Raw genomic sequence first — 57,671 nt, 5'->3', positions numbered from 1 at the left:
CCACCGCCCCCAGCACACCGGTAGGCAGGTCAGATATCTCCTCGATCTGCGCGTCGGTCAGTCTGGCATCCGCCACCTGGGGGGAGGCGGTATCGGACTGTCCCGCGGGGACGTCGTTCTTTGACGTGCTGGAGCCCTCCTGCTCTGGCTGCGCGGGCCGCTCCGGCTGCGCGGGCCGCTCCGGCGTGAGGGCCGGAGCGGAGGGGGCTACCTCCGCCAGCGTTGGTGGTTCCGGCCGTGCCGGCTCCGCAGCGGCGGGCGCGGTGTCGACCCGGACCGGATCGGGGCTGAGCGCGGGCTCCGGCGTACGCGCCTGCCTGGTCGGCAGGCCACCCCCGGCAGCCGGCGAGTCCGCGCTCGCAGCGGCGGAGACCTCCACTGCGGGCTCCGCCGGACTTCCCGCAGTCGCCGGAGTCGGCGGCGTCGTCTGCCCGCCCGGCATGCCGTCGGCCGGGGCGGGCGTCCCAGCGGTGTGATGGCCAGCGGTTTCGGGGACGGGCGAGTCGATTACTGGCTGGTCGGCCAGCGGATCCTGAAGGGCACGCGCCTGCTCGGGGGTGATCTCCCCGGCCTTCAACGCCCGCTGCAGCGCCTCCGCCTCCTCGCGCAGACGCCGCATCTCCCGGCGGGTGAGCAGCGGCTGCTGTCCGGTCAGGATGGCTTCGCGCTCCGCGGCGCGCTCCGCCTCACGCATGGCGCGACGGCTGCGGCGTGGGCCGGCGCCCGCTGATCCGGAGTCGGGCTGGTTGACGTCGGTGTTCTCACTCACCGTCGTTCTCCTTCCTCAGGGACTGCTCACGCGCGACATGGGCGGTCATCGATGTTGTCGACGTCGACCGCCCGGGCACGCGGTACAGACCGTACTTGCGGATGTACTGGACCACGCCGTCGGGAACGAGGTACCACACGGGACCACCCCGACCGACCCGCTCACGGCAGTCGGTCGAGGAGATCGCCATGGCGGGCACCTCCACCAGCGAGATCTTGTCCGCGGGCAGGCCGGTATCAGTGAGTACATGACCCGGCCGGGTCACCCCGACCATATGTGCCAGGGAGAGGATCTCCTCGTTGTCCTTCCAGGTGAGTATCTGTGCCAGGGCATCCGCACCGGTGATGAAGTACAGCTCGGCGCCCGGATACTCCGCCATGATGTCGTGGAGCGTGTCGATCGTGTAGGTCGTGCCGCCCCGGTCGATGTCCACTCGGGAGACCGTGAAACGCGGGTTGGAGGCGGTCGCGATCACCGTCATCAGGTAGCGGTGCTCGGCCGGTGAGACCCGTCGATCCTTCTTGAAGGGCTGCGCCCAGGTGGGAACGAAGATGACCTCATCCAGACCGAAGACGTCCTGCACCTCCGAGGCGGCCACGAGGTGGCCGTGGTGGACGGGATCAAAGGTGCCACCCATGATCCCTATGCGCAGGGGACGCGCACTGCTGCCACTCACTGGCGCCCCTCCACGTTGTCGCTCTCCACGGGTTCTCCTCCGGTTCGTTCCGTGCACCGACTGCGCACGGACATCTACATACTGCCACGCCGCGGCCGTCGAAACCGATTCTCACACGCTGCGTTCCGATGTTGAGGCATCGTCGACGACCAACAGTCATGACATCCGGATGCCCAAAATACACACAGCAAAGACGATTTATGTCTACCATCACAGCAGGTTGCCTTCATCCTTCCCCGGAGGACGCCCTGCTGGCGTCCCTGCCCCGACAGGGACGCTGACGGTCTGCCGGGCGACCGGTTGAGGGCAGCAATGTCCCCCCGTCCCGAAAGGAGATCGATGATGATCTGGTTCCATCTGGCCGTCGTCTTACTGTTCATAGTCATCGGTGCCCGTATGGGAGGTGTCGGCATCGGTCTGGCAGGCGGCGCCGGCATCCTCGTGCTGGTGGCAACAGGCGTGCACACCTCAACCGAGGCCGCCCCCTGGGAGGTCATCGGCATCATCATGTCGGTGATCTGCACGGTCGCCGCGCTACAACTCGCCGGCGCCATGGACCATCTGGTTCATCTCACCGAGGTCCTTCTACGTAGGCACCCCAAACAGATCGTGTTCCTGGCGCCGATCGTCACCTACCTGATGTCCCTGCTGTGCGGCACCGGACACACCGCCTACTCCGTCATCCCGGTGATCGTAGATGTCGCCAAGGGGCACGGCATCCGCCCCTCGCGTCCGTTGTCCATCGCCGTGGTCTCCTCGCAGGTCGGCGTAGCCGCCTCCCCCATCTCCGCAGCCATGGTGGCTCTCGTCGTCGCTCTGGAACCGATCGGTATCGGTTACCTGCAGTGCCTGGCCATCGTCATCCCCACCACTTTCATCGGCTGCATGGTCGGCGCCGTCGTCGCCTACTTCCAGGGCTCCGAGCTGGAGGACGACCCGGTTTACATCGAGCGCAAGGCCAAAGGCCTGGTCAAGCCCTCCGCCGCTGCCGCCTCCGACTACAAGGCAGCCCCCAGCGCGGTGCCGGCCCTGACCATCTTCATGATCGCCCTCATCGTGGTGGTCACCTATGCCACCGTCGCCTCTCCCGAGCTGAACATCATGTCCGCCCCGCCGATGGGCTCCACCCCGGCGATCATGACGATCATGCTGGCCACCGCCGCGATTATTTGCGCCGTAGCGAAAAAGCCCACCGCACAGATCGCCACCCAGGACACCTTCCGCGCCGGCATGACCGCCGCCGTGTGCATCCTCGGCCTGGCCTGGCTGGGCAATGCCTTTGTCAACCACTACGAGGAGACCATCTCCGACGCCCTGTCCGGCCCCTTCCAGGCTGCGCCTTGGCTGGTTGCGGTCTTCTTCTACTTCGCCGCGCCGCTGATGTTCTCCCACGCCGCCACCACGCGCGCATTTATGCCGCTCATGGTGGCCCTGGGTCTGCCGGGCACGGCCCTGCTGGCCTCCTATCCCGCCGTGGCCAACTACTACCTGCTGCCCAACTACCCGACCACCGTTGCGGCCATGGAGATGGACGACACCGGCTCCACCCGGGTGGGCAAGGTGGTGCTCAACCACCCCTTCGTGCTTCCCGGAACCGCCGCCATCATCGTATGTGTGGCGCTGGGATTCCTAGCCGCGCCGTTCGTCGTGTGACCCGCGTGGCGGTAGGCGGATCCGCTTGAAGCTCCGCCCCGCGTATCGCGCCTTCCTCGGGGGCGCCCAGGCATTGATCTGGGCGCCCCCGAGTGCGCCCGCCACGACGACGGCGAGTCAGCGGACCGGCTCGGAATCGGCACGATGTCCATGGACCGGGCAAGCGGACGGAGCCGGCGGAGAACAAGGTTCGGCGTCGCCTTAGAGAATTCTCATCGTCATCTCACCCCCAGCTGTTGGGCGGGCGGGAGTCTGGTAACGAAGTCGCCACCAGGCGACCGGAAAGAAGACTTCTCATGACTCGCATACGCCCCCTATCGCTGCCCCTTAACCCGCCGCATCCGGGAAGCAACCCGGCCCCGGCGGCGCTCAGCCTGGCCCCCGACCCGACGCCGATTTCCGCGGCACCCACCCTGTCCCCCACTCCGGCGCCGGCGCACACACGGGCCTTGGCACGACCTGCCGCACCGCGTTCACTACGGGTATTGCTCTACAGCCATGACGCTCAGGGCCTGGGTCACCTGCGTCGTAATCTGGCCCTCGCGCACCGGCTCGCCAGCGATCTACCCGCACTGACCGGCGCCTCGATCACCGGCCTACTGGTGGCCGGAGTATCCCCCTCCCCCGGCTTCTCCCTGCCCGCAGGCTTCGACTGGCTGGTGCTGCCGGGCTTCACCAAGGCGCCCGGCGGCTACCGGCCCCGCGGGTTGCGCGGCACCCCCGACTCGCTGGCGACGCTGCGCTCCGGTCTGGTGGCCTCCGCCCTGCAACGCTTCGCGCCCCACCTAGTGATCGTGGACCGCCACATCTACGGGGTGCGTAAGGAGCTACGCGCCCCACTGCGGCACCTGCGCGCCGTCTCCCCCGACACACGTATAGTTCTAGGGCTGCGTGAAGTGTTGGATGCACCGGAGGTGGCCGACGCCGAATGGCGCAACCTGGACACCCCCGGCAACCTGCGCAACATCATCGACGAGGTCTGGGTCTACGGAGACCCCGCCGTGCACAATCCCGTCGCCACCGGCGAAGTTCCCGCCTCATTGCGCGACCGCGCCGTGTTCACCGGCTACCTGGCCAATGGCCGCAGCCTGCTGGACCGCGGTCGCTGTGAGATGTCCGAGCCCTTCGTCTTGACCACAGTCGGCGGCGGCTCCGACGGCTTCGAGCTCCTGCGCAGCGCCGCCCGCATGACCCCTCCCCCCGGCTACAAGCACGTCCTGGTCACCGGCCCGCAGCTGGAAGAGAACGGATTCGACGCCGTACAGTCGGTGGCCGGTCCCGACACCGAGGTGCACCGCTCGCTGCCCGGGCTGAGCCGATGGATCGAGCGCGCCTCCGCGGTGGTAGCCATGGGCGGTTACAACACCGCCTGCGAGATCCTGGCCACCTCCACTCCCGCCCTAATCGTCCCCCGCGAGCAGCCACGCCGGGAACAGCTCATCCGGGCCCGCGCTCTTCAGGCGGTCGGTGCCGTCGACTACGTGCGCACCGAGGAACTAACTGCCCGTGTGCTGTCCGACTGGGCCGCCCGCGCGGTGAGCCGACGCGTGCCCCGCACCGGCCTGGAAACCGACGGACTGCCCGCGGCGGCCCGCCGCGCCGCCGCCCTGCTGCAAACCCAGCTCGATTCCACACCCGCATTCAAGGAGATGGCCTCATGACCCGCATCGGCTACGTCCTCAAGGTCTACCCCCGCTTCTCGGAGACCTTCGTAGTCACCGAGATGCTCGCCCGCGAGGCTCTGGGCGACGACCTGACCATCTACGCCCTGCGTCCCACCACCGACTCCCGCTTCCACCCCGAGATCGCCCGCATTCGGGCGCAGGTGAACTGGGTGCCGCGGCCACGCCGCGCCGTCGACATGTGGGGGCTGCTGGCCGGTTCCCTCAAGGAGCCGGACATGCGCACGCACCTGGCCGAGATCCTGCCCGCCGTGGCGGATCTGCCCGGTGACGAGGTCGCCCAGGGGGCGGCGCTGGCCCGCAGCGCCCGTGACGCGGGCATCACCCATCTGCACGCCCACTTCGCCTCTCTAGCGGGCCGCACCGCCTGGATCGCCTCCCGTCTGAGTGGCATCCCCTACACGGTGACGACCCACGCCAAGGACATCTACCACGAGTCCGTCAGCCAGCTGTGGCTGCGTCGAATCTGCGCCGACGCCGATCGCGTGATCGCCATCAGCCACTACAACCAGCGCAACCTGCACTCACTGCTGGCAGGCACCGGCGCCCGCATCGAGCTGCGCTACAACGCCCTGGAGCTGGACCGCTTCCCGTTCCGTCCACCCGCACCCGCCGACGGTCCCCTGCGTATCGCGGCGGTGGGCCGGCTGGTGGCCAAGAAGGGCTTCGACGACCTCATCGACGCCGTCGGCATCCTCACCCAGGCCGGCGTGCCCGCAGTGTTGGACATCGCCGGTGAGGGAGAGGAACGCGACAACCTGGCCGGACGCATCACCGCCCAGGGCCTGGCCGACCGGATCAACCTGTTGGGGCCGCTAACCCAAGAGGAGGTGCGCGCCCTGCTGGGTCGCGCCCAGGTGTTCGCCGCCCCCTGCAAACCCGCCGATGACGGCAATATCGACGGCCTGCCCACCGTGGTGCTGGAGTCCATGGCCTGCGGCACGCCCGTGATCGCCACCGACGTTTCCGGATTGCCGGAAGTGGTGCGCGACGGCGACACCGGGATCCTGCTGCCGCACAGCAACCCGCAGGCGCTGGCCCGCGCCCTGCGGGAGTTGGCGGAGGGAACCGTCGACCCGCAGCCATTGGCCCGCAACGCCCGCGCCCTGATCGAGCGGGACTTCGACTCCCGCACCCAGGCAGCGGCCCTGTCCGCCTGGCAGTCCACCCCAGAACTTCAGGAGATTCACTAATGCGTATCGTCTACATCTGCGCCGACCCGGGTGTGCCAGTATTCGGCTCCAAGGGCGCCTCCGTCCATATTCAGGAGGTGGTACGCGCTCTGCGCCGCGCCGGCCATGAGGTGAGCGTGTACGCCGTGCGCCGCGGCAACCTGGTACCCGAGGACCTGGCCGACCTGCCCGTCAACATCGTCCGAGTCGAGGCCACCGACGCCGCCTCCCGCGAGCGTGCCCAGGCCGAGGCCGCCGCCGCCTTGGCGGAGCTGGCGAAAGAGGCGGGTGCAGACCTGGTCTACGAGCGCTACTCCCTGTTCTCCACCGCCCTAGCCACCCTGGCCGACGCGGGCATCCCCGGGGTGCTGGAGGTCAACTCCCCACTGATCGACGAGCAGCGCCACCACCGCAAGTTGGTGGACGAGGCGGGGGCGCTGGCGGCCCTGCGTGCCCAAGTCACTGCCGCCAGCACCACGGTGTGCGTCTCCGAACCGGTGCGCCGCTGGGTGTGCGGTCACGTCGCCGCCCCGCGCGCGGTCACCATCCCCAATGGTGTCAACCTCCGCCGTCTTGTTCCCTTCCCGGAAGATCCCGACGGAGTCATCGTCACCTTCGTGGGCACGTTGAAGCCCTGGCACGGCGTGGCGGATCTGTTGCAGGCCGCCTCCCTGGCGCGGGAGGACTGGAGCCTGCGCATCATCGGGGACGGACCGGAGCGTCAATCCCTGCTGACCAAGGCACAGCAGCTCGGCCTGAAGGTCGACTTCCGCGGCGCCCTGGCCCCGCAGGACGTGCCCGCCGCACTGGCGGGAAGCGCCATCGGGGTGGCGCCCTACCCGGACCTGGGCGGGGAGGACGAGCAGTACTTCTCGCCGCTGAAGGTGCTGGAGTACCTTGCGGCCGGCCTGCCGGTGGTCGCCTCCGCCGTCGGTCAGCTGCCGCGGCTGCTCGACGGCGTCGGAGTGCTGGTCCCGCCGTCGGACCCCGCCGCTTTAGCCGCCGCGCTGGACGCACTCGCGATCGCCCCCCAGCTGCGTGCCCGCCGGGGCGATCTGGGACGGCGTCGCGCCGAGAAGCACCACAGTTGGGAGGCGGTCGTGGCCCAGATACTCAACCAGGCGGAGGTACAGCATGTCTGAACCCCGGATGAATCGTTCCGCACTCAGCCGTACCCTGCGGCTGATCGCGCCGGATCTACGTCCGCAGGCCAAGCTGGTAGCCGGGGGCACACTCGCCCTGCTGGCCGAGGTGGTCTTCCGAGTGATTGAGCCGTGGCCCATGAAGATCGTCATCGACTCGGTCCTGTCCTCCCTGGGGGCGGAAACCGGTTATGCGCCGGCCAGTCTGGTGCGACTGCTCGGGTTGGGGGCCGCGCTCGTCGCGATTGTCGCCATGCGGGCCCTATGCAACTACCTGGCCACAGTCTCCTTCGCGCTGGCCGGCTCCCGCACCGCGATTGCGCTGCGGCGCCGCGCCTTCCACCACGTGCAGACCCTCTCCCAGCAGTTCCACTCCCACAACCGCTCCGCCGACACGGTTCAGCGACTCGTCTCCGATGTCACTCGCATGCAGGATGTGGCCGTGACCGCCGGACTGCCGCTGGCGGCCAATGTGCTCACCCTGACGGTCATGCTCGGGGTGATGGTGTGGCTGGACCCGCTGCTGTCGCTGGTGGTCGTGGCCGCAATCAGCCTGTTCTTCATGACCTCCTCCGGCAGCTCCAAGAAGATCACCTCCGCGGCCCGCCGCACCCGCAAGTCTGAGGGGCAACTGGCCAACACCGCCCAGGAGGCGCTTAGCACCATCAAGGTGGTGCAGGCATACGGGCTGGAGCCGATCGTCGAGGACCGCTTCGTCAACGCCAACCAAACCTCCCTGCACGCCGGTGTGCGCTCACTGCGCCTGGCCGCACGCCTGGAGCGCACCACCGACGTGATCGTAGGCCTGGCCTCCGCAGTGGTTCTGGTGGGCGGCGGACTGCGGGTTCTGGCCGGGGCCATGACCCCCGGCGACCTGGTCCTGTTCAACACCTACCTGCGCACCACCATGAAGCCACTACGCGATATGGCCAAGTACACCGGCCGCATCGCCCGGGCCGCCGCCTCCGGGGAGCGGGTGGCCAACCTCATGGACGTGCACCCGGACATCATCTCCCCCGTTGATCCCGTGCTACTCGGGCACGTGCGCGGCTCCTTGACCTTCGAGGACGTGGTCACCGAGTACGACGGCCACGAGATCCTGCACGGCGTCAACCTGCAGATCAAGGCCGGCGAGCATGTAGCCATCGTCGGCCCGTCCGGATCCGGCAAATCCACCCTGACCTCCCTGGTGGTGCGGGCAATCGACCCGATCGACGGCAGAGTGCGCCTGGACGGCCACAACCTCACCAGCCTGGAGCTGACCGAGCTGCGCTCGCACATCTCCGTGCTGCATCAGGAGGCGGTGCTGTTCGCCGCATCCGTGCGGGACAACATCCGCATGGGCCGCCCCGAGGCCACCGATGCGGAGGTGGAGGCCGCGGCGGTGGCGGCCGGAGCGCACGAGTTCATCAGCGCCCTGCCCGACGGCTATGACACGATCGTAGGGGAACGCGGCGGCACACTGTCCGGCGGCCAGCGCCAACGCGTCGCCATAGTGCGGGCGCTGCTGCGCAATGCGCCCGTCGTCATTCTGGACGAGGCGACCACCGGGCTGGACCCGACGTCGTCGAACCTGGTCCTGGACGCCGTCGACCGGCTCTCACGCGGCCGCACCCTGCTGGCCGTCACCCACGACTCCGAGGTCGCACTGCGCTCGGACCGGGTGGTGTGGATCGAGGACGGCCGCATTCGACTCGACGGCCCCCCGCAGCAACTGCTCGACGAATCACCGCTGTTCCGGGCGTGGGCCGCCGCCGGCGCCGCCCAACGGGAGCTGCTCACCAACACCGGCCCGGGAGGCGACCGGACCGAAACCCATGTCAATGATCAGACCGAGGACATGAACAGGAGGACCCATGTACGTCAGTAGCACGCGCAGCGCCGTCGACACGGTGCTCAGCCCGGACCGACTCAGCGAACTCGTGGGCTTCTCGGTGCGGGCAGCGCGGCTGCGCATAAAACCGGGGGTGTCGGTGACGGTGTCCCTGCTTCGGTCCGACACCGGACGCAGCGCCGGCTGGGCCCGACTGCTGTGGCCGGGCAGCCGCGTCAAGGCGGCCAAGGCAGCCCACCGTGCCAACCGACTCGGACTGCGCACCATCCAGCGTGACACCGGCGACGGCCTACTGTTCCAGACCGGCGAGGTGGCCGCCGACCCGACGCTGGTCAAGCACGCCGCCGCCGCCCGTGAGGCCGGGCTCCTGGGAGCCCTGGAGGGGAACCTGCTGCGTTACAACCCACTGCGCCGCCTGGTGGTCCGCACCTCCCAGGGGGTGGTGCGAGTCACCGCGGCCTCCCAACGCAGGGCCAACGCCCTGCAAGAGTTCGTATCCCGGTATCTGCCGGTGCCTTCACAGCTGCCCGTTCCGGACGCCACGGACACCGCTCATCTCAGCCTCCAGCGCTTCGTCGGCGACACCGACCTGAGCCGCCACCACGATCCGACGGCCACCATCCGGGCCGGCGCCGTGCTGGCCGCTCTGCACGCCGCCACCGATGAGCTGTCCGGGCCTATGCGCCGGGACCTGGACAATAAGGTCCCCAGCGCCGGGAACCTGGCGCTGGTGCACACCCATGTGCTCAACCACCTCGATCCGACACTAGCCGCCCGCGTGCGCCGACTCGGCGAGGCCATGCCGCCCCAGCCACGCGGAGAGTCGGTGCTAGTCCACGGGGACGCCTCCCCCGACCAGGTGCTCCTGGACCGGTGCACCGGCCGGATCTGGCTGACCGACTTCGACCGGGTCCGGCTCGCGCCTGCCGCCGTAGACCTGGGCTCCTACCTGACTCAGACCGATTCGACGACCGCCCCCGCCCTGCTCACGGGTTACGCCGAGGCCGGGGGGCGGGTTCCTAGCGACACCCAACTGCGGGGGGCCGTAGCCCGGGCCCGCTTGGAGCGTCTCCAGGATCCGCTACGCCACGGGGACCCCCACTGGCGCCGCCGGATCGGAATCGAAATCGACCGTATAGAAGCGCTGTTGGAAGCTCCACCCGGACAAAACGGATGGCAGTGGGAGAGGAGCTTGAACCGCATGCAATCAAAGGAGGCGTCATGAGCGCCGATATGGATCCCCACACGGTGGCATCGCCGCCCGCCATGACCGCACTGCGGGACCTGGCCGGGTGGGAGCGCGCCTGGCCAGATAAGGACCGGGGCCTGGTCTTCGAATGCCGCGACTCCTCGGGGCACCTACGCGCCGGAAGGATCAATGCCGCCGGACAGGTCGACACGCTCCCCTACGCCCAAGATCCGGCCCTGCCCGACCTGTCCACCCGCCTGGTGGCCCCGCACGCCGAGGGCCGCCTGGTGGTTCACCGGGCAGGGCGCCGCGCCGTCGTCATGGGCACCGACCGGGTGCACAAGCTGGTACGCGTCGGGCGGGCCGAAAGACTAGCCGATCCGCGGGCGGCAGGTCCCTTCCTGCGGGCGGGCCTACGGACCGCCGAGGTTCTGGCCCGCTCCGAGTCCAGTGTGCACCTGGAACTGCTGCCGGGTCGTTCCCTCCACGAGCTGTCGGATGCAGGACTGGCGGGCTGGGAACGGCTGACACAGCTGTGGCCCGGCGTGATCCGTCCCGAATCGCTGCCGGAACACACCGGAGCCGACGAGGCCGCGGTTATGCAACGCTGGCACCGCCGCGCACTCAGGCTGGGCGCAATTGACACAATCGGGGCACAGGACGAACTCCGCCCCGCCCTGAGCGCAGCCATCGACACGGTTTCGGCTCTGCTGCGCAAGCCCGGAGATCCGCCGGCCGCCTCGCACCGGGACCTTCACGACGGCCAACTGCTATGGGACGGCACGGTGCTTTCACTGCTTGATCTGGACACCGCTGCCCTGGCCGAACCCGCCCTGGATCTGGGCAATCTGGCCGCGCACGTTGACCTCGCGCGCGCCCAGGGCAGACTCGGCGCTCAGGCACACACGCATGTAGGTAGGCTCCTGGACGATCTGGCGCAAGACCTGGCGTCCGTACCCAGATTGTCCGCCTACTACCTGGCTTCACGGCTGCGTTTGAGTTTCGTGCACGCCTTCCGCCCCGGCGCGCAGCAGTGGCTACCCGCCTGGACGGATGAATCCCTGCACCTAGCCGCCTCACCCGACCGCGCCTGGGCGGCCCGCATCAGGGAGGGATAGATGTACGCACCGTTCGCCACCGCCGGGCCCGGCCCCACCACGAGTTCACAGCACGAATGGGGGCCTAAGGGGCCCAAATGGAAGCGCGAGCCCATCCGCGGTTGGCACAATGGGCTCGTGAAGGTCACCGCCCCGTTCGCCCGGGCGACCATCCGCACCCGGATCATTTGGACGATCTTCCTGGTCGCCTCGGTCGCTCTGGTGACCTCTGGCGCAGCCGTGTGGATGCTGGATCTTCGTTCCATCCATGACGACATTGACAACCGTCTGGTTCTCACCCGCCAGGAGCTGCGGCGCCTGGCTGAGGAGGGCATCGACCCGGCCACCAAGGAGCCGTTGACCGAGCCAGCCCAGACACTGCGCGTCTATATGGAGCGCTCGGTACTGGGCTCCGGGGAGGGACAGCTCGGCGTTGTTGAGGGCGCCGTGCAATGGGTGTCGGCCGAGGGGATCGTACTGCGTCCGGAAGACGATCCCGAACTGGTGGATCGGCTGCTGGCCGAAGCAGAAGGCGACATCTCCACCATCACCACCATTGACACCGCCCGCGGACACTACCGAGTACTGACCGTGCCGGTGACGGACGGGAACACGACGGCGGCCCTGGCGCGCGTAGTCGACCTGAACACCGCTGAAGCGGGCCTGTGGCGCACCATGCGCATTTACGCCTCTGCCGCGGCCGTGACCATGATGCTGGTGGCGGCACTGGCGTGGTTGGGCATCGGGCGGCTGCTGCGGCCCATATGGGAGCTACGCAACGCCACGGAGTCGATAGATGAGCGCGACCTGACCACCCGGGTGCGAGTGCGCGGCCATGACGACCTGTCGGCGCTGGCAGCTGCCGTCAATCACATGCTGGACCGGGTGCAGCGTGCGGTTGAGGCCCAGCGGGAGCTGCTCGACGACGTCGGCCACGAACTGCGTACCCCCATCACGGTGGTGCGCGGCCACCTGGAGCTCATCGACCCCGACGACCCCGACGACGTTAAGCAGACCTCGGAGTTGGTCCTGGACGAACTCGACCGGATGGTTGCGCTGATCGGTGACCTGCTTGATCTGGCCCGAAGTTCGCAGAGCGACTTCGTCACCCCCGAACCCACCGACATCGAGGCCTTGACACTGCAAGTGTTCGACAAGTCCTGTGCCCTAGGGGAGCGGGATTGGCAGTTGGGCGGATGCGCCACCGGAACGACTGAACTGGATCCGGCGCGCATCACTCAGGCCTGGTTGCAGCTCGCGGCGAACGCGGTGAAGTACTCCGAAGAGGATTCGCAAGTGGTCATCGGTTCGGAGATCAGCGGGTCTGAACTGTTCCTATGGGTTGAGGACGAGGGCATCGGGATAGCCCAAGAGGATATGGAACGCATCCGGCTCAGGTTCGCCCGAACCGCGCAGGCCACGCGCTACGCCTCAGGCGCCGGCCTCGGCCTGAGCATCGTGGACAGTATCGTGCAAGCTCACGGCGGACGTATTGCGGTTTCCTCCGAGGTTGGGAGAGGATCGGTGTTCACGCTGCGCATTCCCCTGACGACCGCCGACGAGACGCGGTCGGTGCAGCTGAAGGAGTCTGATAAGACATGACCACCGTACTGATAGTGGAGGACGAGGAGCGCATCACCTCATTCCTCACCAAGGGACTCAAGGCCGCCGGATTTGTGCCCAAGGTTGTCGACAACGGTACGGACGCCGTGGAGATGGCCCTGCTCGGGGATGTCGACATCATCCTGTTGGACGTGGGGCTGCCGGACATCGACGGTTTCGAGGTGCTCGAACGTCTGCGCGGACAGGGGGTGACCACGCCGGTGATCATGCTCACCGCCCGTTCCTCCGTCGCGGACCGCGTAGCCGGGCTTCAGGGCGGTGCGGACGACTACCTGCCCAAGCCCTTCTCCTTCGACGAGCTCGTAGCCCGGATTCGACTTCGGCTGCGCCCCCGCGAGGCGACAGCCAGCGAACCGGGAGTACTGGAGCACAAGGATCTGGCGTTGGACATACGTGCGCGCCGGGTGCAGGTGGCCGGGGAGTGGGTCGACCTGTCGGCAAGGGAGTTCGCGCTCGCCGAGATGTTCATGCGTCACCCCGGGCAGGTGCTCAGCCGCGAACAGCTGCTAGCCAATGTGTGGGGACTCGATTTCGATCCCGGTTCGAATGTGGTGGACGTGTACGTCTCCTACCTGAGAGGAAAACTCGGCAAGCAGCGACTGGAGACGGTCCGCGGCGTCGGCTACCGGCTCATCTGATGCCGCTACCGCCCCTGCGGCACCACCGGTTGTCCACCCCACCCACGTTGGGGCGAACGCGGCCAACGCGACTGGCGATCAGTCGTCGTCGTCATCGTCGTCGTCATCATCATCGTCATCGTCGTCGTCGTCGTCATCGTCGTCATCGGAGCTGCGATTCGTGTAGCCCGTGTTGCCGCCACCGCTGTTGTTCCACGTGCCGGAGTAGCCGGACCCGGAACCTCCCTGAGGCGAGACGTCCTGCGGCGGTGCCTGCTGCACGACCTCCGGGCCGCCGGCGCCGTTATCCGTGGTGGTCGAACCACCACTATTAGAGTCCGGTGTGGGCGAGGGTGAGGGCGAAGGTGATGGCGTCATCAGGGGTCCGGCGCCGCGACCGACCTGCACGGTCGGGGTGATGGGCGGAGTCATGGCGATGCCGGGCTCGTCGTCGAGACCGGCGGGTCGACGTAGGACCAGAATGGCCACACATACAAGTAGAACTGTGGCAGCGGCGGCAACCAAGACCGCCAATAGTCTGCCTCGGTCGGGGTTCATGGCTTTGTCTCCTGGTGGTCGGCCCCGGCGCCGAAGGGCGGCGGAGCGGGGAGTCGGGTCATGGACGCAGGTGTCCGCGACCCTCGACGATCCATTTTATGGTGGTCAGCGCCGCCAGCCCCATGGGGCCGCGGGCGTGCAGTTTCTGCGTGGAGATTCCCAGTTCGGCGCCCAGACCCAGCTGTCCGCCGTCGGTGAAGCGGGTTGAGGCGTTGACCATGACCGCGGCCGAATCGACCTGGTCGATGAACTGGTTCATGGCAGTCACGTCCTGCGTCAAGATTGCCTCGGTGTGTCCGGTGGAGTATGCGGCGATATGGGAGATGGCGTCGTCAATGGTGTCGACCACTCGCACCGCCAGATCCAGGCTGCCGTACTCGGTCTGCCAATCCGCCTGCGTCGCCTCCACCAGTAGTTCCGCGTGGCCCTGCGCGGCAGCCTGTTCTTCCAGATAGGCGTGCGCGGCGGCGTCGGCGTGCAGGGTAACGCCGCGCTCCCACAGGGCGTGGGCCGCCGACGGCAGGTAGGCGGAGGCGGCCGAACGGTGCACGAGCAGTGTCTCCGCGGCATTGCACACACCCACTCGCTGAGTCTTGGCGTTGATGATGATGTCTACGGCGCTGGCCAGGTCGGCCGCCGCATCAACATACACATGGCAGTTGCCCGAGCCGGTCTCGATTACCGGCACGCTGGATTCCTCCACAACTGCACGGATCAGGCCGGCTCCGCCGCGCGGTACCAGTACGTCGATCAGACCGCGGGCATGCATGAGGGCCGTGGCGCCGGCCCGGCCCGCCGGGTCAATGGTGGTGACCAGGTCGGCGGGCAGATCCGCGGTCTCCAAGGCCTCACGCAGCACGGCGATGATGGCGGCGTTGGTGTCCGCGGCCGCACTGCCGCCCCGCAGCACTACGGCGTTGCCGGATTTCAGGGTCAAGGCGGCGACGTCCACCGTGACATTAGGCCGGGCCTCGTAGATCATTCCGACCACGCCCAGGGGCACGCGTACACGGCGCACGCGCAGTCCATTGGGCAGGGTTTGTCCGTCAACGATCTGACCGACGGGATCGGGCAGGGCGGCGATCTCACGCAGGGCGTCGGCAATTGCACCCACACGCTCATCGTCAAGGGCCAGGCGGTCCACAAGTCCCGGCTTCATGCCGGCCTGCCGGGCACGAGCCAGATCCTCGGCGTTGGCGACGAGAATCGGCTCGGTACGGGCCACCAGTGCATCGGCCATGGCGTGCAGCGCCGCATCCTTACGCTCACGGTCGACTCCCGCCAGGGCCCGCTGAGCCTGACGGGCGGCGCGGGCGGTGGCGGCGACGAAGGCTTCGGCGTCGTTGGCGGCATCTACGGGTGAAGTCGTCATGACACCAGACTGTAGTCCCCGTCGCGCCATGCGGGTAGGCACGGACGATAGCAAACGCTCACTGAAGACGCCGAGTCCGAACATAGCCTCATTCCTCGGCTGCACAATGGCTCGGGCAAGTCCAATCTCCTCTAACAAGGACTTCCGCCCCAGTGCCGAGCGCCTCGCACGCGTTCAGTATTTTCACCTCGTCCCCCAGAGCAATGCCAGCCCCAGCCTGACCCGCCCTGTGGCCCGCTGGGCCGCTATGCGGGAGGAACTCCTAGCGACGTCTCCACGCTGAAATCTCGCACGTCTGGGAACAGACAACCCGGGCGCGGGCCCACTGCAGCGGTCTCAACCGCCCGCGGTGCGCGGCAGCTCCGCCAGGTCGTCGCGGTGCACCACCGGGGCCACATGGTCACCGGGGGCGGGAGCACCGCGGCCCCGGGCGTCAAGCACCTCCTCGATCTCAGCGGCCGCATACCGGCAGATGCCGCGAGCGAGCACACGCTGCGGCCCCACTATCTCCACCACGGAACCAGACTCGAAGTCCCCGTCCACACCGACTACGCCAGGCAACAGTAAGGACTTCTTGCCCTCGGTGACCGCCCGGGCCGCCCCGGCATCTACCAGCACCCGCCCCTCGGGCATGGAGGCGTGCGCCATCCACAGGCGTCGACTGGAACGATGTGGACCGGTGGGGTCGAACCAGGTTCCCAGATCCTCCGGGATGGTGGATCCGCCCAGCAACTGCGGCGCATCGTCGGCATCGGCAACGATAGTGGCCGTGCCGGAGGCGCAGGCGATGGTCGCGGCCTGCAACTTGGTGGCCATACCACCGGTTCCCAGGGCGCCGGCATCGCCGTCCACCCGTACACCGGCCAACTCGCCACTGCCGACCACATGACGCACGGGGCGGGCACCGGGCGTGCCCGGGCGGGCGGTCCACATGCCGTCCACATCGGTGAAGAGAATGAGCACGTCGGCGGTTACCAAATGGGACACCAATGCCGCCAGATGATCGTTGTCGCCCAGGTTGAACTCGGCGGTGGCCACGGCGTCATTCTCGTTGACAACCGGAACCGCCCCCATGGACAACAGGGTGTCGAAGGTGGCGCGCACAGTCCGATAGTGGCTGCGCACGGCCACGTCCTGGGCCGTCAGCAGCACCTGCGCAGTCACAACCCCGTAGGCGCTCAGGGCCGTCTGCCAGCGGGACACCAGACGACCCTGACCCACGGAGGCCGCCGCCTGCAGTAGCCGCAACTCACTAGGCCGGCTATCCAGGCCCAGCGGCACCAGGCCGGCGGCAACCGCCCCGGAGGAGACCAGGACCACGTCATACCCGCGCCGCCGCATACCCGCCAACAGGCCGGCCAGGATGTCGATACGGTTCAGGTCAAGTCCTCCGTCGGAGCGAGTCAGTGAGGAGGAGCCGACCTTTAAGACCACACGGGCGCCGTCCGGCAGCGCCTGCGGGCGCCGTCCGGCCGCACCGTGCGCATGCGTGCTCCGGAAGGTGTCCGCAGCGTTCCCGGGGGTGGTGGTCATGCGTCCTGACCCCACTCCCAGTCCGCGGCATCGGTCCACAGCCCCTCCTCAGCCTCATCTCGCAGCTGTTGGCGGGCCGCCTCCTTAGCGTCCATCCACTCGTGGTAGCGCTCACGGCGTTCGGCGTTGGTGCGGCGGTGACGGTCTTCCAGCCGGGCGTCGGTGCCACGAGCCCCCAGAAGCTCAGCACCCGTAGTCACCGACGGCTCCCAGGTGAAGATCACGCCGCCCGAGACTTCGCCGATAAGCACGGTGTCCCCGGCATGGGCGCCGGCCTTGGCCAACTCATCCTCAACGCCTCCGGCGGCGAGCCGGTCGGCCAGGTAGCCGACCGCCTCATCGTTGGAGAAGTCCGTCTGTCGCACCCAGCGCTCGGGTTTATCCCCACGCACCTGATAGACCGTGCCCTCCGCGGGATGCTGGATGACCTCTACGGTGGCGGTCGGACGCCCGCCACGGCGTCCGACCGGGGCCGGACGGATGACGGGCCGGATCTGCGCGGAGGCGTCAGGAGCCTGCCTGCGGGCGCGCTCGACCAGTTCGGCCAGGGCGAAGGACAACTCCGACAACCCCGCATGGGAGACCGCGGAAACGGTGTACACGGGCAGTCCCCTGCCGGCCAGATCCGCTTCCACCAGCTCGGCCAGGTCGGCGGCCTCGGGGACGTCGACCTTGTTAAGCACCGCCACACGGGGACGGTCCATGAGCGGCGGCAATCCGGTGCGACTCGGGTCGGCCTCCTCATGACCGAGACGGTCGGCGTAAGCCGCCAGTTCGGTCTCTATGGTGTCCAAGTCACTGAGCGGATCGCGCCCCGGCTCCAGGGTGGCGCAGTCCAGCACATGCACCACCACGGCGCAGCGCTCAATGTGCCGCAGGAACTCCAGCCCCAGCCCCTTGCCCTCGCTGGCCCCCGGGATCAGCCCGGGCACATCCGCCATGGTGAAGCGGAGCTCGCCGGCCTCCACCACACCCAGGTTGGGAGTCAGCGTGGTGAACGGGTAGTCGGCGATCTTGGGACGCGCGGCGCTCATCGCCGCGATCAGGGAGGACTTGCCGGAACTGGGGTAACCGACCAGGGCGACGTCGGCCACCGTCTTCAGCTCCAGAACGATGTCCCGCACCTGGCCGGGCTCACCCAGCAAGTGAAATCCGGGTGCCTTGCGCTTGGGGGAGGCCAGGGAGAAGTTGCCGCGGCCGCCTGGCCCGCCCGCGGCGACGATAATGCGTTCGCCAGGGCTGGTCAGATCCGCCAGGACGCCTCCCTCGGCGTCCTTGACGACGGTGCCCAGCGGCACCGGCAGCACCAGGTCCTCGCCATCGGCTCCGCGGCGCCAACCGCCCTGGCCGGGGGCGCCGGAGCTGGCGCTGCGGTGGGGCGAGCGGTGGTAGGTCAGCAGCGTCGTCGCGCGCGGATCGGCGGTCAGGACGACGTCGCCGCCGTGACCACCGTCACCGCCGTCGGGGCCGGCCAACGGCTTGTACTTCTCGCGATGGATCGAGGTGCAGCCGTGACCGCCGTCGCCGCCGGCGACGTGCAGGACCACGCGGTCAATGAAGCTGGGCATGGGCTTCTCCTCGGGCTGGGCGGGGCGATGCCCCGGGGCAGGTACGGCGCGAGGGCGGACGGTCTGAGCCGCCCGCCCTCGCGGATGCCGTCATGGTGATGGAAGCAGCGTCAGCCTTCGGAGGCGACGACGTTAACCACCCTGCGGTCGCGGTGAGTGCCGAAGTCCACATTCCCGGCGGTCAGCGCGAACAGGGTGTCATCCTTGCCGCGGCCGACGTTGTTGCCGGGGTGGAAGTGGGTGCCGCGCTGGCGAACGATGATCTCGCCGGCCTTGACGAACTGGCCGCCGAAGCGCTTCACGCCGAGGCGCTGGGCGTTGGAGTCGCGACCGTTGCGGGAGGAACCAAGACCCTTCTTGTGTGCCATGTCGGGACTTCTTTCTGTTTCGCTGGGTGCCTGAAGGATGCTGCGGGCCGGGTCCCGCTCAGCCGATCTCGGTGACCTTGATGGCCGTGAGCTGGGCGCGGAAACCCTGGCGCTTGCGGTAACCCGTCTTGTTCTTGAACTTGAGGATGTTGATCTTGGGGCCCTTCTCATCCCCGACGATCTCGGCCTTGACGGTGGCGTCGGCCAGATCCGCGGCGGAAGCGGTCACCTTGTCTCCATCCACCAGCATCACGGGGGCGAGGGTCACCTCGTCACCGACCTCGCCGGCAAGCTTGTCGACAACCACGACGTCACCGACGGAGACCTTCTCCTGACGGCCGCCGGCCTTGACGATCGCGTAGACCACTTGACTGCTCATCTCTTTCGATTCTTCTAGCCGTCCACTCACGGGAGCGCTGCTCCACCGCTCGTGGGCGACTACTTGCGCAATGGTGCGGAAGGCACCGCCGGATTACTTTATGCGATCCGGCGGGCGAGACCAACCCGTGGGCGGACACAGGGCCTGTGTTATTCCGCACCCCTGCACCCCACCAGCCTCTTCCCGAACCATCACCGCCACGCTCAGGACGGCTGTGCGGCGGTGGAATCGTCCTTCCTGGCGTGCTCATGGGCGTGCTCGGCGGCCGCCGCGATCTGGGCGAGCGCCCCGCGCACGGCGGAGCGGGTGGCCTCGTCCTGCCCCTGCGCCTCCGACTGGCCGGTAGACCTACCTCGACCCGACGCCCTGCCGGACTTCCCCGAGCCACCCGAGCCCTTGGAGGACTTCGCCGAGGAGGAGGTGCCGTCGTCGTCGCGACCACGGCGGCTCCGCCCGGAGCCGTTCCCCCGCGCGGCGGAGGCGGACATGTCCACGGCCTGGTCCTCCACCGGGTGCTCGTGGACGATAAAGCCGCGCCCCCCGCAGCATTCGCAGGGTGTGGAGAAGGCCTCCACCAGCCCCTGGCCGACGCGCTTGCGGGTCATCTGCACCAGCCCCAGGGAGGTGACCTCCGTGACCTGATGCCGGGTGCGGTCGCGGCCCAGGCATTCCACCAGGCGACGCAGCACCAGGTCGCGGTTGGACTCCAGCACCATGTCCACGAAGTCGATCACCACCATGCCGCCGATGTCCCGCAGCCGCAACTGACGCACGATCTCCTCGGCGGCCTCGAGGTTATTGCGGGTGATGGTCTCCTCCAGGGTGCCGTCCGCACCCCCGGTGAAGCGTCCGGTGTTGACGTCAATGACCGTCATGGCCTCGGTACGGTCGATGATCAGCGTACCGCCGCTGGGCAGCCAGACCTTGCGGTCGAAGCCCTTGGCCAGCTGCTCGTCAATGCGGTGGGCGGTGAATACGTCCTCGGCGCCGACCCAGTGCTCCAGCCGGTCGTTCAGCTCGGGGCTGAGATCGCCGACATAGGCGGATATGGTCTTCCAGGCACCGGATCCCTGCACGATCAACTTGCGGAAGTCCTCATTGAACACGTCGCGCACCACGCGCACGGCCAGCTCGGGCTCCTCCTTCAGCAGTACCGGGGCCTTGCCGGAGCCCTTGAGCACCTGGGAGGACTTCTTCTCGATTGTCTCCCACTGGGTCACGAGCCGCTTGATGTCGTCGGCAAGCTGCTCCTCACCGGCACCCTCGGCGGCCGTGCGCACAATCACGCCGGCGTCATCGGGCACGATCCGTTTAAGGATCTTCTTGAGCCGGTTGCGCTCGGTGTCCGGGAGTTTGCGGGAGATGCCGGTCATGGTGCCGCCGGGCACCAGCACCAGGTAGCGGCCCGCCAGGGCGATCTGGCTGGTCAGGCGAGCACCCTTGTGACCGATGGGATCCTTGGTGACCTGCACCAGCACGGTGTCTCCGGCCGCCAGGGCGTCCTCGATGCGCCGCGGCTTGCCCTCCATGCCGGCGGCATCCCAGTTGACCTCACCGGCGTACAGGACGGCGTTGCGGCCCTTGCCGATGTCCACGAAAGCCGCCTCCATGGATGGCAGCACGTTCTGCACACGCCCGACGTACACATTGCCCACCAGCGAGGTCTGGGTGTGACGGGCGACGTAGTGCTCCACCAGCAGCCCGTCCTCCAGGACGGCGATCTGGTTCAGACCGTCCTGCTCACGCACCACCATCTGCCGGTCGACGCTCTCGCGGCGAGCCAGAAACTCGGCCTCGGTGATCACGGGACGACGACGTCCAGCGGCACGCCCCTCGCGGCGGCGCTGTCGCTTGGCCTCCAGACGGGTGGAGCCTTTGAGTGCGGTGACCTCGTCACGAGCGTCTCGACCGGCGTCAGAGCGCATGCGGGAGCGCCGACGCCGCCGACGCGAACTGCCGGAACTCTCCTCTGCCTCAACGCCGTTCGGCTCCGTCTGGCCAGTCACCGTCTCGGCGGCCTCACCGGATTCGTCGGCAGCACGTGCGGCCTCCTCGGAACGGGAACGGGCGCGCCGGCCGCGCCCGCCGCGACGCCGCTTGCGCCTGGTGCTGCCGGCCTCCTTGGCGCCCTCGGCGTCATCATTCAGCGCCACGGCGTCAACGTTGTCCTCGGCTTCAGCCGCGTCGGCACCGCCCCCGGCTTCCGGGACGTCAGCGGCGGCTGGACGAGCTGCGCGCCGAGCGGGCCTGGCCTCCTCCACGTGGACGGGTGCGGTGGCGGCGGCCGTGGCACGACGGCGTCGACGCCGTGACGCTCCGGTACGTCCCTGCGACGTCTCAGCGGAGACCTCGACACTGGTTGAGGAGTCCTCGGCGTCTTCGGCCCGACCACTGCCGGCCGCGTCCTGGCGCGGAGCGGCGTCGGACTCCGACCGGGCCGGCCGGGTCTGGGCGGGGGTGGTGGCGGCGACCTTCACCTTGCGCCGCCGCCGCCGGGCCAGTGCCGGATCGGGCGCCTGGAACAGCAGTGAGACGGCGGGCCGTTGCTGCTCCTGCGGCTCTCGGATCTCCTCCTCCGGGGGCGCCGCGGAGGCGTCGGCCGATTCGGCTTCCTCCTCGGCGGATTGGATGTCCTGCGTCGCATCCACCGCCTGTTCGCCATCCTCGGCGGACTCGGGATCCTCCACGGCCGGCTCTGCCGGTCCCGCATCCCGGGTTGCGGGCTGCACCTGAGCATCTGCGGCCTCTGCGGCGGAATGCTGCACAGCCGGAGCCGCGGCCTCGGGAGTAGTTGACGCGGCGGTCACTCTACGGTGTCTGCGGACCGAGCGGCCGGTCGCACTCGTCCCGGTGGTTTCCTCCGCGTCCAGCGAGGGCGAATCGGCTGAGCGCGATGACGAGGGAGACATGGGTGTATCTGCACTTTCAGGCGCTACGGCCCCGCCGTACCCGCGGCGCCATAACGCGATCGTGCTCCCCGGCGGGGAGCCAAAAGCCTAGGTGTGCGCCTTGCGGCGCCGGCCTGCGGCGGAACTCGCGATTGCGGAAGTGCGGCGGCGCTCTGGGCGGCGCAAGTCTTCCGGGCGGTCTCGGCCGAGGTTCGGACATCGTTTGCCGGTACGGGGCAAGCGACGCCGACCGGATTATCGCACAGGTGCACCCCCGCCGAGGGACATGGGAGATCATCGTGCCGCTGTCTCGCCCACGGCGGACAGCCCGCCCCAATCCCACCCGCATCGAGACCGGTCGACGTAACCATCGAGATCGGTCGATACGGGGCTCTCCTGGTGGGGGGTGCGGTGACGCAAGGCGCCACGGCGATTTTCGACCAATGGCGCCACGGCGGTACCCGGTATGGGTCGCCGTCCCAAAGCAGCACATGCCAGCAGACTGGATAGATCCTCACCCGACCAGCCGACCGCCAGGCAGCCCCCTGAACGTATTCCCCACGGCCCGCGCACCTCGAACCGGACAGCGGCCTCGTATTTATAACAAGTCACACGTTTTTCACGACGGAGCGTCAGCCTACCCCTATACTGAGCCTATCCCTCCGGGGACGCATTAAAGGATCTTCCTATATTCCCCATGGTTCCTCGCGAAAGGCGATGCAGATGGGCCTGGCACCGATGGCGCTCGACTCCTTAGACGTGGCTCGATGGCAGTTCGGCATCACCACCGTCTACCACTTCATCCTGGTGCCGTTGACGATCGGTCTGGCGCCCCTGGTAGCACTGCTGGAGACCCTCCACCTGCGCACCGGCAACGAGCAGTGGCGGACGGCCTCCAGGTTCTTCGGAAACATCCTGCTGATCAACTTCGCCCTCGGCGTCGCCACGGGCATCGTCCAGGAGTTCCAGTTCGGCATGAACTGGTCGGAGTACTCCCGATTCGTGGGCAACATCTTCGGGGCGCCACTCGCCTTCGAGGCGCTGCTGGCCTTCTTCATGGAGTCCACCTTCCTGGGCCTGTGGATCTTCGGCCGCGACCGCCTGTCCCCCGTGCTGCACAACCTTTGCATCTGGATGGTGGCCCTGGGCACAAACCTGTCGGCCTTCTTCATCCTCGCGGCCAACTCCTGGATGCAGCACCCGGTGGGCGCCGTCATCAACCCGGACACCGGCAGGGCGGAACTGGACGGCGTCGGAGGATTCTTCAAGGTGCTCGGCAACGAGATCCTGTGGGTAACCGTCGCACATGTGATCGCCTCCGCATTCCTGGTGGCTGGAACACTCATCCTTGGCGTATCCGCCTGGTGGATGGTCAAGGCGACCCGCGCCGGGCAGGAATTCGAGGCCCGCGCGCTGTGGCGCCGCATGACCCGCTTCGGCGCGGTCACCATGATCGTTTCCGGTGCTCTCACCCTCGGGTCTGGCCACATGCAGGGGCAGATTGTGGCCCAGGAGCAGCCGGCCAAGATGGCGGCGGCGGAAATGTTGTGCGAGACCGAGTCCGGGGCCGGCTTCACCGTGGCCGCTTTCGGCAGCTGCACCGACGGTACCGCCACGCATCTGATCACGATCCCCTACGTGTACTCCTTCATGGCGACCAATGATCCGGGCGCCGAGATCATGGGCCTGAACGACGCCCAGGAGATGTATGCCGAGCGTTACGGCGACGGCCAGGACTACACACCTAACGAGATGGTCACCTTCTGGTCCTTCCGGCTCATGATCGGCCTGGGCACGATCGCCATCGCCATTGGCGCCGCAGGCCTATGGCTGACGCGTCGGGGCCGCCTGGTCGACTCACCGCTGGTGGGGAAGATCGCGCTGTGGAGCATGTGGCTGCCCTTCGTCGCATGTTCCTTCGGCTGGATCCTCACCGAGATGGGCCGCCAGCCATGGGTGGTGGTGCCGAACCTGGCCGACCCGGTCTCCCAGGTGTACATGCTCACCGCCGACGGCGTGTCTCCCACGGTCTCCTTCGGCACCGTGCTGACTTCCCTGATCGGCTTCACGCTGCTGTACGCCGCCCTCGGGGTCATCTGGTTCCTGCTGCTGCGCCGCTATGTCCGGGAGGGCGTGCGCACGCAGATCGACCCGGCGCGCAGCACCGCCCAGTCCGCGGACCATTCCGACAACGGCGCCGAGCCGCTGCTGTCATTCCAGTACTGATGGGATCGCATTCGCGTTCACGCCCACTACCTCCTTCGATGACCACACCTCGCTGACCCGCCGGCCGACCGCCGCCCGACCCGACTAGCCTGGAGCCCGCCGTGACACTCTCAGTCCTCTGGTTCTTACTCATCACGATCCTCTGGGTCGGCTATTTGACCCTGGAAGGCTTCGACTTCGGGGTCGGCATGCTGCTGAAGATCCTCGGCCGTGACGAACGGGAGCGCCGCACCATGGTTCAGACCATCGGTCCCCACTGGGACGGCAACGAGGTCTGGCTGATAACCGCCGGCGGCGCGACCTTCGCTGCCTTCCCCGAGTGGTACGGCACCCTTTTCTCCGGCGCATACCCGGCGCTGTTTCTCATTCTGCTCGGCCTGATCGTGCGCGTATGCGCCATTGAGTGGCGCGGCCGGATCAATGCACAGTCCTGGCGCGACCGCTGGGACTGGGCGCACACCGTCGCCGCCTGGGTGCCCTCGATCCTGTGGGGCACAGCCTTTGCGAATCTGGTGCAGGGCATGGAGATCGAGGTGGTCGACACCGCCAACGGGGCGGTCGTGCCCGCCGGGCAGGTATCCCCCGACGCTCTCCTTGCCGGCGCCTCACACCAGGTGACGGGCGGGTTCTTCAGCCTGCTCACGCCTTTCACGCTGCTGGGCGGTGCCGCCACCTGCCTGCTGTTCCTCACCCACGGGGCCCTGTTCACCGCCTTGAAGACTACCGGCGATCTGTCCCGGCGGGCGGCCGCCTTAGCCCGCCGCTTGGGAATCGTCTCCACGCTCGTAGCCGTCGTCTGGGGGCTGTGGGCGGTCAGATTCTCCGCCACCACCTGGGCATGGCTGCCCCTGGCCGGCGCGGCAGTGGCCTTGGCCGCCTCGCTGTTCTGCTCCTTCCAGGAACGCCAGAGGCTCGCCTTCGGCCTGCATTTCGCCGCCATCGCCTGCGTGACCGCACTGATCTTCACCGCCATGGCACCCGATGTCATGCGCTCATCGATCGATCCCGCCTATTCGCTGACCATCACCCAGGCCGCATCCGCCGACACCACGCTGGCGATCATGACGGTGGTCGCCGTCATCTTCCTACCGATAGTGCTCTTCTACACGATCTGGGGCTACCGGACCTTCTCGGCACGGATCAGCGCCGAACGGGTCGACCCCGCCGTCGGCGGGCTGCATCCCACACGCGTGCGTGACAACTCCCAGCCCGCGTCCGTCGATCACTGAGGCGATTACCGAGGCGGGCTCGCCGACTTGCGGGCCTCCTCCTGGGCCTCCATGACCGTACTCCCGGGACTACGGTCCCGTCGTGGCACTATCCTGTTGGGGTGAAGCCGTTGGATCCCCGACTCATGCGCTACGCGGCCGCGGCCCGGCGCTACATCGCCACGACGGCGATCACCGGCACGCTCACAGCTTTGCTTGTCGTCGCCCAGGCGTACCTCATCGCCCACATCATCTCCCCGGTCATCACCGGGGCCGCGACGGCGAAGACGGTGCGTGCCCAGGTGATGGTGCTGGCCGGTGTGGTGGCGGCCCGGGCGCTGGTGCTGTACATCCAGGAGTCGCGCGCCCACCGGGCGGCCGCGGATGTCACCGTAGATCTGCGCCGGCAGGTGCTTCAGCGCGCCACCGCCCTGGGGCCGCGCTGGCGGGCGATCCACGGCGTCGACACCGCCACACTGCTCACCCGCGGCCTGGACGACCTGGAGCCGTACTTCACCCGTTACCTGCCGCAGCTACTGCTGGCAGCCACCGTCACTCCCGCCACCGGCCTGGTCCTGCTCACCCAGGACCTGCCCTCCGCGATCGCGGTGGCCTGCACGATCCCCCTGATCCCGGTGTTCATGATCCTGATCGGCCGTCTGACCCAGGCGCACTCCGAGGCGCGGCTACGCACCATGGAGCGGCTGGGCAGCCAACTGCTAGATCTGCTGGCGGGCCTGCCGACGCTCAAGGCGCTGGGGCGCCAGGCCGGCCCCGCCCGACGGGTGCATGACCTGGGCCGCGCCTACAACGCCACCACCATGTCCACCCTGAGAGTTGCCTTCCTCTCCGGGGCGGTGCTGGAGTTCATCACTACCCTGTCGGTGGCGATCGTCGCTGTCGAGGTCGGCTTCCGGCTGCTGTACGGGCGCCTGGATCTGACAACCGGCCTACTGGTCATCATGATCACCCCGGAGGTGTATCAGCCGCTGCGGCAGGTGGGCTTCCAGTTCCATGCCTCCGCCAATGGCGTGGCCGCCGCCGAGGCCGTCTTCGCCGTACTGGAAGAGTCCGCGCCACAGCCGGGTGCACAACCCGCACCAGATCTGCGTTCGGCCCGCATTGACCTGGAGGATGTCTCGGTGGCCTCCCGCGGCGCCTGGGCGCCCGCGGATCTGACCGCCACCATTCGCCCCGGCCGCCTGGTGGCCTTCACCGGGGCCTCCGGGGCCGGCAAGACCACCGCTTCCCAGCTGCTGCTGGGCCTGCTCACCCCCGATCGCGGCCGCGTGCGGGCCAGCGCCGCCGACGGACAGGGGGTGGACCTGGTCGACGTCGATCCGGCGTCTTGGTGGAAACAGATCGCCTGGGTGCCGCAGCGGCCCGTCATCCTTCCCGGCACGCTGCTGGGCAATGTCCTGGGTCACGTGCCCGATGCCCCACCCGCGGGCCCCGCTGTGGTGCCCGCCGCACTCGACGCCGCCGCAGCGGCCACCGGCTTCGACGAGGTGCTCGCATCCCTGCCCGAGGGCTGGCACACGCGCGTGGGGCAGGGCGGGGTGGGCCTGTCACTCGGTCAGCGTCAACGCCTGGCCCTGACCCGGGCATTGGCCTCCGACGCACCGCTGGTCCTGTTGGACGAGCCCACCGCCCACCTGGATGCCGCCGCCCAGGCCCATGTGCTCAACGCCGTCGCCGCCCTGCGTGAGGCGGGCCGCACCGTAGTTGTGATCGCCCACCGGCGCGCCTTGCTCGCTCTGGCCGACGACATCATCGAAGTAGTCTCCCGCCCCGCCCCCGCGACCGCATCGGATGCCTCCGCCGGGCCGGGCGCCGGCACCACCGACACCGTGAACGCCGCCGACCCCATGGATGAGCTCATTTTCTCCGGAGGGGACCGATGAGAGCCTTACTGACCCGCACCGAGCGCCGGGCCCTGCGCCGCGCCGTGGGACTGCTCGACCTGAACGGAGCCCGTTTCGCCGCCTGCGTGCTCCTGGGCTCTGTGGGCTTGGCCAGCGCCGTCGGCCTGTCCGCTGTAGCCGCCTGGATGATCGCCCGTGCCGCCGAAGCACACGAAGTCGTAGCGCTCGGCGTGGCACCCGTAGCGGTGCGCTTGTTCGGTGTCTCCCGCTCGGTGCTGCGCTACTGCGAACGGCTGGAGTCCCATGACACCGCTCTGCGCGGCATGAGTGCCCTGCGCACACGCCTGTACCGGACTGTGGCGGCGGCCCGTACCGACACGGTCACCGGCCTGCGCCGCGGAGACGTGCTGGTACGGGTGGGCAGTGATGTGGACGCCGTGGGGGATCTGGTGGTGCGATCCCTGCTGCCGATCGCGGTCGCCGCCACACTGGGGGTGGCCACCAGCGCGGGCGTTGCCCTCGTCTACCCCCCGGCAGGACTGATACTGGCAACCTGCCTGCTGGTCTCCGGGGTGGCCGGACCGCTGACGACGATCAGGGCGGCCCGAGCCGCCGAGCTGGCCCGCCAGGAGCAGGCCACTGATCTGTCCGCCACCGTCATGAATGTGCTCGACGGCGCCGATGAGTTGCGCGTGTCCGGCCGTATGCCCCACGTGATGAAGGGCCTGGCCGACCTGGAGACGCATCTGGCAGCCACCCGCGACCGGGCGGCCCGGCCCGCGGCACTGGCCGCTGTTATCGACACCGCCGCCATGGGGCTGGCGGTGCTGGGAAACATAGTCGTGGGCACCCAGGCGGTCTCCCAGGGCCGACTGGCGCCGGTGTGGTTGGCGGTAATCGTCCTGGTGCCGCTGAGCGCCTTCGAGGCATCCGCGGCCCTAGGACCGGCCTGCGTGCAGCTGATAACGTCCGCCGGCGCGGCGGTGCGCATTGTGGCGCTCATGGAGCGGGCCGAATCCTCCGCCGAACACGCGCCCACACCCCGCGCGCTGCCGGCCGCCGGCGCCAACGGTCCGCATCTGCGAGCCCGCGACCTGGCAGTGGGATGGCCCGACGGCCCGATTCTGGTAGACGGCATCGACCTGGACCTGGCGCCGGGCGACCGCCTGGCGGTTGTGGGCCCGTCCGGGATCGGCAAGACCACACTGCTGCTCACCCTGGCGGGCATGCTGGAGCCGCGTGGCGGCGAGCTGACCCTGGACGGTTGCCCGCCGTGGGACACGGATCGAGCCGAGGCGGCCAGCCGGGTCAGCCTGACCGCTGAGGACGCGCACGTTTTTGACACCAGCGTCCTGGAAAATCTGCGCGTGGCCGACGGCGCCCTGACTCCCGACCGGGCCGAAGTACTTCTGGGACGGGCCGGGCTGGGCGACTGGCTCTCGCACCTGCCCGACGGGTTGGACACGCGCCTGGGGGCGGATGCCACGACCGTATCCGGCGGAGAGCGCCGCCGCCTACTGCTGGCCCGGGCACTGGCCGCGCCGGCCCCGCTGATGCTGCTGGACGAGCCCGGCGAGCACCTGGACTCGGCCACCGCCGACCGTCTGGTCGGGGACCTGCTGCGCGGCGGGGTCGCGGAGGACCCGCCTCAGGCTCCGGTGAGCACCCGTCACGGCGGTCCGCCGGTCACGGCCGACCACACCGAGGCCCGCGGAGTCCTCCTGGTCACTCACCGCCTGTCCGCATTGGGCCAGGCCGATGAGGTGCTCATCCTGGGCCGCCCCCACCGGACGGCGCCCGGGACCCCCGCCACGGTGACACGCCGCGGCCGGCACATCGAGCTCGCCAACGCCGACCCCGATTACCGCTGGTCCCTTGAACAGGAGCAGGAGGCTCATGTCTGACATCGCGTCCTACCCCGGCGGTCCCAGCGCCACCGCCGCCGCGCCGGCGGGCGGAACCGTAGGCCTGTTCCGGGCGGCGCTTAGGCTGACTAGCTCGTTGAAGGTTCCGGAGGCGCTGAACCGACTCGTCGACTCCGCCTGCGCCCTGACCGGTGCTGCCTGGGGGACGATCGCCGTCCCCGGGCCCGCCGATCCCGCCACCGCCGCATCACTGACCACCGGCACCGCCACCGCCTCGGCCGACGAACTGGCTACCATGCTGGCCGGTGCTCCCGGCGCCGGCCCCGAGGACTCCGGCGTGCTCGTGCGCAATATGCCGGCCGGGGACGCGCAGGACTGCGGTACTACCATTCTTTCCGCCCCATTGCGTTCCCACGGGCGGATTTACGGGCGCCTATACCTGTGCGACAAGCGCAGCGGGTTCACCGACGCGGATGTCACCGCCGTACTGACGCTCGCTGAGGCCGCCGCCGTCGCGCTGGAGAATGCCCGCCTGTATCGGGAGGCCCGTGATCGCGAGCAGTGGATGGCGGTATCCCAGGAACTAACCACCATGCTCCTGTCAGGTGCCGATGAGGGCGATGCACTGACGCTGATCGCCCGCCGCGTGCGCGAGGTCGCCCATGCGGACACCGCTGCCCTGGTGCTGCCCAGCGTGGGCGAAACCTGGATCTGCGAGATCGCGGACGGCAAGCACGCCGACCAGTTGATCGGCACCTTCTTCCCACCTGCGGGCCGGGCCCTAAAGACGCTGGCGCGCCGCACCGGGCTGATCGAGGACTCGCTGGCCGACGCCTGGGGCGCCTCCGACCTGCTGGTTGAGGAACTCGCCCGGTTCGGCCCGGCACTGTATGCGCCCATGGTCCATCGGGGCCGCGGTGTAGGGGTAATGCTGCTGCTGCGTGAGCAGGGGGCCGAGCGCTTCACCCGGCAGGACCTGGAGATCGCGGAGCTGGTAGCCGGGCAGGCGACCATGGCCTTCGAGCTCGCCGACGCCCAGCACGCCGAGGAGATGGCCACGCTCCTGGATGAGCGGGCCCGCATCGGACGTGATCTGCACGACCTGGCGATCCAGCAGCTGTTCGCCACCGGGATGCAGCTGTCAGCCGCCCGTGACCGGCTCGAGCATGAGGGTGCTGCCTCCGGCACCGACATGTCAGTCGCTTGCCGGGCGCTGGACGCCTCCCTGGCGGCGGTGGACGACTCGGTGCGGCAGATACGTTCGATCGTGCGCTCGCTGCGGGACCGGGACGAGGACGTCAGCGTGGTGGAGCGGCTGCGACGGGAGGCCTCTCTGGCTCGCACCTCGCTCGGTTTCGCGCCGTCCCTGATCCTCACGGTGGACGGCCACGGCCTGGCGCAGGCGGAGCGGGACCGGGAGGATGAGTTGATCGCCATGATCGACGCGGCGGTGGAACCGGACCTGGCAGACGACATCGTGGCCGTGGTGCGGGAAGGGCTGTCGAATGTGGCCCGCCACGCCAAGGCCTCCTCGGTGACGGTAGACGTCAAGGTGGAGGGGCTGCTCGGCTCCCAGCCGCCCGCTGGCCAGGACGGGGCCGCCTCCGGGGACGCCGAGCCCTTCCAGGGCGCGCCGGTGGTGGAGGTGGTGTGCCGGGACGACGGCGTGGGCGTGGACCCGCGGGTGACACGCCGCTCGGGAACCGCCAACATGGCCGAGCGCGCCCGCCGCCACGCCGGCAGCTTCGTGATCGGCCCGCGCGCCCGTTCCGACGGCGAGCGGCGGGGCACCTGCTTCACCTGGCGGGTGCCACTGGAGCGGGATGGCCGCAGCGGGCTGCCTGATTACATGCTCAGCGGCGTGACCGGGCAGCCTTCTGCGCCGCCCTCCTGATACGCCACCACTGCTGCATCTGGAACGGGTGGTCGTCAGGAAGACCTTCATACGCCACCATCTTCACCACGCCGAGGCTCCACCGGACCCAGGGGACCAGCAGAGCCAGTGGAGCCACCATATACACGACGGGGGTGAGCAGAATGAGTTTGATCGCATGCCCCCGCCGCAGCGCGGCCCCGGTCCAGGGACCGTACTCGCGCAAGAAGGGATCAACATCCCACGACTCCAGGGAGAAGCCCTCCCGCCGCAGCACATCAACCACCACCCGCACCGCCTCTCGAGCAGGCAGTGCCACAACAAACCGGCGAGCCGGATACCTAGTACCGATCAAACTCACAGCCCACACCTCCCCAACCGTTGACCGCGCAGCCGTTCTGCGTCGCAGGCAGCAAGCCCACTAACTCCCGCGGCTTCTCACAGCGACCACATGCTGGCGACCTGCCGCTCCGCCGCCGTATAGAGATCATCGGCATAACGTACGGCGGCGATGAGCTCCATCAGCATCAAGCTCAAGTCCTGCCCCGACTGGGACACTGAGCTATAAGTCGAGTCCGCCGCACTGGCAGCCTGGCCGCTCCACTCGGCCTGTGCCGCACCCATGCCTCCATCGAGCTGGCTCCAGGAGTACTCCCACTCTCCCTGCGCACGGGAAAGATCCTGGGCCAGCCAGTCCAGCACACCATCCTTCACCACCAGGTCGCTCATTACTCTTACTCCTTATCTTCCTAGGCTGTCACGAATCTCGTCCATCTGGTCAAGGGGTGTATCGGCTCTCCCCGAGCGCTGTTGCTCGCGCCACTGGGAGCGTAGGGATCGCATGTTGCGTTCCGCTTGAGGAGGTCTCCCAAGTCGGCAGAATCTATCCGCGCCCACTGCTCAATGAACTGCTCCTGGTGGACAGGTGCTCTGCGCCCTGCCTGAACAGCGTAGCTCCCGCGAGGGACAGATCCTCGTAGTCGACCTGCATCAGTGTGACCCCCTTCAGTCACGCCTTGGCCGCAGCTTCCTTAAGCTAACCGTCACCAGAGCGTCAGAGAAAGAGTACAGACCGAAAAGAGACGTATGCCCCAAGGCCACACAGGCTTGCTGTGGCAGCCCCTGCCTCAAGAACGACGCCAGCCGGAGGCGCGCTGCCCGGCCACCCAGGCGGCCACCTGCGTGCGCCGCTGCAGGCCCATCTTTGCCAGGAGCGAGGTGATGTGGTTCTTGACGGTCTTCTCCGCCACCCCGAGCCGCTCACCGATCTCCCGGTTGGACAGGCCGTCGCCGATGAGTTCGAGCACCTTGCGCTCGGCGTTGGTCAGGTCGGCGGTGGGGTCGTCATGATCAGCACGACGGCGCGTAACCGTCCGCTCGTCGAGCAGTACCCGCCCGGATGCCACCGCCCGCACCACATCGCTGATCTCGGCGCCGTGGACGGTCTTGAGCAGGTAGGCCCGGGCACCGGCATCAAGGGACTCGGCCAACGCCTCGTCGTCGTCAAAGGAAGTCAGCACGATCGGCAGCGCCTGAGGCACCGACTCGCGCAGCGCCTGCATGAGTTCGATACCGGTGCCGTCAGGCAGCTGCAAGTCGACCAGCACCACATCCGGGCGCATGAGTTCGGCACGGCGGATGGCCTCAGCCTTGGAGCCGGCCTCGGCCACCACATCCAGGCCATCGGCTCGCTCGATGATCTCGGCGATACCGCGACGGACGATCTCATGGTCGTCCACAATCATGACGCGAACCGTTTCGGACGCGGAGGCACTGTGCATGGACGGAGACTATCAGCAGCGGGGACTTACGTCACAGTTAGCCGTCTACCGCGGTCTACGCTGGCAGCGCGGGCAGAACACGTGGCTGCGACCGCCGACCGTCTCGGAACGAAGGGGCGCGCCGCAGCGCCGGCACTCCTGTCCCGCCCGCCCGTAAACCGCCAGGGAGCGGGCGAAGTAGCCGGCGGCGCCGTCGGCGTCCACGTACAGGGCGTCGAAGCTGGTGCCGCCCACGGCCAGCGCCCGATCCATGACCTCACCGGTGGCCGCCAGCAGGCGGGCGGTCACGCACGGGCCGAGGGCACTGCCGCGGCGCAGCCCGTGGACGCGGGCAGCCCACAGTCCCTCATCGGCGTAGATGTTGCCGACGCCGGAGACGATGCCCTGGTCCAGGAGCAGTGTCTTGATGGCCCGGTTGGAGCGGCGCATTTTGGCGACGACGGCGGGCCGGTCCAGGTGCGGATCGAGCAGGTCGCGGGCGATGTGGGTGACGTCGGCCGGCATCTGCGGAACGGGGCTGCCGGTGCCGCCGGGCGCTCCATCGGCGGTGGGCACCATGGCGGCCACGCGCAGTCCGCCGAACATGCGCTGGTCGACCAGGTCCAGGAGGGCTCCACCAGGAGCGTCACCGGCGATGGGCCGCAGGTGCAGGCGCACGCGTAGGTGACGTGGGCGCAGCTGCGGATCCCTGGCCGGCAATGGGGCACGTGTGGCGGTCAAGTCCGCGCGGGGCGCCTCAGGGTCGCCCAGGAAAGCGCGGGCGTCATCGCCGGACTCCCGCGCGGCGAGCGCGACGGGGGTGCCGTGCACGAGCAGTTGCCCGCTCATGCCCAGGTGGGCGACCAGGGCTGCCCCGTCGTCGAGCGGCAGCCACAGATACTTGCCGCGGCGCACCACCGCGGTAAAGGCGCGGCCGCTCAACCGCTGCACGAAGACCTCTGCCCCGCCCTCCTGCCGCCGCAGCGGCCGCGGATCGAAGATCTCCACGCGCTCCACCGTGCGGCCGCTCAAGTGCCGGGCCAGTCCGGCACGGACGGTCTCAACTTCGGGTAGTTCCGGCATGACGGTTCTAAGTCCGCGGCTTCGCCTCGGCGGCCTGCGATCGTGAGGCCCCGGCGCCACCCACGCCCAAATCGGCGCGCAGGGCGTCGTTGACGCCGGGCAGGTGCAGCCCGCCGTCGCCATGAGCGGCCAGGATGGTGGCGTAGGCCGCCTCGGCGGCGGCGTGTTCGGCCACCTTCTTGGAGCTGCCGGTACCCTCGCCGCAGACCCTCCCGTCCACGCGCGCCCGGGCGGTGAATATGCGCCTGTGGTCCGGGCCGGTGCTGGTCGCCTCGTAGGCCGGGTTTCCCAGGCCGTGGACGGCGGTGAGCTCTTGCAGGCTGGTCTTCCAGTCCAGGCCCGCGCCGCGTATGGAGGCGTCATCCAAAAAGCGGGCCACCAGGCGCTCCACGACGGTGCGCACCGGTTCCAGCCCGGTTGTCAGATATGTGGCGCCGATGAGTGCCTCGACGGTGTCGGAGAGAATGGAGTCCTTGTCCCGACCACCGGACAGCGACTCACCCCGTCCAAGTTTGACGAACTCCCCCAAGCCCAGATCCCGGGCGACGGCAGCCAAGGCCGGCTCGGAGACGGTTGCGGCCCGCATCTTGGCCAACTGCCCCTCGGGCAGATCCGGATGGCTGCGGAAGAGGTTCTCGGTGACCACGAGGCCCAGAACCGAGTCCCCCAGGAACTCCAGGCGCTCATTGGTGGGCAGGCCACCGTGCTCATGCGCCCAGGAGCGATGGGTCAGGGCCAGGTTGAGCAGGTCGGCGTCAATATGCTCACCCCAGCGGAAAACGAGCGTGTCAACGTCCTCACGCGCCGGGGGCACGGCGCGCTTCTGCTTACGCCGCGAACTCATCGGCGCCGCCTGTCAACATCCTGATCCTCGGCGTCGTCAGCGTCGGCGGCGGGGGCGGCGTCGGCATCCGCCAGCAGACCGGCCAGGGCGGACCAGCGGGGATCCAGCTGCTCATGGTGGTGATCAGCGGGCAGATCGTCCAGACGTTCACCACACTGCGAGCACAGACCGGCGCAGTCCTCACGGCACAGCGGCTGGAAGGGCAGGGCGAGCACAAGCGCATCACGCAGCGCCGGCTCAAGGTCCAGCGAGGTATCACCGACCATGAACAGTTCGTCGGCCTCCTCATCCCCCTCGGCGGCCTGGGCGCGGGCCGCCTCCGGGGTGAAAAACAGCTCGTCGAAGGTAATGATCGTGTCATTCTCAAGATCACGCAGGCAGCGCACGCACTGGCCGCTCAGGTGCACCTCGGCGCGCCCGCGCACCAGCACACCGTTGCCCAAACAGGTCAGTTCGGCGTCGACTACAAGCGGACCGCCCTCCTGGGCACCGATCATCTCGGCGCCCAGGTCGGCGGGGGCGACGGTGTCCAGATGGATGTTCTTGATCGCCCCGATCTGCTGTGGCAGGTCGACAATGTCGACGACGAGTCCGGCCGTGCTGGCCATGATGATCCTCCTCAATGACGTGCTGCGGAGGTGAATGTACCTGCGCGTGGGCGTATCAGCCTACCGTCCGCCCTGGTTCCAGTTACGGGTGGCGGCCGGGTCAACGGACCAGCCGGCGAAATGGCGGGCTGCCTCCTGACGTTCACGCTCGGCATCGGGCGCCGCGGAGTCGGTGCCCGCGCTAAGGCGGGCGGCCAGCGCTTCGCGGCCCGCCCGAACCTGCTCGGCAAGCTTGTCTATCTCGGTCTCCAGGGCGGCCAAGGAACGGTCGGAGTAGTCGTCGGCACCGTGGCGCAGCCGTTCCGCCCGCTGCTCCGCAGTGGAAATGATGGCGTCGGCACGGTCATTGGCCATGCGCACAATATTCTCCCCGGCCACCAGCCGCTCGGCCTCCTCCTGGGCATGGGTGAGGATCCGCTGGGACTCCTCGCGCCCCTGGGTTAGCACGGCGTCGGCGTCTGCCACGATCTCCTCGGCACGACGCACGGCGGTGGGCACCGCCTGGCGGGCACGGTTGATCAGGTCTAGCACATCCTGGCGACTGACCATCACGGAGGCGCTCATGGGCAGCGAACGGGCGGTGGAGATCAACTCATCCAGCTCGTCGAGGATGCGTAGCAGGTCGTCTCCGGCGTCGGCACGGGTGGTCACGGTTCGTCCTTCATTTCTGCAGGGGGTTCGGGTAGCGGCATCGTTGCAGTGGCACCGGCTCCCGGAGTAGCACCGCCCAGGGCACGGGCCAGAGCGGCGGCGACTTCGGTCGGCACCAAGGCGGAAATGTCCCCGCCGTGCCGGGCCACCTCCTTGACCAGGGAAGAGGACACATGCGCATGGGTCGGGGCGGCAGCCAGGAAGAAGGTCTCAGGACCTCCCAACTCTCGGTTGACCAGTGCCATGGGGATCTCGGTGTCGAAGTCGGAGCCGTTACGCAGGCCCTTGACAATGGCATCGGCGCCCCTGCGGGCACAGAAATCGGCCAGCAGACCCGGGATGACCGCAACCTCCACACCGGGCAGGTCGGCCAGGGCGGCCCGGGCCAGCTCGGCACGTTCTTCCACACTGAACAGGCGGGATGCGTCCTTGGCGACGTTACGCGCGACTCCGAGGATGACATGGTCGAATAGCGTGCCGGCGCGACGCACGACGTCGATATGCCCGAGGGTGATCGGGTCGAAGGTTCCGGGATACACGGCAAGCGTCACGTCGCGAGGCTAACGGACCGGCTCCCGGCAGGCGGGGACGCGCGCCGGTATCGGCGAGTGAGACGGGTTGCCCGGCTACGCCGAAGCGGTCCACATCATGGGCCGTGCCCGCCTTTGGTGCCCTCAGCTCCCATCCACTCTCAACCAGGCCTCGACCACCACCGGACGGGGGGAGGCGGCCGCCTCCGGGCGCACGTCCGGTCCGCAGGAGCGGCTGCCAAGACCGTGGTGGAGGGCGTCCAGGTGCAGCCACAGGTGGGTGTCGGGGCGCAGATCCTCAACGTGCTCAGCGGCGGTGAGATTCTCCAGGCTCCACGGGCTCAGTGAGAAGGCGACCGGAGCGCTGGCGGGGATCAACACGGTCAGACGTCCGGCGGCCCCGTCCAATTGCAGGCACCGCAGGTCGGGCCGGGTGCCGCCCTCCTGTGGGCGGACCGGCTGCTGCCACAGCGCGGAGATCTCCCCGTGGAAGACGCCGTGGCGCACGGCCCCGGACAGGTCCGCGTAGGCGGGGGCGGGACCGGTGCCGGCCCAGGTGGCGCGGGTCAGGCCCATGGACAGTCCCAGCCGCACCCCCAGGCGGGGCAGCACAGCGGGCAGATTCCCGGTAGGAATGATCTCAGCGCGCAGCCGCAGTCCGCCAGCCTCGGCGGTGAGCGTGGTGGTGGTTTCCAGGGCCCAGGCCATCTGGGGCGCCGAACACCTGGTGCGCACGAATACGGCGTCGCCCTCAATGGTGGTGGACACATGCCGTTCGCGCGCCAGATGCAGACGCGCCTCACGCCAACCGTCGGCCGCGGAGGGCCCAGGCCGGCCGGAACCGGCACCCAGGTTGGCCGGGGTCGGGGGCACATGCCAGTAGTCGATCGGACCGTGCCCCTCGTCGTTGTCGGTGGGGGCACGCCAGATGGTGGTCAGCGGGCCGACGATGTCGGCACCGCCCAGTTCCCGCAGCAGGCCGCGCTCATCAAGCCGCGCGCGGCCCAGTTCTATGCCGCCACGCACCCGGACCGGCACCACGCCATGAGTGGCCGTCGCCAGGCCCACAGCGCTCGCGGCCTCGAGGCGGTCCGCTGCGAGCGCATTCGTGAATGCGGGCCCGACCGGCGTGGGCATAGCCGACCGGGCCGGAACCGCCAGTTCCCGAGTTGACATGACCCGGCGACCGGAAGCGTCGGCGCAGGCAACCTGGGGCAACAGCGGGGCGCCGTCAACCGGGTTGATCTGGCGGGGCCCGGTGTCGGTCACTCCGGGGATGAGCGGGTCGAGCACGGCGGTAAGCACGTGGGCGACGCGGCCGGTGGCGTGGGCGCGGGCGATGGCGTCGACCAGCCCGGGCACTTCGAGCAGCGTCTCCTCCCCCGGGGCGAGCTCGGGCAACGCGCATTCGCCGGCGGTGGCGGTGCCCAGGGACATGAACCCGGCTGCGGAGGCAACGTCGTGCGCTCCAGGGCGAGCGGCCCGGGCGGTGGCGGCGTCAGCCGAAAGCCCGCCCTCGCCGTCGGCCCCCGTGGTGGGAGCGCCGGAGTCAGCGGCAACCTCAGAAGTCACCTGCCAGACGAGCGTGAGACCGGCAGTGGTGCGCGTGTGCAAGCGGTTGCGCACCCGTACCGTACCGTCGCCCCGGTCGGAGTTCCCGGCGCCACCGGCCCAGGTGGCCAGGACCGGAGCCACAGCATTGGCCCAAGCGGTGGTGCCGGCGCTGGGGGTGGTGTCGGCGGAGACAAGCCCGTCGCACACGAAGTTGCCGTCGTGCACGGCCTCCCCGAAGTCGCCGCCGTAGCGCAGGGCGCCTGCGGCCTCGGGGCGCGGGTCGACCAGGGCATGGTCGCGCCACTCCCACACGAATCCGCCCAGGTGGCGGGGGTTGGGCTCCACCTGCGCGGTGTAGTCCTCAATACCGCCGGGGCCGGTGCCCATGGCGTGCAGGTACTCGCACATGATGAACGGCAGGGTGCGCACATGCGCGTTCTGGGCGGGGGTGAGGCTTGCGGCGGCATGCCCGGTCACGGCCACCGGTGCGGCGGCAGGGCTTGCGGCAGCGCCGTCGGCGGCGGTAGCTTCCACCCCGCTACCGACAACGGCCTCGACTTCCTCCAGGGTCGGGTACATGCGCGAGTGGACGTCAGTGTAGGCGCCGGCGAAGTCGGCCTCGTAGTGGATCAGACGGCCGGGGTCACGGTGCTTGATCCACTGGCTCATGGCCGCGAGGTTGCGCCCGGTGCCAGACTCGTTGCCCAAGGACCAGAAGAGGATCGCGGGGTGGTTCTTGTCGCGCTCGACCATGCGGCGGGCACGGTCCACCAGGGCTTCACGCCAGGCGGGGTTGTCGGTGGGGTTACCGCGCCAGCCGTGGGCCTCGAAACCGTGGGTCTCCAGGTCGCACTCGTCCATGACCCACAGGCCGATCTCATCCGCCAGGTCGAGCAGGCGCGGGTGGGGCGGATAGTGTGAAGTGCGGATGGCGCACACGTTGTGGGCCTTCATGGCGGCCAGATCGGCGCGGGCCCAGGCCTCGTCGAAGACGCGGCCGCGGTGGGCGTTGACCTCGTGGCGGTTGACACCGGCGATGATCAGCCGAGTCCCGTTGACGCGCACCTGTCCGTCGACGACCTCCAGGCGGCGGAAGCCGGTGCGCAGGCGCACGGTTTCCTCTCTGGCGGTGACCACCAGGTCGTACAGGCGCGGAAGCTCAGCGCTCCAGGGCTCGACCGAGGGCGCCGCCAGACGGGCTGTGCCGGGGGCGGTCAGCTCAGCGGCCAGGCCCAGTTCGGGCAGCTCAACCCGTACCGGGAAGGCGGCGGGCGGGGCGGCCACGTCGACTTCGAGGCTGCCGGCGCCACTGGCGGGGTCGTAGTCGGCACGGGCGAACACGTCGTCGACTCTCCCCGCGGGCCGGTGCAGCAGGGTGACGTCACGGAAGATGCCGGGCAGCCACCACTGGTCCTGGTCCTCCACGTAAGTGCCGGGAGACCACTGGGACACGCGCACGGCCACCGTGTTCTCTCCCGCTCGCAGCAGGCCGGTCACGTCCAGCTCGGAGGGCAGGCGCGAGCCCTGGGTGGTGCCGACCCAGGTGCCGTTGACCCAGAGGGAGGCGAAGGACTCCACCCCGTCCAGGCGCAGCACCTGCCGGGCGCCATCATGTTCCAGGAGCCAGTCGGCGGGGAGGATGAAGGTGCGCACGTGGTCGGCGGTGGGGTTCTCGTCGGGCACGTAGGGCGGGTCCACGGGGATGGGGTACTGGACGTTGGTGTACCAGGGCAGGCCGCGCTTGCCGTGGCCGGTGAGCACCCAGTGGGCGGGCAGGTCGATATCGCCCCAGGGGCCGAGGGATACATCACCGATGTCGAAGGCCGGTGCGAGGGGCTCGCCGTACTCATCAAGGCCTTCGGGGTGCGACCGCTGGTACAGACGAAAGGCCCAGGTGCCGTTCAGGGATAGGCTGGGGGCGCTCGTGTTTTCGGGCGCGACCCAGGATCGCGGCAGCAGATGGCGGCCCAGGCCAGGCCCAGGCACGTTGGGAAGCATCCAGGGGGGCGTGACGTTGTGCGCCGTCCCGCCGTCGGGCTGCAGGGGCAGATCCTGATCGGCGTCGGCGGCTCCGATGACGGTGCGCGGCATGTGTTCCTCCCGATGTCGGCGGAGCGGCGACGGTGCCGTCCCGGTATTCGCGTGTCCGCCACAAGCCTAGTGGCACTGACCACTGTTCGCCGCCACGCGCACCGCGCCCCCAGCCTCGCCCCTCCACCCAGGCCGGTAGTAGTTACGGGTCGAGGGCGATCGCTACGGCATCAGTTGGAACGGCGGGGTGGTGACTGACGACCCCGCACGCTTAGCCCTCCGAGAAGAGCCCACCATTTTACGGCTTCTCATTGGAATTACGCGGAATCATCGAATTGAGCGCGAACGGGTGCGGACCTTCCTGCGTGCGCCGAGGTAGGCGGCGCACATGGGAGACTTCCCATCGCTCCAGACCCGACAGGCAAACCGCAGAATCACGCGGATCACCACTTTCAGCCAGCTGGCTAAGCGTGCGCCACCCTGCCCCGCCCGTGACGGCGGCGGTGTGGATTCGGCCGGCCCAGCGCCGTTTCCTCTAGGTCCGTGTTTCGGGGATCAGTCCTCTAGGCTCACCCCATGACGCGGATCGTGGCCGGAAGCGCCGGCGGACGCCGGATCGACGTGCCCGTGGGCGGCACGCGCCCCACCTCGGAGCGAGTGCGCGAGGCATTGTTCGGCCGGCTCGAGCACTACGGAGTCGTCGCCGACGCGCGCGTGCTGGACCTGTGCGCCGGCTCCGGCGCCCTCGGCCTGGAGGCCGCCAGCCGCGGCGCCACCGACGTGACCCTGGTGGACGCCTCCCGCCGGGCCACCCGCGTGTGCGACGCCAACACGCGCGCCCTCGGCCTGCGCGGCGTGCGCAGCGCCACCGCGAAGGCGGAAGCTTTCCTGGCCGGACCCGCGGGCGCGCCCGTGGACCTGGTCATGCTCGATCCGCCCTATGACGTCGATGAGGCCGCCCTGGCGGCCATGCTGGCCCCGCTCCCCCGCCGCCAGGACCCGTGGCTGGCGCCGGGCGCGGTGGTCGTGGTCGAGCGCTCCTCGCGCTCCCCCGAGCCGTCCTGGCCCGCGGGGCTGCGCCGCTTCTCCACACGCAAGTACGGGGAAACCACGCTCTGGTTCGCCGAGCCCGACGACGACGGCACCGCTCCCGACGACGATGGCGCCACGGCCGGCGCAGAGCACACCGCACGCTGAATCGGCCCTCCCGAGCCGTGGCGGCACGCCCGAAGACCGCACCCGCCGTCACGCAGCGGCGGGGCGACAAGGGTCAGTAGTGGTAGCGGGCCTGCAGGATGACCAGGTCCTCGCCGTCCACCAAGTAGACCAGTCGATGCTCCTCGGTGATGCGCCGGGACCAGGCGCCGGGAGCCCCGTACTTGAGCGGTTCCGGTTTGCCGATGCCGGCGAAGGGTTCACGCAGGGCGGCGGCGATGAGTGTGTTGATGCGTTTTAGCGTGCGCCGGTCGGCCGTCTGCCAGTAGCAGTAGTCCTCCCAGGCGGAGGAGTCCCAGACAAGTCTCATGGAGTCACCGTTTGGCGGGGCACCGCTCTGGCGGTGTCAGTCGTCGAGGTCGAGTTCGTGGGCCTCGACCCGTCCTGCGCGGGCGCGCTCGTAGGAGTCCAGCAGGCGCCGGGCATTCTCGGGTGAACGGAAGAGATAGGCCGTCTCCTGCCAGGCCGAGTACTCGTCGGCGGACATGAGCACGGCGTTGCCGTGGCGGGAGACGATCTCGACGGCGTCCCGGTCCGCGTTGACTCGCTCGATCAGCGGGAACAGGGTGCGCCGCGCCTCGGTTGCGCTGATCGACATGGCAGCCTCCGGTTCAGTAGCGCGAAAGACGAGTGGTACGGGTTTATGGTACCGGTCTAAGATGCGGCTGACAATGCCCGATACCGATACGGCCCCGCCGCAAGTCGTGACGTCTCACCAGCCATGCCGCGCCCGAGCCTGCCCCGCCCGTTTAGGACCGCTCCAGGTAGGCGCCGGCCTCCTCGTCCAGGCGATCGGCAATGGCGGCCGCCAGGTCCCGATGCTCTGCCAGCGTCGGATCGGCCGCGAGTATCGCCTCCGCCTGCGCCCGCGCCCGGGCGATAATCGCACCGTCGCGAGTCACGCGCAACACGTCCAGGTCGCTGTGCCGTCCCGACTGGGCGGCACCGAGCACATTGCCCTCGCGGCGCAGCTCCAGGTCCGCCTCCGCCAGCCGGAAGCCATCGCCGATGTCTCCGAAGGCCTTGAGCCGGTGGTAGGCCGGACTGCCGACCTCCACCCCGGTCACCGCCACACATACGGATTCGCGCTCGCCGCGTCCCACGCGTCCGCGTAACTGGTGCAGCTGGGACAGTCCGAAGCGGTCGGCATCAAGGATGACCATCATGGAGGCCTCTGGCACATCCACGCCCACCTCCACCACCGTGGTACACACCAGCACCGGGGTGCGTCCGGAGGCGAAGTCCTCCATGGCGGCGTCCTTCTCCGCGGCCGTCATCCTTCCGGTCACCGCGCCGATGCCGATGCCCGCGAGCGCGGGCTCGTCGGTGAGCCGCTGTACCCACTCGGTGACGGCGGCCAGTGGCCGGGCCGGGGCCGTCTGCTCCGACAGCTCGCCCACCTCATCCAGGAGTGCGGCCGACGGCGGTTCCGGCTCCTCCTGGTCGACTCCGGCATGCTCGGAGTCATCGACGTCAATGCGCGGGCAAACCACGTATACGCGCCCGCCGGCAGCCACCTCCTCAGCGGCGCGTTTCCAGATGCGCTCCACCCAGGACTCACGCCCCCAGGGCACCAGGGTGGTGCCGATCGGGCTGCGACCGCCGGGCAGCTCGTCGAGCACGGCCGTGTCCAGGTCCCCGAATATGGTCATGGCGATGGTCCGCGGGATGGGGGTGGCGGTCATGACCAGCAGATGCGGGGTGCGCTGGGCACCGGTCGCCGGGTCGGTGACACCGCCCCGCTCACGCAGCGCGTCACGCTGGGCTACACCGAAGCGGTGCTGCTCGTCGACGACGATCAGCCCCAGAAAGGGGATTTGCACGGTTTGGGACAGCAGAGCATGCGTGCCCACCACAATGGTCGGCTCCCCACCCGCCAGATCTGTCAGCAGTTCGCGGCGCTGCGCGGGTGCAGTGGAGCCGGTCAGCAGCCTGACGCGAGTGGCGCGCTGCGCCCCGTCGAGCATGCCCGCGCGAGCCAGCGGACCGAGCAGGGCCTCCAAGGAGGCGCGGTGTTGGGCGGCCAGGATCTCGGTGGGGGCCAACAGAGCGGCCTGCCCGCCCGCGCCGACCACTTGCAGCATGGCGCGCAGGGCCACCAGGGTCTTACCGCTTCCGACATCGCCCTGAAGCAGCAACTGCATGGGTGCGGTGGAGTTCAGGGCATTGGCGATATGGCCGCCTACCCGCGCCTGCCCAGCAGTGAGCGTATACGGCAGGGCGGCGTCCAGGTCGGCCAGCAGCGAGTCGGGACCGGGAACCGGCCAGGCGACTGCGGTGTGCTCTGCGGCGTGCTGAATGCGCCGCTGCACGAGAGCCGCCTGCAACACAAAAGCCTCCTCATGGCGCAGCCGGCGGCGGGCCGCACGCCACTGGGAGGCCTCCTCGGGGGCGTGCACCCACCGGTAAGAGGTTAGGGCGTCAACGAGTCGCTCGGCGATGCGCACCTGTTCGGGTAGTGGTTCAGGAACGTCGCCCGGGCCGACCTTATCCAGGACGGCGCGCACGGCCCGGGCCACCATCCAGGAGGGCATGGCCTCGGTGGCCGGGTAAATGGGCATGGGGCGGGCGAGGAGCGCCTCGCGTTCGGCGTCGTCGAGCTCGTCTAGCACCTGGAAGCGGGAGACCGCCAGCTGTCGGCGGCCGCGGTGCAGCCCCACTTTGCCGCTGAGCAGCACAGTGGTGCCGGGGGCAAGCTGCTCGGCGTGGTGGTGCATCTGGCCGGGGTTGCCGAACATGACCAGGCCCATGGTGGTAACCCCGTCGGTTACGGTGGCCTCCAGCAATGCCGGCGGACGGCCGCCGCGGGTGCGGCGGGCGGCGGCACGCACCACCTGCGCCTGAATCGTGGCCTGTTCGCCGTCCTTCAGGGTGCGCAGGTCGGTCAGGTCGCCCCAGGTGTCGTAGCGGCGCGGGAACAGGCGCAGCAGACCGCGGGGCGTAGTGATTCCCTGCTTGGATAACTGAGCAGTCGTGGCTTTGCCGATCAGTCTATCCAGGGGGCGGTCGAGCAGGGGGACGGCGCCGCGTGGGCCGCGCCGGGAGGGATCGGTCGGGGTGGTCGGCGTCATCGTGCTCACCCGATGGCGAGCAGGACGTCGGGGCTCGCCTGGGCGCCCGCATGAATAACGACCTCTATCGCGTCGGCACTGCCGAGTTGCTGCTCGGCGTAGCGGGCGACAGCGCCGGCGGCGACCGCGCCGACATCCGGCAGAGCATCGTGTCCCAGGATGATGGTGACAAGCTCATCATCGGGGCGCAGTGCCGCCGCCAGGGCGGCGCCGACGGCGTCGGTTTCCGCATCCGCGCCCGACAGGGCGGTGGTGCGCACGGCTGCAGCGACGCCTCCGGCGCGGGTGGCCAGCTCGCCTAGTTCGGTGTGCTCGCCCTGCCCGGCGACGGCCACGGCAGCCGCCAGGACCCGGGCCTCATCGTCGGTATCACACACCAGCAGCCGCACGCCGTCGGGGACAGTGCGGGCGGTTTCCCCGGTTCCGGCGCCGCGCACCGCCGAGACGGCGGAGCGGGCGGCGAGGAAACGGGCTGCTTCATGGGCGCTTGCGGCCGCCCGCGGGTCGCAAGGCAGGACGATGGCCTGGGTGGCACCGAGATCACCGGCGGCGCGGACAATGCCGTCGCGTTCGGGATTCAACACCACCACCGCGCCGGTGCGGGCGAACTGCTCGATCAGGCCAGGAGCCCGAGTACAGGCGATAACGCCGACACCCTGCTTAATCGGTGCGGCATCAGGGATCTTTGCGTCGTCGACCGTCTGCGCCGTCGAGCGGCGGGCGGCCAGACGTTCGAAGGAGACCACGCGCCCATCTGCGGGCGTGGTGGTCGGCAGGGGCGGCTCATCGGCCTCCCAGGTCGGCACGACGGCGAGTGCTGTCGGGTGCAGATGGTGTATGCACACCTGGCGGGCGCGGCCACTGCGGGGCAGGGCGGCACGGGGTGTGTCGGTGTGTACGTGGACCTGGAACATGCCCACGCCCAGCGCGTCGGGCGTGCCGACCACTCCCACGGAATCGCCTATGTCCTCCAGTTCGCGGCGCAGCTCGGCGGCCTGGGCGGCGGTGGCCTCCAACAGGTACATGACCTCGAACTCGCCGGTGGAGAAGGAGCCCTCAGCGTCGCGGGCCCCGGCACCGTGAGTGGAACCGGCGACCAGGTCATCAAGCATCTGGCGGGCCACATCCGTGCAGGGCAGCGAGGCGGGACCGGTAGGCGAGTCGGCCGCGTCCACGGTGTCGGACAGGCTGGTGTACATGAGCATTAGTGCGGCCCCGCCCGCGTCGACTGCGCCGTGTCCCAGGCCGGCAGTCTCCACCACACTCTCCTGGGCACCGAAGGCCGCGGAGGCCGCAACGGTGGATACGGTCACCGGCGCCGCGGCGGTGGACTCCTCGAAGGCGGTGCGGGCACCGACGGCGGCGTCCCTGGCGACGGTCAGCAGGGTGCCGGCCACCGGCCGGGAAACCGCGTTCCAGGTGGTGGCGGCGATGCGCTCATAGGCGTGGACGAGTTCGACGGGGCGCAATGCGGCTGGGTCGGGAGCCTCTGCGCACACGTCCGCCAATGCGGCCAGCACCTGTGAGATCAACAGTCCGGAGTTGCCGCGGGCGCCGCGTATGGCGCCGTCGGCGGCGGCGCGGGCGGCCTGGGCCAGGTCGGCGCCGGGTGGCAGCAGGGCGAGGGCGTCGCAGGCGGAGCGGACAGTGAGCAGGACGTTGGTGCCCGTGTCGGCGTCGGGAACGGGGAAGACATTGAGGGAGTCGACCAGACCGCGGGTGGACTGGGCAACCGTGCGGGCGGCTTCGAGCCAGGCGCGCAGCAACGGCGCGGTGATTACGGGCGCGCCGGCATAGCCGGTGCCTGTGCGTTGTGCCACGCCCATCCTCCCCTGCGGTAGTGTGCTGATGACCGATATCGACAACTGTCCACTCTGAATGCGTGCGTGAGCCGATGCGGATCCACCGGGCTCAGATTAATGGGTGATGCGTGATCGCGCTTCCGGACGCGGCCTGGCGTGTGCGCGAGCCCATAGTCGCTCCGCTTGGGGCGGCGGGCCGTTTCGGTTAAAGTGCTGGGGTTGCCCGCGACCGGTGTCGCCGGGCGGTAGACCCGGCGTCGGGCGTGGTGCCCGTGCGCTTACACCAAGAAGATTCAGGAGTGGAACCGTGGCTGCTGTGTGCGACGTCTGCGGCAAGGGCCCCGTCTTCGGCAAGAGCGTCTCGCACTCCCATGTGCGGACCAGCCGCCGGTGGAACCCGAACATTCAGCGTGTACGTGCTCTCGTGAATGGCACCCCCAAGCGCCTCAACGTGTGCACGTCCTGCCTCAAGGCCGGCAAGGTGACGCGCAACATCTGAGCGCGCTGCACCCGCCTGCTGGGCATTCAAGGCCGCCGTCCCGCGCCCGCGGACGGCGGCCTTCTGTTCACCCTACCGGTCGCCTAGCTACTGAAGTGGTCCCAACCGAGCTTTTCAGGCACGCGCCCACCGGCCAGCGCACCCGCGAGCTCGCCGTCACGCCGGGCGCGCACGGCTCCTATCACGCGCGCGCCATCGGGCAGCTCCCGGGCCGACGGCGGGAGCGTGGCCAGCAGGCCGTGGTCCTCTCCCCCGGTCAGCGCCCAGGCCCGCGCCAGGCTGCGCGCATCCGCAGCATCCTCGCGCAGCAGCAGCGCGACCGGCTCCAGCACGGCGAGGTCATGTATCAGCCCGACACCCGGGTCATCTTCAGGATCGGCTATGTCAAGGACAACCCCACTGGCCCGGGCAATCCGGTCCGCGTCTCGCAGCAGCCCGTCGGAAACGTCCAGCATGGCGGTAGCTCCGGCGTCGGCCAGGGCGGGTCCCGCAGCCAGTGGCGGAACCGGCGCCCGGTAGATGCGCAGGCAGTGGGCGGCGGCCTCGGTGGCGACGTCGCGGGTCTCCCTACTGGCACCATCGCCGGCCTGCGTATATACACCGTCGCACGTGTTGCCACGCCCACCGGAGCGGGCGGCGACAGCATCTGCCCAGCCAGCACCGCGGTCATCCAGGCCGGCCTGTAGCAGCGCGAGCCCGGCGGCCGAACGGCCGAGAGTGCCGCAGTGGACCACAAGGTCTCCGGGCCGGGCGCCCGAGCGCAGCACCGGGTGACGCCCTTCCAGGTCGCCGTGGACCGTGACGGCGACAACTAGCCGGTCCCCGGTGCTCAGATCGCCGCCGACCACGCCCGCATCCGTGCCCGCACACGCGTCGGCGAAGCCGCGGGCCAGGTCCTGCACCCAGCGCACCGGGGTGGTACGCGGCAGCACCAGGCTCACCACCAGCGCTGTCGGTACGGCTCCCATGGCGGCGATGTCGGCAAGGTTTTGGGCGGCGGCGCGCGCCCCGACGTCGCGGCCGGTGGACCAGTCGGTGCGGAAGTGCTCGCCCTGGACGAGCACGTCAGTGCTCACGCAGTAGCGTCCGTCCGGGGCGGCGACCACGGCGGCGTCGTCCCCGCTGGGAACCTCCGCGCGAGCCGCCTGCGGCAATAGCGGCGTGATGGCGGCCAGCAGCTCCTCCTCCCCCAAGTCAGCAACAGTGGGGGCAGAGTCTAACGCGGCGTCAATGGAATCCCCGGCAGGAATAGAGCCGAGGATGGGAGCACCGCCGGAAGCGGTCGGCTCGGGGTCATACCCGTGCGGGGAAGGCCCGGAACCCGCCCGGCCTGCGGACGCATCAGCGGTTGACATCTCTGGGGCGCTCCAACGCCAGCTCGATCAGCTCGGTGACCAGGTCACGGTAGGGCAGCCCGGATACCTGCCACATGTAGGGGTACATGGAGAAGGGAGTGAAGCCGGGCATGGTGTTGACCTCGTTGACAATCGCCTCCCCATCCGGGGTGAGGAAGAAGTCGACGCGGGTAAGCCCCTCCCCACCGATGGCGACGAAGGCCTCAGCGGCCCGGCGCATGAGCAACTCGCGCTCGGCCGAGGCAATGTGGGCGGGGCAGACCATGGCGACGGCGTCGTGGGCCAGGTACTTGGTTTCGTAGTCGTAGAACTCGCCGGCACCGTGAGCGGCGTCCATGACGATCTCGCCGGGCTCGGCCACGCGGGGGGCGTCGTCGCCGTGCCCGGAGAGGACCGCGACCTCGATCTCGCGGCCGACAACGCCGGATTCGACCAGCACCTTGGGGTCCACCGCGCGGGCGGTTTCGATGGCCGCCTCCAGGTCGGCCAGGTCCTCCACCCGGGTGATGCCCAGGGAGGAGCCGGCGCGGGCGGGTTTGACGAACAGGGGGCGGGTCAACTCGGCGCACTGGGCGAGAACAGCGGCCTTATCACGGCTCCACCGGTGCGCCTCGACGAGTACATGCGGGGCGGTGGGGATGCCGGCGGCCTGCAGGAGGACCTTGGTGACCTGCTTGTCCATGCCGGCGGCGGAGGCGAGCACGCCGCAGCCCACATAGGGCAGGCCCAGCATCTCCAGCATGCCCTGGATGGTGCCGTCCTCACCATAGGGGCCGTGCAGCAGCGGCAGCACGACGTCGACGGCGCCGAGCACCTCGGGGCCGGCGGGTGTGATCGCGGTCAGGTTCCCACCGCCCAACCGCATGGCCAGTTCGCCGCGGCCGAGCCCGTCGGTGGTGATCTCCACCGGGGGGCGGGCGTCGTCCAAGCGCAGGGCGTCGGGGTCGTCATCCACGAGCACCCACTTGCCCTGGCGGGTTATGCCGATGGGCATGACGTCGTAGCGGTCCCGGTCGATGGCATCCAGTACCCCGGCAGCGGTGGCACAGGAGATGGAGTGTTCGCCGCTTCGCCCGCCGAAGACTACGGCGACGCGCGGCTTGCGTCCACGACGGCTGGTCGGGGCGGCATTAATCGACGCGGAGGGGTCGAAGTCCGCGGTGGCACCGCTGCTGGTTGCACTGGCTGCGTTGGAGGCCGACATGGCGACAACGCTACCGCTCCATGGCCGAACGGCCCCGTAAGGCGTTGTGAATACCAGCTCAGTGCCGGCAACACCTGGACTGGGAGTAACCGACAGCCTTGATTGTCTGCGACGGATGCGCCGGGGGCGCCGTTTCCGTATGCTGGAGATCACCTGGTTCATCCGAGGTCAGGAGACGCCATGACAACTGCAAACTCACCCTGCCTGGCTCGCCGCACGCTGCTGCCCGCCCTAGCCCTGCTACTGACCGGCACCCTCACACTGGGTGCCTGCGGTTCCGGCTCCGACGGTGGCGCCGCGGCTTCCGCATCACCCGCTGCTCCGTCCGATTCGACCGGCTCCGTTGCGGCCACCGATAACGCCTCCGCACCGCAGTCACCAGCCGCCTCCCAGGTTCCTACCATCACCGGCTCGCTCACCCAGGAGGAGGCCGGCACATCGGGAACACCCGCCTGGGGCACCGGCGCCGAAGGGCAGCCGGCGGCCGAGGGCTCGGAGCTGATCATCTCCGACGTGCGCATCGGCTCCCACGATGACGAGGACTACTCGCGTTTCGTGGTGGAGTTCTCCGGTGAGGGCACGCCGGGCTGGTCCGCGCAGTGGACCGATCAGGCCTATACGCAGGGCAAGGGCGACCCGATCAACGTCGATGGGGATTTCACGCTAGTGGTTACCGGCACCGGAGTGACAATGCCCATCAGCGAGGAGCAGCAGGCGGTGGCCTACACCGAGCCGGTGCGCTTCGACTTCGACGCCGTCGGGCGCGACGATGACGATGGCATTGAGGAGGCCTACCTCGACCTGGCCTTCGAAGACCAGTTCCAGGTGGTGCTGGGCACCGACTCACAGACATTCCGGATCTTCACGCTTACCAACCCCACCCGCTTGGTGATCGATGTCGCCGACGATGACTGAGAGCTCCTCCACGCCACCCCACCCGGGTCTGAGGATGTGGGTGTTGGTCGGGATGGGTGGCAAAGGGGCGTGTCTCGGTGTCTCCGGTCGCACCGCGCTTGGCGGCTGATAGGCGAATGGCGCGGCGGCCTGGCCTTGGACCAGCGCGCGTACAAGAGCTTGGCTAGCCTGGCAGGCGCGCTCAGACGCTCCAAACTGAGAACCGCGATCCAGCCCCGGCTGGGGCTAGATCCGAGATCCCACCGGCATCGGTGTCACAAAATGCAGCACTTTATCCACTCCCGCCCGGCAGCCATCCGAAACAACCGCGCAATCATGCGGTTCGCGACCAGCTCACCGCAGGCGCGACGAATGAAAGTACTGCATTCTGCGACACCACCCCTGGCAGAACCGCAGGAGCACGACCTGCCAAGCCATCTCCCAAACTGTTCGCGCATACACCTCTAGACGACCGCTGCACCAGATGCCTACTTCAGGCTCAGCTCCCCGACGCCGCGACGCAAAGGCCACCCCCCCTCCCCTGGGATCTGGCAGCAGCAGGAACATCGAGAGCACCGGCAGTGCAGCGCCGGGTTCGAATACCGCAACCCAGTGCGGCCAGATACCGACTCACCTCCTGGAGCCACCCCCTGCCCTTCCCGCCAACACAACCGAAAGAGCCTCATGTCGACCGAACTCGATCGTTATATCTACCGAACTCGATGGTTAGTTCGACCGAACTCGATCGTTATATCTACCGAACTCGGTGGTTATATCGACCGAACTCGGCGGCGGGGAGGTGCGCGCTCAGGCCAGCGGCGCGGCGTTGACGCCCTCGGCCTTACGGGGGCGAGACAGCAGGGCGTCACTGATCTCCTCCACGGTGGCGGTGCCTTCAACGACAGCGACCACGCCAGCGGTTATCGGCATGTCCACCCCATGCGCAGTTGCCAAGTCCAGCACCGCGCGCGCGGACTTGGCGCCCTCGGCAACCCCGCGCGAGGCGGCGGCGGCTTGGTCCACGCTCATCCCCTCCCCCAGGCGTCGTCCGAAGGTCTGGTTGCGCGACAGCGGTGAGGAGCAGGTCGCCACCAGGTCACCCATGCCAGCCAGTCCGGCGAAGGTCTCGGGGCTTGCGCCCAGGGCGATCCCCAAGCGAGTGATCTCCACCAACCCACGGGTGATGACGGTGGCCTTGGAGTTGTCGCCAAAACCGCGCCCGGTGGTGATGCCAACGGCCAGGGCGATCACATTCTTCACCGCACCGCACAGCTCCACCCCGAGCACATCGGTGTTGGTGTAGGGGCGGAAGGTACCGGTTGCGCACAAAGCTGCCACCCGGGCGGCCACGGCCTCATCCTGGGCGGCCACGACGGTGGCAGTGGGCTGACCAGCGGCGATCTCATCGGCCAGGTTCGGACCGGAGACCACGGCGATGCGGTCGGCGGGCAGGTCAAGCGCATCGGCAATGACCTGGCTCATGCGCAGCCCCGTGCCGGCTTCCACCCCCTTCATCAGGGAGACCACGACTGCGTCATCGTCCAGGACGCCGCGCAGCGGGGCGAGTACGCTCCGGGCGGTCTGCGAGGGCACCACCGCGACCACGAGTCCCGCCCCGGCGACCGCCTCCCGGATGTCCGCAGTGGCGGTCACGGTTTCAGGCAGACGGATGCCAGGCAGGTAGCGGTCGTTGGTGCCGGCATTGATCTCATCGGCGATTTCCGGGCGGCGCGCCCAGATGACGGTGGGGGTGCCCGCGCCGGCGAGCAGGCGGGCGAAAGTTGTGCCCCATGCACCGGCACCGATAACGGCGGCCCGGCGTGCCAAATCTTGCGGCCGGGCGGCGGCGCTCATGACTGGTGCTCCTCACCGGAACCCGCATCGGCCACAGGGCGTTCTGAGCTGCCTGCGGAGCCGTCGGCGTCATCATCCGGATCCACAGATGGCGCCTGTGATATCGGCGGGTCGGGGCGGCGCACCCCGATATTGCCCTTACCCGGATCACCGTCATACTTCATGTCGAAGGGGCGCGGGGCCTTCTCACCACGCAACTGCTCAACCAGCTCGGTGATACGCCGCATGATCTCAGCAGTGGCGGCACGCACGGCGTCATAATCGGAGACGTCCGAGCCGTACTCCACCAGGTCGAAGGGCTCACCGATAACCACCCTTACATCCTTGCGGGGGAAGGGATGGAAACCGCCATAGGTTCCCAGCACTTTGTGCGCCCCCCACTGCCCCATGGGCAGCACCGGGGCGCCGGTGCGCATCGCCAGGCGGGCAGCGCCGGTCTTTCCGGTCATCGGCCATTGCAGGGGGTCACGCGAAAGTGTGCCCTCCGGAAAGATCATGATCGGATCGCCCTCCCGCAGCCGCCGCTCCGCCTCCACCAGCGAATTACCGGCATTGGCAGAATCCCGGTAGACAGGGATCTGGCCGCCGGCACTGAATACTCGCCCCAGGAGGGGGATCTCGAACAGCTGCGACTTGGCCAGCGAGTAGATGGGCACGTCCACGTCCACCAGCGAACGCATGGCGGTCAGCGGGTCCAGGTTGGACAGGTGGTTGGCGACGGCCACGAAGCCGCCTTCGCGGGGGATGTTCGCCGTTCCGGTCACGTGCTGCTTGGACACCGCCTTTAGGAAGGGGATGATCACCCCCCTGGCCGCGAAACGGTAGAAGGGGGTCATGCGTCGTGTGGTGGGCACATCGGCACTCTACCCACTCCCGCTCCTCCTGGTGGGCGGATGCCCGCAGGCCGGTCCGGATGCAGGCATCCGTCCGGAACCCGCACGCCCCGCAACCCGCCCCGGCACAAGCGGCGGACTGAATCCGCTGCTCCCCCTGTCGGGCACGGGCGTCACGCTCAGGCCAGACGACTCACGTTGGCGTCGAGAGCTGCGAGCTTGTTCATGAAGTGCTCGTAGCCGCGGTCGATCAGGTTGACGCCCTCCACACGGCTGGTACCCTGCGCGGCCAGTGCCGCGATCAGGTGGGAGAAGCCGCCACGCAGATCGGGCACCACGATGTCGGCCCCGTGCAGCGGGGTGGGCCCGGAGACTACGGCGGAGTGGTAGAAGTTGCGCTGTCCGAAGCGGCAGGCGGTGCCGCCCAGGCACTCGCGGTACACCTGAATGGTGGCGCCCATCTTGCGCAGGGCACCGGTGAAACCAAAACGGTTCTCATACACGGTCTCATGCACGATAGACAGACCCTCCGCCTGGGTCAGGGCCACTACCAGGGGCTGCTGCCAGTCGGTCATGAAGCCGGGGTGGACGTTGGTCTCCACCACGATGCTCTTCAGATCCCCACCGGGGTGGTAGAAGCGGATGCCGTCCTCGCGCACGTCGAAGGCGCCGCCGACCTTGCGGAAGATGTTCAAGAAAGTGGTCATATCGCTCTGGTGGGCTCCGTGAACGAACACGTCACCGCGTGTGGCCAGCGCGGCCGAGGCCCAAGAGGCGGTCTCGATACGATCGGGCAGGGCGCGGTGGTTGTAGCCGGCCAGCTCGTCCACGCCTTCTACATGGATGGTGCGGTCGGTGTCCACCGAGATGATGGCGCCCATCTTCTGCAGCACGTCCACCAGATCCATGATCTCCGGCTCGACGGCGGCGCCGCGCAGCTCCGTCAGTCCCTCGGCGCGCACAGCCGTCAGCAGAGTCTGCTCGGTGGCGCCGACCGACGGGTATGGCAGTTCGATAACCGTACCGCGCAGGCCGTCGGGGGCGGTCAACCGGATTCCCTGCGGCTGCTTGTCCACAATGGCGCCGAAGCCACGCAGAATGTCAAGGTGGAAGTCAATGGGGCGGTCACCGATGCGGCAGCCGCCCAGGTCAGGGATGAAGGCCTCGCCGAGCCGGTGCAACAGGGGGCCGCAGAACAGGATCGGGATGCGGGAGGAGCCGGCATGGGCGTCAATATCGGCCATGTGGGCGCTCTCCACACTGGAGGGGTCCAGGCGCAACACCCCCTGCGCCTGGTCGTAGTCGACACTGACGCCGTGCAGCGAGAGCAGTCCGGAGACGACGTCGACGTCGCGGATGAGCGGCACGTTGTGCAGCACCGATGGCGTGGTTCCCAGTAGGGCGGCGACCATGGCCTTGGGGACGAGGTTCTTGGCGCCGCGAACGGTGATTTCACCGGTGAGTGGGCGCCCGCCCTCGACCTGGAGCAGACCGTCGACCATGCGTACCTCCGAGTGTTCACGTGAAGATCGGACGCCATGGGAAGGGGCGTCCGCCGCGCCTAGCGCGGACACCTTCAGCATAGGCTCCGCAGGCACCCGCGGCAGTGTTCGCACCCCGCCCACAGCGAACCGGAGCGTGTCCTTGCACTCACCGGTGTGGACAAGTCCCGGTACGGGCCACGGGCCTGACGTCGGCCACTGCAGCCAATGCGGCTCGGCGCTCAGGCTCCCGGGCGCACGAAGGGGTAGCCGATGGGCACCGGCATTTCCGCCGAGCGGGCGGGCACGACCCGGGCGTCAGGCTCATGCCGGGCTGGCAGGCTGCGCGGCTTGTAGGTGGGCCGGGCCTCCTCATAGGCGCGGATGGCGTCCTCCTGGGTGAGAGTCAGCGAGATGTCATCCAGTCCCTCCATCAGGGTCCAGCGCACGTAGTCGTCGATCTGGAAGACGGTCCGGAAGGATCCTGCCTCCACGGTGCGCCGTTCCAGGTCCACCGTGACCTCGGTGCCGGGTTCGGCCTCCAAGATCTTCCACAGCTGCTCCGCATCCTCCTGGCTGATTACGCCGGCCACAAGCCCCTGCTTACCGGCATTGCCGCGGAAGATGTCGGCGAACCGGGGGGCGAGCACCGCCTTGAAGCCGTAGTCCTTCAGCGCCCACACGGCGTGCTCGCGGGAGGATCCGGTACCGAAGTCCGGTCCGGCCACCAGCACACTGGCACGCTTGTAGGCGTCCTGGTTGAGGATGAAATCGGCCTCGCTGGCCCGCCAGGAGGCGAATAAGGCGTCATCGAAGCCGGTGCGGGTGATCCGCTTGAGGTAGACAGCCGGGATGATCTGGTCGGTGTCCACGGCGCTGCGGCGCAGGGGAGCGCCGATGCCGGTGTGACGGATGAACTTCTCCATGGCGGTTACGGGATTCTCTCTTATGGCATGGTGCGGGTTGGCGGATCGGAACGGCGGTCAGGCGGCGGACGCCACCGGCAGGTCCGCAGGGGTGGACAGGGTGCCGCGCACCGCGGTGGCGGCGGCAACGACGGGCGAGACCAGGTGGGTGCGCCCACCCTTGCCCTGGCGACCCTCAAAGTTGCGGTTGGAGGTTGAGGCGGCGCGCTCACCGGGGGCCAGCTGGTCGGGGTTCATGCCCAGGCACATGGAGCAGCCGGCGTTACGCCATTCGGCACCGAAATCCTTGAACACCCGGTCCAGTCCCTCGGCCTCGGCCTGCAGCCGGATGCGGGCCGAGGCCGGCACCACGAGCATGCGCAGTCCGGGCGCCTTGGTGCGGCCCTTGATCACCTCAGCGGCGGCACGCAGGTCCTCAATGCGCCCGTTAGTGCACGAGCCGAGAAACACGGTGTCGACCCTGATGTCGCGCAGCGGGGTACCGGGGGCCAGATCCATGTACTCCAGCGCCCGCTCGGCGGCTCGCCGCAGCGTCTCATCGGCGATTTCCTCGGGGTCGGGTACGACGGCGGAGATGGGCAGACCCTGACCGGGGTTGGTGCCCCAGGTCACGAAGGGTTCAATATCGCGGCCCCTCAGAACAACCTCGGTGTCGAAGACGGCGTCATCATCGGTGCGCAATGAGCGCCAGTAGGCGACGGCGTCGTCCCAGTCCTTGCCCTCCGGCGCGTGGGGACGACCCTTCAGGTAGGAAAAGGTGGTCTCGTCGGGGGCGATCATGCCAGCGCGGGCGCCGGCCTCGATGCTCATGTTGCAGATGGTCATGCGGGCCTCCATCGACAGCTGCTCGATGGCGCGGCCCCGGTACTCAATAACATGCCCCTGGGCGCCGTTGGTGCCGATCTTGGCGATGATGGCCAGGATGATGTCCTTGGCGCCACTACCGGCGGGCAGGTCGCCGTCGATGAGCACGCTCATGGTTTTGAAGGGAGCCACGGGTAGGGTCTGGGTGGCCAGCACGTGCTCCACCTGGCTGGTGCCGATGCCGAAGGCGAGCGCCCCGAAGGCGCCGTGGGTGGAGGTGTGGGAGTCGCCGCACACCACGGTCATGCCGGGCTGAGTCAGGCCCAGCTGGGGGCCGACGGCGTGGACGATCCCCTGGTCGGCATCACCGAGGGAGTGCAGCCTCACCCCGAACTCGGCGCAGTTGGCACGCAGGGTCTCGATCTGCGTGCGGGAGGTGACATCGGCGATGGGCAGGTCGATGTCGAGCGTGGGGGTGTTGTGATCCTCGGTGGCAAGGGTTAGCTCGGGTCGGCGCACCCTACGGCCCGCCAGGCGCAGTCCCTCGAAGGCCTGCGGGCTGGTGACCTCGTGAACCAGGTGCAGATCGATGTAGAGCAGGTCCGGGGCTCCGTCGGCGCCCGGAGCGACGACGTGGTCGCGCCACACCTTCTGTGCCAGGGTCATTCCCATCGCTGCACTTCCTTTCCTGGGACGTTCCGCCCGAATGCCCGCCCGAGGTGTGCGGAACCGGCAAAGACCGGGCTGTTTTCTGACTCCACGCTACTTGAAGTCTCAGCACTCGGAATGGCAGTATCAGATTATGGACACTCTGGGTGACATCGAGAGCGGCAGCGGGGTTGGGGTCATCGACAAGGCCGCACTGGTCATGAGCGCCCTGGAGGCAGGCCCGGCCACGCTGGCGCAGCTGGTCACCATCACCCATCTGGCCCGTCCGACTGCGCACCGCATAGCGGTGGCGCTGGAGTTCCACAGGCTGCTGGCCCGCGACGCGCAGGGGCGTTTCATACTGGGGCCGCGCCTGAACGAGCTTGCCGCGGCCGCCGGGGAGGACAATCTGCTGGCCGCGGCCGGCCCCGTGCTGGCAGCCCTGCGGGACAAGACACACGAGTCCGCACAGCTGTACCGCCGTCAGGGCGACGTGCGGGTGTGCGTGGCCAACGCCGAGCGTCCGATCGGCCTGCGCGACTCCATCCCGGTGGGAGCGACCATGTCCATGCAGGGCGGCTCCGGCGCGCAGGTGCTGCTGGCCTGGGAGGAGCCCGACCGGCTGCATCGCGGCCTAGTGGGCGCCCGTTTCAACGCCACCATGCTGTCCGCGGTGCGACGGCGCGGCTGGGCTCAGTCCGTCGGCGAACGCGAGCCGGGTGTGGCTAGCGTATCGGCGCCAGTGCGCGGCGCCAGCGGCAAGGTCGTCGCCGCCGTGTCCATCTCCGGCCCGATCGAGCGCATGGGCCGTCAGCCCGGGCGCGTGCACGGCCCCGTAGTGGCCGCTGCGGCGCGCCGCCTGTCCGA

General features: G+C 68.9%; 47 protein-coding genes (2 of these 47 running past the window's edge). 18 read left to right on the top strand and 29 right to left on the bottom strand.

The window, feature by feature from the left end; translation table 11 throughout:
* Positions 1-769 carry the beginning of a hypothetical protein gene (locus tag CWT10_RS04930; RefSeq protein WP_103063543.1) on the bottom strand. The gene continues 890 nt to the left of window position 1, outside the view, so only the first 769 of its 1,659 coding nucleotides appear in the window; it begins with the start codon at positions 767-769; its stop codon lies off the left edge, out of view.
* Entirely contained in the window at positions 762-1,445 is a 684-nt protein-coding gene (nadD, locus tag CWT10_RS04925; protein ID WP_269843785.1) for a nicotinate-nucleotide adenylyltransferase, read from the bottom strand. Before nadD ends, CWT10_RS04930 begins: the two co-directional genes overlap by 8 nt.
* A 339-nt stretch (positions 1,446-1,784) precedes the next feature.
* Between nadD and CWT10_RS04920 the strand changes: the two genes are divergently transcribed.
* From CWT10_RS04920 to CWT10_RS04880, 9 genes are all read left to right on the top strand, one after another.
* Entirely contained in the window at positions 1,785-3,098 is a 1,314-nt protein-coding gene (locus tag CWT10_RS04920) for an anaerobic C4-dicarboxylate transporter family protein (protein WP_233188200.1), read from the top strand.
* 296 nt (positions 3,099-3,394) lie between these two features.
* The gene (locus CWT10_RS04915; protein WP_128683291.1) at positions 3,395-4,759 is read left to right on the top strand and encodes a glycosyltransferase family protein; all 1,365 of its coding nucleotides are present in this window, start codon (positions 3,395-3,397) and stop codon (positions 4,757-4,759) included.
* Positions 4,756-5,973: a glycosyltransferase gene (locus tag CWT10_RS04910; protein ID WP_103063541.1), complete on the top strand. Its 1,218-nt coding sequence runs from the start codon at positions 4,756-4,758 to the stop codon at positions 5,971-5,973. The genes CWT10_RS04915 and CWT10_RS04910 overlap by 4 nt, the downstream gene beginning before the upstream one ends.
* The gene (locus CWT10_RS04905; protein WP_103063540.1) at positions 5,973-7,094 is read left to right on the top strand and encodes a glycosyltransferase family 4 protein; all 1,122 of its coding nucleotides are present in this window, start codon (positions 5,973-5,975) and stop codon (positions 7,092-7,094) included. Before CWT10_RS04910 ends, CWT10_RS04905 begins: the two co-directional genes overlap by 1 nt.
* On the top strand, positions 7,087-8,964 hold the full coding sequence (locus CWT10_RS04900; RefSeq protein ID WP_233188199.1) for an ABC transporter ATP-binding protein: 1,878 nt from the start codon (positions 7,087-7,089) through the stop codon (positions 8,962-8,964). The genes CWT10_RS04905 and CWT10_RS04900 overlap by 8 nt, the downstream gene beginning before the upstream one ends.
* A complete protein-coding gene (locus CWT10_RS04895) occupies positions 8,951-10,153 on the top strand; it encodes a phosphotransferase (protein ID WP_103063538.1) in 1,203 nt (400 codons plus the stop codon). Before CWT10_RS04900 ends, CWT10_RS04895 begins: the two co-directional genes overlap by 14 nt.
* Positions 10,150-11,235 carry a phosphotransferase family protein gene (locus CWT10_RS04890; RefSeq protein ID WP_103063537.1) on the top strand — a complete coding sequence of 362 codons (1,086 nt, stop codon included), beginning with the start codon at positions 10,150-10,152 and terminating at the stop codon, positions 11,233-11,235. Before CWT10_RS04895 ends, CWT10_RS04890 begins: the two co-directional genes overlap by 4 nt.
* Before the next feature lie 117 nt (positions 11,236-11,352).
* Positions 11,353-12,816: a sensor histidine kinase gene (locus tag CWT10_RS04885; RefSeq protein ID WP_244936778.1), complete on the top strand. Its 1,464-nt coding sequence runs from the start codon at positions 11,353-11,355 to the stop codon at positions 12,814-12,816.
* Positions 12,813-13,475: a response regulator transcription factor gene (locus tag CWT10_RS04880; RefSeq protein WP_103063535.1), complete on the top strand. Its 663-nt coding sequence runs from the start codon at positions 12,813-12,815 to the stop codon at positions 13,473-13,475. The genes CWT10_RS04885 and CWT10_RS04880 overlap by 4 nt, the downstream gene beginning before the upstream one ends.
* A 78-nt stretch (positions 13,476-13,553) precedes the next feature.
* On the opposite strand, the gene CWT10_RS04875 is transcribed toward CWT10_RS04880, so the two are convergent.
* The 7 genes from CWT10_RS04875 to CWT10_RS04845 form a co-directional block, all read right to left on the bottom strand.
* Positions 13,554-14,012, bottom strand: a complete 459-nt coding sequence (locus CWT10_RS04875; RefSeq protein ID WP_103063534.1) for a hypothetical protein — start codon at positions 14,010-14,012, stop codon at positions 13,554-13,556.
* Positions 14,013-14,070: 58 nt separating this feature from the next.
* Positions 14,071-15,384, bottom strand: coding sequence for a glutamate-5-semialdehyde dehydrogenase (locus CWT10_RS04870; RefSeq protein ID WP_103063569.1), 1,314 nt, complete (start codon positions 15,382-15,384; stop codon positions 14,071-14,073).
* A 336-nt stretch (positions 15,385-15,720) separates the two neighbouring features.
* Positions 15,721-16,917 carry a glutamate 5-kinase gene (gene proB / locus CWT10_RS04865; RefSeq protein ID WP_103063533.1) on the bottom strand — a complete coding sequence of 399 codons (1,197 nt, stop codon included), beginning with the start codon at positions 16,915-16,917 and terminating at the stop codon, positions 15,721-15,723.
* Positions 16,914-18,485, bottom strand: coding sequence for a GTPase ObgE (obgE, locus tag CWT10_RS04860; RefSeq protein WP_103063532.1), 1,572 nt, complete (start codon positions 18,483-18,485; stop codon positions 16,914-16,916). Before obgE ends, proB begins: the two co-directional genes overlap by 4 nt.
* 110 nt (positions 18,486-18,595) lie before the next feature.
* Complete coding sequence (gene rpmA, locus CWT10_RS04855) at positions 18,596-18,853, bottom strand: 50S ribosomal protein L27 (RefSeq protein WP_103063531.1); 258 nt, start codon at positions 18,851-18,853, stop codon at positions 18,596-18,598.
* A gap of 58 nt (positions 18,854-18,911) precedes the next feature.
* Positions 18,912-19,232: a 50S ribosomal protein L21 gene (gene rplU, locus CWT10_RS04850; protein WP_103063530.1), complete on the bottom strand. Its 321-nt coding sequence runs from the start codon at positions 19,230-19,232 to the stop codon at positions 18,912-18,914.
* A 203-nt stretch (positions 19,233-19,435) separates the two neighbouring features.
* Entirely contained in the window at positions 19,436-22,039 is a 2,604-nt protein-coding gene (locus CWT10_RS04845) for an Rne/Rng family ribonuclease (protein WP_233188198.1), read from the bottom strand.
* Between the two features lie 804 nt (positions 22,040-22,843).
* Here CWT10_RS04845 and CWT10_RS04840 point away from each other — a divergent pair.
* From CWT10_RS04840 to CWT10_RS04820, 5 genes are all read left to right on the top strand, one after another.
* Positions 22,844-24,346: a cytochrome ubiquinol oxidase subunit I gene (locus CWT10_RS04840; RefSeq protein WP_103063528.1), complete on the top strand. Its 1,503-nt coding sequence runs from the start codon at positions 22,844-22,846 to the stop codon at positions 24,344-24,346.
* Positions 24,347-24,447: 101 nt separating this feature from the next.
* The gene (cydB, locus tag CWT10_RS04835) at positions 24,448-25,575 is read left to right on the top strand and encodes a cytochrome d ubiquinol oxidase subunit II (RefSeq protein ID WP_103063527.1); all 1,128 of its coding nucleotides are present in this window, start codon (positions 24,448-24,450) and stop codon (positions 25,573-25,575) included.
* Between the two features lie 101 nt (positions 25,576-25,676).
* Positions 25,677-27,458 (top strand): thiol reductant ABC exporter subunit CydD, encoded by a 1,782-nt coding sequence (gene cydD / locus CWT10_RS04830; protein WP_179952364.1) that lies wholly within the window; start codon positions 25,677-25,679, stop codon positions 27,456-27,458.
* Positions 27,455-29,323, top strand: a complete 1,869-nt coding sequence (gene cydC / locus CWT10_RS04825) for a thiol reductant ABC exporter subunit CydC (RefSeq protein WP_103063525.1) — start codon at positions 27,455-27,457, stop codon at positions 29,321-29,323. The genes cydD and cydC overlap by 4 nt, the downstream gene beginning before the upstream one ends.
* Positions 29,316-31,178, top strand: coding sequence for a GAF domain-containing sensor histidine kinase (locus CWT10_RS04820; protein WP_103063524.1), 1,863 nt, complete (start codon positions 29,316-29,318; stop codon positions 31,176-31,178). The genes cydC and CWT10_RS04820 overlap by 8 nt, the downstream gene beginning before the upstream one ends.
* Here CWT10_RS04820 and CWT10_RS04815 read toward each other — a convergent pair.
* From CWT10_RS04815 to CWT10_RS04775, 9 genes are all read right to left on the bottom strand, one after another.
* On the bottom strand, positions 31,138-31,476 hold the full coding sequence (locus CWT10_RS04815) for a hypothetical protein (protein ID WP_128683290.1): 339 nt from the start codon (positions 31,474-31,476) through the stop codon (positions 31,138-31,140). The two genes, CWT10_RS04820 and CWT10_RS04815, sit on opposite strands and share 41 nt — an antisense overlap.
* Positions 31,477-31,595: 119 nt before the next feature.
* A complete protein-coding gene (locus CWT10_RS04810; RefSeq protein WP_103063522.1) occupies positions 31,596-31,886 on the bottom strand; it encodes a WXG100 family type VII secretion target in 291 nt (96 codons plus the stop codon).
* A 398-nt stretch (positions 31,887-32,284) separates the two neighbouring features.
* Complete coding sequence (locus tag CWT10_RS04805) at positions 32,285-32,938, bottom strand: response regulator (protein ID WP_103063521.1); 654 nt, start codon at positions 32,936-32,938, stop codon at positions 32,285-32,287.
* 45 nt (positions 32,939-32,983) lie between these two features.
* On the bottom strand, positions 32,984-34,000 hold the full coding sequence (gene mutM / locus CWT10_RS04800; RefSeq protein ID WP_103063520.1) for a bifunctional DNA-formamidopyrimidine glycosylase/DNA-(apurinic or apyrimidinic site) lyase: 1,017 nt from the start codon (positions 33,998-34,000) through the stop codon (positions 32,984-32,986).
* A 7-nt stretch (positions 34,001-34,007) separates the two neighbouring features.
* Positions 34,008-34,844, bottom strand: coding sequence for a ribonuclease III (gene rnc, locus CWT10_RS04795; protein WP_103063519.1), 837 nt, complete (start codon positions 34,842-34,844; stop codon positions 34,008-34,010).
* Positions 34,841-35,452: a YceD family protein gene (locus CWT10_RS04790; RefSeq protein ID WP_103063518.1), complete on the bottom strand. Its 612-nt coding sequence runs from the start codon at positions 35,450-35,452 to the stop codon at positions 34,841-34,843. The genes rnc and CWT10_RS04790 overlap by 4 nt, the downstream gene beginning before the upstream one ends.
* 60 nt (positions 35,453-35,512) lie before the next feature.
* Entirely contained in the window at positions 35,513-36,103 is a 591-nt protein-coding gene (locus CWT10_RS04785) for an ATP synthase subunit B family protein (RefSeq protein WP_103063517.1), read from the bottom strand.
* The gene (gene coaD / locus CWT10_RS04780; RefSeq protein ID WP_103063516.1) at positions 36,100-36,654 is read right to left on the bottom strand and encodes a pantetheine-phosphate adenylyltransferase; all 555 of its coding nucleotides are present in this window, start codon (positions 36,652-36,654) and stop codon (positions 36,100-36,102) included. Before coaD ends, CWT10_RS04785 begins: the two co-directional genes overlap by 4 nt.
* A gap of 123 nt (positions 36,655-36,777) precedes the next feature.
* Complete coding sequence (locus CWT10_RS04775; protein WP_103063515.1) at positions 36,778-40,278, bottom strand: glycoside hydrolase family 2 TIM barrel-domain containing protein; 3,501 nt, start codon at positions 40,276-40,278, stop codon at positions 36,778-36,780.
* Between the two features lie 516 nt (positions 40,279-40,794).
* Between CWT10_RS04775 and rsmD the strand changes: the two genes are divergently transcribed.
* On the top strand, positions 40,795-41,415 hold the full coding sequence (gene rsmD, locus CWT10_RS04770) for a 16S rRNA (guanine(966)-N(2))-methyltransferase RsmD (protein ID WP_103063514.1): 621 nt from the start codon (positions 40,795-40,797) through the stop codon (positions 41,413-41,415).
* 73 nt (positions 41,416-41,488) lie between these two features.
* Here rsmD and CWT10_RS04765 read toward each other — a convergent pair whose 3' ends face one another.
* From CWT10_RS04765 to CWT10_RS04750, 4 genes are all read right to left on the bottom strand, one after another.
* Entirely contained in the window at positions 41,489-41,743 is a 255-nt protein-coding gene (locus tag CWT10_RS04765) for a Txe/YoeB family addiction module toxin (protein ID WP_103063513.1), read from the bottom strand.
* Between the two features lie 36 nt (positions 41,744-41,779).
* Positions 41,780-42,031, bottom strand: a complete 252-nt coding sequence (locus CWT10_RS04760) for a type II toxin-antitoxin system Phd/YefM family antitoxin (protein ID WP_103063512.1) — start codon at positions 42,029-42,031, stop codon at positions 41,780-41,782.
* A 151-nt stretch (positions 42,032-42,182) separates the two neighbouring features.
* A complete protein-coding gene (locus tag CWT10_RS04755; RefSeq protein ID WP_103063568.1) occupies positions 42,183-44,432 on the bottom strand; it encodes an ATP-dependent DNA helicase RecG in 2,250 nt (749 codons plus the stop codon).
* A 77-nt stretch (positions 44,433-44,509) separates the two neighbouring features.
* Positions 44,510-46,330 (bottom strand): DAK2 domain-containing protein, encoded by a 1,821-nt coding sequence (locus CWT10_RS04750; RefSeq protein ID WP_103063511.1) that lies wholly within the window; start codon positions 46,328-46,330, stop codon positions 44,510-44,512.
* Positions 46,331-46,613: 283 nt separating this feature from the next.
* On the opposite strand from CWT10_RS04750, the gene rpmB reads away from it, so the two are divergent.
* Entirely contained in the window at positions 46,614-46,805 is a 192-nt protein-coding gene (rpmB, locus tag CWT10_RS04745) for a 50S ribosomal protein L28 (RefSeq protein ID WP_073327266.1), read from the top strand.
* A gap of 83 nt (positions 46,806-46,888) precedes the next feature.
* On the opposite strand, the gene thiL is transcribed toward rpmB, so the two are convergent.
* Both thiL and CWT10_RS04735 read right to left on the bottom strand, forming a co-directional pair.
* Positions 46,889-48,160, bottom strand: coding sequence for a thiamine-phosphate kinase (thiL, locus tag CWT10_RS04740; protein WP_103063510.1), 1,272 nt, complete (start codon positions 48,158-48,160; stop codon positions 46,889-46,891).
* Positions 48,147-49,364 (bottom strand): D-alanine--D-alanine ligase family protein, encoded by a 1,218-nt coding sequence (locus tag CWT10_RS04735; protein ID WP_103063509.1) that lies wholly within the window; start codon positions 49,362-49,364, stop codon positions 48,147-48,149. The genes thiL and CWT10_RS04735 overlap by 14 nt, the downstream gene beginning before the upstream one ends.
* 180 nt (positions 49,365-49,544) lie before the next feature.
* Between CWT10_RS04735 and CWT10_RS04730 the strand changes: the two genes are divergently transcribed.
* Entirely contained in the window at positions 49,545-50,279 is a 735-nt protein-coding gene (locus CWT10_RS04730) for an AMIN-like domain-containing (lipo)protein (protein ID WP_103063508.1), read from the top strand.
* A gap of 786 nt (positions 50,280-51,065) precedes the next feature.
* Here CWT10_RS04730 and CWT10_RS04725 read toward each other — a convergent pair.
* From CWT10_RS04725 to leuC, 5 genes are all read right to left on the bottom strand, one after another.
* The gene (locus CWT10_RS04725) at positions 51,066-52,112 is read right to left on the bottom strand and encodes an NAD(P)H-dependent glycerol-3-phosphate dehydrogenase (RefSeq protein WP_103063507.1); all 1,047 of its coding nucleotides are present in this window, start codon (positions 52,110-52,112) and stop codon (positions 51,066-51,068) included.
* The gene (locus tag CWT10_RS04720) at positions 52,109-52,948 is read right to left on the bottom strand and encodes a lysophospholipid acyltransferase family protein (protein ID WP_103063567.1); all 840 of its coding nucleotides are present in this window, start codon (positions 52,946-52,948) and stop codon (positions 52,109-52,111) included. Before CWT10_RS04720 ends, CWT10_RS04725 begins: the two co-directional genes overlap by 4 nt.
* Positions 52,949-53,124: 176 nt before the next feature.
* A complete protein-coding gene (murA, locus tag CWT10_RS04715; RefSeq protein WP_103063506.1) occupies positions 53,125-54,447 on the bottom strand; it encodes a UDP-N-acetylglucosamine 1-carboxyvinyltransferase in 1,323 nt (440 codons plus the stop codon).
* Between the two features lie 221 nt (positions 54,448-54,668).
* Positions 54,669-55,352: a 3-isopropylmalate dehydratase small subunit gene (gene leuD / locus CWT10_RS04710; RefSeq protein WP_103063505.1), complete on the bottom strand. Its 684-nt coding sequence runs from the start codon at positions 55,350-55,352 to the stop codon at positions 54,669-54,671.
* 57 nt (positions 55,353-55,409) lie between these two features.
* A complete protein-coding gene (leuC, locus tag CWT10_RS04705; RefSeq protein WP_103063504.1) occupies positions 55,410-56,828 on the bottom strand; it encodes a 3-isopropylmalate dehydratase large subunit in 1,419 nt (472 codons plus the stop codon).
* A 130-nt stretch (positions 56,829-56,958) separates the two neighbouring features.
* Between leuC and CWT10_RS04700 the strand changes: the two genes are divergently transcribed.
* On the top strand, positions 56,959-57,671 hold the 5' portion of the coding sequence (locus CWT10_RS04700; RefSeq protein WP_103063503.1) for an IclR family transcriptional regulator. The gene runs 28 nt beyond the window's last position; the window shows 713 of its 741 coding nt (coding positions 1-713); it begins with the start codon at positions 56,959-56,961; the stop codon falls past the right edge of the window.

The sequence above is a fragment of the Actinomyces qiguomingii genome (genome assembly GCF_004102025.1).
Taxonomy (GTDB): Bacteria; Actinomycetota; Actinomycetes; order Actinomycetales; family Actinomycetaceae; genus Actinomyces; species Actinomyces qiguomingii.
This window is presented reverse-complemented; position numbering and strand designations above follow the sequence as displayed.

Coding starts and splice junctions, on each gene's coding strand:
- cydC (WP_103063525.1), top strand. CDS start 27,455: ATGAGAGCCTTACTGACCCGCACCGAGCGCCGGGCCCTGCGCCGCGCC.
- proB (WP_103063533.1), bottom strand. CDS start 16,917: ATGACCACCACCCCCGGGAACGCTGCGGACACCTTCCGGAGCACGCAT.
- CWT10_RS04810 (WP_103063522.1), bottom strand. CDS start 31,886: ATGAGCGACCTGGTGGTGAAGGATGGTGTGCTGGACTGGCTGGCCCAG.
- leuD (WP_103063505.1), bottom strand. CDS start 55,352: ATGGAGAAGTTCATCCGTCACACCGGCATCGGCGCTCCCCTGCGCCGC.
- CWT10_RS04725 (WP_103063507.1), bottom strand. CDS start 52,112: ATGAGCGCCGCCGCCCGGCCGCAAGATTTGGCACGCCGGGCCGCCGTT.
- CWT10_RS04720 (WP_103063567.1), bottom strand. CDS start 52,948: ATGACCCCCTTCTACCGTTTCGCGGCCAGGGGGGTGATCATCCCCTTC.
- CWT10_RS04895 (WP_103063538.1), top strand. CDS start 8,951: ATGTACGTCAGTAGCACGCGCAGCGCCGTCGACACGGTGCTCAGCCCG.
- CWT10_RS04890 (WP_103063537.1), top strand. CDS start 10,150: ATGAGCGCCGATATGGATCCCCACACGGTGGCATCGCCGCCCGCCATG.
- CWT10_RS04880 (WP_103063535.1), top strand. CDS start 12,813: ATGACCACCGTACTGATAGTGGAGGACGAGGAGCGCATCACCTCATTC.
- CWT10_RS04750 (WP_103063511.1), bottom strand. CDS start 46,330: ATGGGCGTGGCACAACGCACAGGCACCGGCTATGCCGGCGCGCCCGTA.
- rsmD (WP_103063514.1), top strand. CDS start 40,795: ATGACGCGGATCGTGGCCGGAAGCGCCGGCGGACGCCGGATCGACGTG.
- CWT10_RS04920 (WP_233188200.1), top strand. CDS start 1,785: ATGATGATCTGGTTCCATCTGGCCGTCGTCTTACTGTTCATAGTCATC.
- obgE (WP_103063532.1), bottom strand. CDS start 18,485: ATGCCCAGCTTCATTGACCGCGTGGTCCTGCACGTCGCCGGCGGCGAC.
- rnc (WP_103063519.1), bottom strand. CDS start 34,844: ATGAGTTCGCGGCGTAAGCAGAAGCGCGCCGTGCCCCCGGCGCGTGAG.
- CWT10_RS04820 (WP_103063524.1), top strand. CDS start 29,316: ATGTCTGACATCGCGTCCTACCCCGGCGGTCCCAGCGCCACCGCCGCC.
- CWT10_RS04790 (WP_103063518.1), bottom strand. CDS start 35,452: ATGGCCAGCACGGCCGGACTCGTCGTCGACATTGTCGACCTGCCACAG.
- CWT10_RS04805 (WP_103063521.1), bottom strand. CDS start 32,938: ATGCACAGTGCCTCCGCGTCCGAAACGGTTCGCGTCATGATTGTGGAC.
- CWT10_RS04760 (WP_103063512.1), bottom strand. CDS start 42,031: ATGTCGATCAGCGCAACCGAGGCGCGGCGCACCCTGTTCCCGCTGATC.
- CWT10_RS04910 (WP_103063541.1), top strand. CDS start 4,756: ATGACCCGCATCGGCTACGTCCTCAAGGTCTACCCCCGCTTCTCGGAG.
- mutM (WP_103063520.1), bottom strand. CDS start 34,000: ATGCCGGAACTACCCGAAGTTGAGACCGTCCGTGCCGGACTGGCCCGG.
- leuC (WP_103063504.1), bottom strand. CDS start 56,828: ATGGGAATGACCCTGGCACAGAAGGTGTGGCGCGACCACGTCGTCGCT.
- thiL (WP_103063510.1), bottom strand. CDS start 48,160: ATGTCAACCGCTGATGCGTCCGCAGGCCGGGCGGGTTCCGGGCCTTCC.
- murA (WP_103063506.1), bottom strand. CDS start 54,447: ATGGTCGACGGTCTGCTCCAGGTCGAGGGCGGGCGCCCACTCACCGGT.
- CWT10_RS04905 (WP_103063540.1), top strand. CDS start 5,973: ATGCGTATCGTCTACATCTGCGCCGACCCGGGTGTGCCAGTATTCGGC.
- CWT10_RS04735 (WP_103063509.1), bottom strand. CDS start 49,364: ATGTCGGCCTCCAACGCAGCCAGTGCAACCAGCAGCGGTGCCACCGCG.
- CWT10_RS04730 (WP_103063508.1), top strand. CDS start 49,545: ATGACAACTGCAAACTCACCCTGCCTGGCTCGCCGCACGCTGCTGCCC.
- CWT10_RS04875 (WP_103063534.1), bottom strand. CDS start 14,012: ATGAACCCCGACCGAGGCAGACTATTGGCGGTCTTGGTTGCCGCCGCT.
- CWT10_RS04840 (WP_103063528.1), top strand. CDS start 22,844: ATGGGCCTGGCACCGATGGCGCTCGACTCCTTAGACGTGGCTCGATGG.
- CWT10_RS04900 (WP_233188199.1), top strand. CDS start 7,087: ATGTCTGAACCCCGGATGAATCGTTCCGCACTCAGCCGTACCCTGCGG.
- CWT10_RS04765 (WP_103063513.1), bottom strand. CDS start 41,743: ATGAGACTTGTCTGGGACTCCTCCGCCTGGGAGGACTACTGCTACTGG.
- CWT10_RS04870 (WP_103063569.1), bottom strand. CDS start 15,384: ATGACGACTTCACCCGTAGATGCCGCCAACGACGCCGAAGCCTTCGTC.
- rplU (WP_103063530.1), bottom strand. CDS start 19,232: ATGAGCAGTCAAGTGGTCTACGCGATCGTCAAGGCCGGCGGCCGTCAG.
- CWT10_RS04915 (WP_128683291.1), top strand. CDS start 3,395: ATGACTCGCATACGCCCCCTATCGCTGCCCCTTAACCCGCCGCATCCG.
- CWT10_RS04775 (WP_103063515.1), bottom strand. CDS start 40,278: ATGCCGCGCACCGTCATCGGAGCCGCCGACGCCGATCAGGATCTGCCC.
- rpmA (WP_103063531.1), bottom strand. CDS start 18,853: ATGGCACACAAGAAGGGTCTTGGTTCCTCCCGCAACGGTCGCGACTCC.